The organism is Herbiconiux moechotypicola, assembly GCF_024979255.1.
Lineage (GTDB): Bacteria > Actinomycetota > Actinomycetes > Actinomycetales > Microbacteriaceae > Herbiconiux > Herbiconiux moechotypicola.
The window spans coordinates 1-56,056 of record NZ_JANLCN010000013.1 but is presented as its reverse complement, the minus strand read 5'-3'; the positions used below and the strand labels follow the sequence as shown (position 1 = coordinate 56,056).

Sequence of the window (56,056 nt, the reverse complement as noted above, 5' to 3'; positions counted from 1 at the left end):
CCGAGCTGCGCGAGATCCCCTTCGTGGCCACCAACGGAAACCACGACGTGGGCTCGAAGGCCTACGAGCAGCACTTCGTCACCCCCAACACCGACCGCACCGCCGGCCCCGCCAGCGGCTCGGGCTCGGGTGGCGACTACTGGTTCATCCACAAGGGCGTGCTGTTCATGGACATCAACTCCAACAGCCGTGACTACACCTCGCACATCGCCTGGATGCAGCAGGTCGTGGCCGAGCAGGGCGCGAACGTGCAGTGGAAGGTGCTCGCCTTCCACCACTCGATCTACTCGCCCGGCCCGCACGCCACCGACAGCGACGTGATCGACCGGCGCAACGTGCTGCCGACCGTCATCTCCGACTTGGGCATCGACGTGGTGCTGCAGGGTCACGACCACAGCTACGCGCGCAGCTACCTCATCAAGAACGGCGAGAAGGCCGACCCGGCCGAAGAAGCCGGCGCCGACTCGGTGGTCGCGGGCCCCGGCGGCGTGCTCTACGTCACCTCGAACTCGGCCTCGGGCTCGAAGTACTACAGCCTGCAGAACAGCAGTGCGTTCTGGTGGCTCTCGGTGCAGAACCAGGAGCAGGTGCGCAACTACACCGCCGTCGAGGTGAGCGACAACTCGATCGCCATCAAGACGCTCCGCAGCCAGGCCAGCGGCTCGATGCCGGTGAACAGCGTGGTCGATGAGGTCACCCTCAGCCGCGAGGTCGTTCCGGATGAGGACACGCAGGAACTGCAGGTGATCGTGCCCGAGTCGGCCCCCGGCGAGTTCGTGTGGAGCGTCGACGGCACGAACGGCCTGGTCGACCTCGGCACCGCCGAGGAGAACGGCGACCACTACGCCGCGACCGGCTCGATCAACCCGATCCGCGTCACCGACACCCGCAGCGCCGGGCCGGTGTGGTCGATCTCGGCGCAGGTGGGCGACTTCACCACCGGCACCGAGACCTTCTCGGGCAAGTACCTCGGCTGGACCCCCTCGGTCACCGAGGCCGGCGGCGGAGCCCTCGCGGGCGACGCCGTGGTCTCGGGCTTCGAGTCCGGCGACGGCCTCTCGGCCCCGTCGACCCTCGGCCACGCGGAGTCGGGCCACGCGCGCGGCTCGGCCAAGCTGGGCGCCGACCTCGACCTGAAGATCCCGGTCGACGTCACCGACGGCACCTACCGTGCCACCCTCACGCTCACCGCACTGAGCTGAGTCCCGATGGGGCGGGCGCCCGCGCGGCGCCCGCCCCATCCCTCCTTCCTCCTCACCGCCCCGCACACGAAAGTCCCCGATGACTCCGCATCGCCCTCGCCGCACCCTCCTCGCCGCCGCCACGTTCGTCGCGGCGGCTCTCGTCGCTCTCCCGACCCTGCTCGGCACCGCGGCCGCCCCCGCCTCGGCCGAGACCGACGTGACCTGGGGCGTGCGCACGGGCGACGGCGACTGCGGCGTGCAGCGCGAGAACTACGCCTACGTCGTCGACCCCGGCGCCGAGCTCGACGATGCGATCGTCGTCACCAACCACGACTCCGCGCCCCTCGAACTCGACCTCTACGCCGCCGACGGCTTCACCACCACCAGCGGCCAGCTCGACGTGGGCGGCCGCGACGACGCGGCCTCGGGCGTCGGTGCCTGGATCGACCTCGCCTCCGACCACCTCGTCCTCGAGCCCGGCCAGAGCCAGGAGGTACCCTTCCACCTCGAGGTGCCCGACGGCCTCGCCCCCGGCGACTACGCCGGCGGCATCGTGAGCTCCCTGCCGCAGCCCGAGCTCGAACAGGGCATCAGCGTCGACCGCCGCCTCGGCATCCGTGTGCTCGTGCGCGTGGGGGGCGACCTCACGGCGGGTCTCTCGGTCACCGACGTCTCGCTCGAGTACAGCGGAGGGTTCGACCCGTTCGCCGCCGGCACCGCGACGGTCGCGTACACGGTCACCAACACCGGCAACGTGCAGCTGAGCGGCGGCCAGACTGTCACCGTCGCCGGTCCGTTCGGGCTCTTCCCCGTCGTCGCCGGCGAACTCGGCACGATCCCTGACCTCCTTCCGGGAGAGAGCTGGCAGGTCGAGGCCGAGGTCGACGGCGTGCTGCCGCTGGTCTGGGTCACCGCCACCGCAGCGGTCATCCCGGTGGTCGCGGCCGACGCGGGACTCGACTCCGCGGAGTTCGACCCCGTCGAGGGCGGGGCGGGCGGCTGGGCCGTGCCGTGGACGCTGTTCGTCGTCCTCCTCCTCGTGGCGGTGGCCGTCGTGCTGCTCGCCGTCGTGCGTCCGCGGGTGCGGCGCGCCCGTGCCCTGCGGGAGCAGGCGCGGGTCGACGAGGCGGTCGCCGCCGCCCTGCTCGAGCAGGAGAAGCTCGAGCAGGAGAAGAGAGACGTGCAGCCCGAGACCGTGTGACCGGATGCGCGACTGGCGCCCGCGACGAGCGGCCCGGTAGTGTCCGGGCATGGGTTCGTACCTCCGGCGCGATGCCGGGGTGTCGGCCGTCATCCTCGGCGTCGGCGCGCTGCTCACCGGCTCGGCGTTCGACGCCGATGCGTTCGCGCCCGATCGGCCGGACGACCTGGTCGGCTTCTACCAGCGCGAGACGCTGTACTCGTCGACCGATGCCGTGGCGGGCTACCTGGCACCTGAGGGGTGGGAGACGACCGACCTGGGGGACTCCGCCGCCGCGTACGCCGGCATCGAGGTGGGGCTCGACGATGTCGAGCTCGAGCTCAAGCTGCTCGAGGAGGTGGACGCCGCCGACCCCGCCGCCGCGCTCGGAGAGGCGTTGTCGCGTGACGTGGAGGGCCTCGAGACGGCGACCACCGCATCCGGTCTCGCCCTCACCACGGGATGGTTCGCACTGCCGGAGGGCCACACCGGCCGGGCCTCTCTCGTCTCCCCGGGAGACGGAGACACGGTCGAGCCCGACGAGGCGGCGCTCCTCGTCGTCGTCGACTACCCGGCCACGGCCGACGAGGAACGGGTGCTGGCCGCGGTGCGCTCCCTCCTCGACTCGGTGGAGATCGTGCGATGAGCGCCGCCGCCGAACCGCCGCTGGCGCGCAGACTGCTGTTCTGGGTCGTCGTGGGGATGCTCGTGGTCTCGCTCCTCATCGACGCGACGGTGTTCACCGACGCCGTCGAGATGCCCGAGGCGGCGCTCGCGGCGTGGCTGACGGTGGTGGTGCAAGGCGTGCTGGCGCTGGCGCTGCTCGGCCTGGCCGACCCGCTCCGGCGGCAGCGGGCGGTGCTCGCCGTGCTCGCGGTGCTCTGGGGCGGGATCGTCGCGGCGAACGTGGCGGCCCACGCCAACACCGCGCTCGGCTCGCTGCTCACCAAGGCGGGCCTGGCGAGCATCGAGGCGGCCATCACCGCGCCGCTCAACGAGGAGACCTTCAAGCTGCTCGGAGTGCTGGCCGTACTCGTGCTGAGCGTGCCCTCGCGACTCACCGCGATGGACGGCTTCGTCTACGGCTTCCTGGTGGGCACCGGGTTCGACCTGATCGAGAACGTCTCCTACGCCTACCAGGCCGCGCTCGAGGTGGAGGGAGGCGACGCCCAGTTCGCCGCGGCGCTCGCCAGCAGCGTCGACCGACTGGTGCAGGGTTTCGCCCTGCACGCGTTCTGGACCTCGATGACCGGAGCCGGACTCGCCGCCGCGCTCGCCGCGGGCCGAGGGTCACGATGGCGGGGCTGGCTGCTCGCCGCCGGCCTGTTCCTCGCCGCACTCGTGCTGCACTCGCTCTGGGACCTCCCCGCGCTGTCGGCGTCGACCGCGAGCCAGGACGCCTTCGTCGTCATCCTCACGCTCGTCGTGGTGCTCGCCACGGCGGCCGTCTGGCGCTGGAGCCTCGGCGGGGAGCGCAGGCTCGTCGTCGCCGACAGCCGGATGCTCGGGGTGGCGCCACCCGCATCCGTCTGGTCGCTGTGGCGGCCCGAAGTCGGCGGCCGCACCCGTGCCGTCGAGCGCGCGGTGCGAACGGGCACTGGCATCGAGGCCGGCATCGGGTGATACTGGGACCGCGATCGCCGCTGCGCTCGCGCCGCCGTCGAAGAGGATCGGGGGAGACATGAGCAGTCCCTGGCTCGCGCTCCCCGACGGCTCGGCCCGGCGACGAACCCGCCGCGTGGTGTCGGAATCGTGGGAACGCGCCCGCAGCAACGCGCTCGACCCCGAGCGATTGCTGCCCGACCTCGCCGTGGGCGAAGACGTTTTGGTCGACTTCAGGAGCGCGCATCCGCTGGCGCCGGTGCTGCCCGTCATCCGCAAACTGCTCGTGCGCGACGCCGAGGGGTCGGGCCTGCTCGTGGCCGTCGGCGACGAGATGGGCAGACTGCTGTGGGTGGAGGGCGATCGCGCGGCCAAGCGCCGGGCCGAGCAGATGCGGTTCGTCGAGGGGGCCGGTTGGTCGGAGCAGCAGGTGGGCACCTCGGCCCCCGGCACCGCGCTGGCGCTCGACCACGGCATCCAGATCCACGACGCCGAGCATTTCAACCGCCTGGTGCACGGCTGGAGCTGCACGGCGGTGCCCGTGCACGACCCGGAGACCCGGCGCATCCTGGGCGTCATCGACATCACGGGCGACGAGCGCGCGGTCGACCCGCACACCCTGCCGCTCATCGAGGCGACCGCGGCCGCGGCGGAGGCCGAGCTGATGGTGTTGCGGCTGCAGGCCCTCCGTGAGCGCGGCGATCGGGCGGCGCAGAGTACGAGCATCGCGGGTTTCGGCGCGCCCGCGCCCCGGGCCTCGACACCGCCGTCGCCGGCACGAGCGCGGCCGGCCGCCCTGCACGTGCTCGGCCGCGACACCGGCGAGCTCGTCACCGCGGCAGGTCCGTTCGAGCTGAGCACCCGGCACTCCGAGATCGTCACGCTGCTGGCCTGGCATCGCGAGGGCCTCTCCGCCTCCCGGCTCGCCGACCTCGTCTACGGCGACGACGCCGTGGTCACCCTCCGCGCCGAGATGGTGCGCCTGCGCCGGGTGCTCGAGTCGTCGGGGTCGGGCATCGTGGTGGAGTCGAGGCCCTACCGTCTCACCACGCCGGTGGAACTCGACGCCCACCACGTGGTGTCGCTGCTGGATCGAGGGGCTCACCGCGTGGCGCTCGCGGCCTACCGGGGGCCGCTGCTGCCCGGGTCGGAGGCGCCGGGCGTCGACGAGGTGCGCACCAGGCTGCGCGTTCGGCTGCGCGAGGCGATGCTCACCGACGCCGCGCTCGACGTGCTGCTCGACTACGCCGGCACCGAGGAGGGGCAGGGCGACGCCGAGGTGTGGACGGCCGCGCTGCGGTTGCTGCCGCCCAAGTCACCCCGCCGCGCCGGCATCGTGGCGCACCTGGAGTCGCTCGAGCGCTGACCCGCGCGGACGATCTGCACGGTTCGCCCGACGATCTGCCGCATCGCGGAGGCGCCGGGCCGGTTGTGCTCTCCATGACCAGCACCACCGCATCCGTTCCGGGCACCGGTTCGGTTCCCGTCCGTTCCGCCGCTCCCGAACCCGCCGGCCCTGCATCGTGGGCCGGCGTCGCCTCGCTCGGGCTCGGCGTCTTCGCCCTCGTCATGGCCGAGTTCCTCCCGGCCAGCCTCCTCTCCCGCATCGCCGCCGACCTCGGGGTCTCCGACGGCGTCGCCGGGCAGTCGGTGAGCATCACCGCGATCATCGCGGCCGTCACCGCGCTCACCCTGCCCGTGGTGCTGCCGCGCATCGACCGGCGCACGGTCATGCTCGGGCTCACAGCGCTCGCCATCCTCTCCGACCTGCTCGTGGCGCTCGCCCCCAGCTACCCCGTGCTGCTCGCCGCCCGGGTTCTCATCGGCATCGCCCTCGGCGGCTTCTGGGCGCTCGCCGTGGCCATGACCGCGAGCCTGGTGTCTCCAGCGCGGCTCGGACGCGCGATGACGGTGGTGAACACCGGCGTCTCGCTCGCCACGGTCGCCGCCATCCCGCTCGGCACCTGGCTCGGTGAGGTCTGGGGATGGCGGTGGGTGTTCGTGCTCGCCGCCGGGGTGGCGGCTCTCGCCCTCGTCGCCCAGGCCGCGCTGCTGCCGCCGGTCGCACCCGCGGGGGTGCCGGGGTTCAGGCCTCTGCTGGCCACCCTGCGCTCGCGACTCATCCTGCTCGGGCTCGTCGCGACCGCGTTCATCGCGGGTGGGCACTTCACCGGATTCACCTACATCCGCCCGGCCGCGGCCGAGATCGGCGGCCTCGACGCCTCGGTTCTCGCCGCGCTGCTGTTCGTCTACGGCGTCGCCGCGTTCGCCGGCAACCTGGTGGCCGGCCCGCTCGCCGACCGGCGGATGCGCGTAGCGGCCGTGCTCGTGCCGCTCGTGCTGGGTGCGGCGATGATCGTGTTCGCGCTCTCCGGAGGTTCACCCGTAGGCGTGGTGGCCGGGGTGGCGCTCTGGGGCCTCGGGTTCGGCGCCGTGCCCACCACCCTCATGACCTGGATGGCCCGCGTGGAACCGACCCGTCTGGAGAGCGTCGGCGGCCTGCAGGTGGCCGCCTTCCAGGTTGCCATCGCGGTGGGAGCCGTCGTCGGCGGGCTGCTCGTCGACTCGGCGGGGGTCGCGCCGGCGGTGCTCGTGGGAGGCTTGTCCGCGCTCGCCGGGGCCGGCCTGCTCAGCGTGCTGCGACTGCCGGCGCGCTCGTGACGGTGGCGGTGACGGTGGGGATGCGCGGTGCCGGCCGTGCATCCCGCCGCCACTGGGTCGGCGACACGCCCACCGCCCGGCGGAAGGCGCGGCTGAACGCCTCGTCGGAGCGGTAGCCCAGCTCCTCGGCCACCCGGCCGACGGTGGGGCCGCCCGGAACGAGCAGCTCCTTGGCGCGGTCCATCCGCACCCGGCCCAAATACTCCAGGGGCGTCGCCCCGACCGCGACGCGGAACTGCGCGGCGAACACGGAGCGTGAGGAGCGGGCCAGCCGGGCGAGGCCGGCCACGGTCCAGGCCTCGCCCGGGCGGGCGTGGATCGCCTCCACCGCGCGGGCGACGTGGGGGTCGCGGAGCGCCACCGACCGGCCGGCGACCGACTCCGTCTCCCCGGCGCCGCCCGCCGCGCCCGCCTCCGCCCAGGTGCGCACCGCCGAGGCGAGCACGAGCTCGGCCAGCCGGTCGATGAGCGTCGTGGCTCCGGCGCGGGCCCCGCGATGCTCGCGCACGAGCTGTTCCAGCACCGCGCCCACGAACGGCTCACCGCCCGACAGGCAGCAGACCGTGAGCAAGGCGGGCAGACCGCCCATCGCCGCGAGGGTCGCCAGATCGGGCCGGAGGGTGAGGGTGAGCAGCTCCGACCCGTCGAGGGCCGTCACGCTGTGTGCGCCGCCGCCGGGCAGCACCACCACATCGCCGGTGCGCGCGATCCCGCACACCTCGTCGCCGCACAGGCTCACCGAGCCCGAGATCACATGGTGGAGCACCACCGGGCGCTCACCGGCGGGCGGTTCGAAGCGCTGTCGGTCGCCGAGCGCCAGGGCGGTCGTGGCGGCCGCACCGCCCGCGAACCGCAGGCGCCCGATGAACGCGCCCAGCGCATCCGTCTCACCCGCCGCCACCGTCCCGACCGTCGCCCTCATGTGTCGGTACAAGGCTCCCGCGACCCGAGCCATTCCCGCCGCCGTGAGTGAGCCCGCGCAACGGGGTGCAACCTTCGCGGGCGTAGCGTGCTGCGCATCCGACACCGTCGTCGATTAGGAGCACTCTCATGACCATCATCGATCGTCCCGACGCCGAGACCGCGGCCCCGGCGCCCTCCGCACCCAACGTCTACGCGAATCCGGGCACGCCCGGTTCCGTCGTCAGCTTCAAGCCGCGCTACGACAACTACATCGGCGGCAGGTACGTTCCGCCGGCGAGCGGCCAGTACTTCCAGAACCCCAGCCCGGTCAACGGCCAGGTGTTCACCGAGGTCGCCCGCGGCACCGCGGCCGACGTGGATGCGGCGGTCGAGGCGGGCTGGAAGGCCTTCGAGGCCTGGGGCAAGACCAGCGTCGCCGAGCGCGCCGTCATCCTCAACCGCATCGCCGACCGCATGGAGCAGAACCTCGAGCTGCTCGCCGTGGCCGAGACCTGGGAGAACGGCAAGCCGGTGCGCGAGACGCTCGCCGCCGACATCCCGCTCGCCATCGACCACTTCCGCTACTTCGCCGGCTGCATCCGGGCGCAGGAGGGCGGCATCTCCGAGCTCGACCATGACACCATCGCCTACCACTTCCACGAGCCGCTGGGGGTCGTGGGGCAGATCATCCCCTGGAACTTCCCCATCCTCATGGCGGTGTGGAAGCTCGCTCCGGCGCTCGCCGCGGGCAACTGCGTGGTGCTGAAGCCGGCCGAGCAGACGCCGGCGTCGATCCACGTGCTGCTCGGGCTCATCGAAGACCTGCTGCCGGCCGGTGTGCTCAACATCGTGAACGGCTTCGGCATCGAGGCCGGTGCGCCGCTCGCGAGCCACAACAACATCCGCAAGATCGCGTTCACCGGCGAGACCACCACCGGCCGGCTCATCATGCAGTACGCGAGCGAGAACCTCATCCCGGTCACCCTCGAGCTCGGCGGCAAGAGCCCCAACGTGTTCTTCGCCGACGTCGCGGAGGAGAAGGACTCCTTCTACGACAAGGCGCTCGAGGGCTTCACCTTCTTCGCCCTCAACCAGGGCGAGGTGTGCACGTGCCCGTCCCGCGCCCTGGTGCAGCGGTCGATCTACGACGGCTTCGTCGCCGACGGGCTCGACCGGGTGGCGAAGGTCAAGCAGGGCAACCCGCTCGACGTGTCGACCATGATCGGCGCGCAGGCCTCGAACGACCAGCTCGAGAAGATCCTGTCGTACATGGACATCGGCAAGCAGGAGGGCGCGCGGCTGCTCACCGGCGGTGAGCGCGCCGACCTCGGCGGCGACCTCTCCGGCGGCTTCTACGTGCAGCCCACGGTGTTCGAGGGCAAGAACTCCATGCGCATCTTCCAGGAGGAGATCTTCGGGCCGGTGCTGGCTCTGACCAGCTTCGACGACTTCGACGACGCCATCTCCATCGCCAACGACACCCTCTACGGCCTCGGCGCCGGCGTCTGGTCGCGGGGCGCATCCCAGCTCTACCGGGCGGGGAGGGCCATCCAGGCCGGCCGGGTGTGGTCGAACACCTACCACCAGTACCCGGCGCACGCGGCCTTCGGCGGCTACAAGCAGTCGGGCATCGGGCGCGAGAACCACCGCATGATGCTCGACCACTACCAGCAGACCAAGAACCTGCTGGTGTCGTACGCCGACGGGCCGATGGGCTTCTTCTGATGCCCGACACCGCGGCCGGCACGGCGACCGGCACCGCGGCGCCCGCCGTCTCGCGGGTCGACGTGACGGGTGCCGCAGCCGACATGCTGCGGCACCTCGCCGCCACCCACGGCCAGCTCATGTTCCACCAGTCGGGCGGCTGCTGCGACGGCTCGTCGCCGATGTGCTACCCCGTCGGCATGTTCCGGGTGGGGGCGTCGGATGTGCACCTCGGCACCCTGCACGTGGAGGGCATCTACCCCGTCGACGTGTACATGTCGAGGTCGCAGTTCGAGTACTGGAAGTACACCCACCTCACCATCGACCTCGTCGACGGGCGGGGGAGCGGCTTCTCGATCGAGGCGCCGGAGGGCAAGCGGTTCATGATCCGCTCCAGGATGCTCGACGACCGCGAACTGGAGGCCTTCGGACTGGCGACTCACGGCTCCGTCTCACCGTGATGCGGGCCCCCGCTGGGTAGCCTGAGGTCATGTCGACGCTCAGGCACCCGGTGGGCCCCCAGCCCAAGCGCGTCTACTGGCGCCGGCGGCTGGTGGTGCTGTTCGTGCTGGTCGCGATCGTCGCCATCGTGGTGCTCATCGTCGTGCGGCCCGGTTCCGGCGATGCCGCCACCGCGCCGGCGGCCACGCCGAGCGGCAGCGCGGCGGCCTCCGATACCTCCGGCACGTCTGGCACCGACGCCACCCCCGCGCCCGGCTCCGTCGAAGGCGCCGCCGACGGCTCGACCACGGTCGAGGGCGGCCCGTGCGACCCCGCCGACGTGAGCGTGGTGCCCGTCACCGACGCCACCAACTACACGGCCGGGGCCATCCCGCAGATCTCGTTCACCATCACCAACACCGGCACCGTCGCCTGCACCGTGAACGCCGGCACCTCGCAGCAGGTCTACACCATCACCAGCGGAGACGAGGTGTACTGGACCTCGACCGACTGCCAGACCGACCCCACCGACACCGAGGCGCTGCTCGCGCCCGGCGTGCCGGTGGCCTCCACGCCATTCGCCTGGGACCGCACCCGCTCCTCGCCCGACACCTGCTCGGCCACCGACCCACCCCAGGTGCCCGCCGCCGGCGCCTCCTACCACCTCGCGGTCTCGGTCGCCGGCATCCCCTCCGCCACCACCCAGCAGTTCATCCTCAACTGAACGTGTACGTGAACGAGCCTTGAACCGCTGCACCCTGGATCCTGACGGTTGCCGTGAAGATGTAAGGGACGCCGGTCGGGAAGTCGGCCAAGGTGATCGACGCATTCCCTGACTCGTCGACCACGAAGTTCGACGAACCGATGGTGGCTCCTCCGGTGGGCGTCCAGGTGACCCCGCCGGTGAGGTTCTGGGCTCCACTCGGGATGTTGTCGACCGTGATGAACAGGCGGTACCAGTCGAACGATCCGGTGTAGGCGATTCCGGTGATGGTGACAGAAGGTGCTGCACCGCTTGCCGCGGCCGCGGGGGCAGTGACCCCCAGGGCGATCACCGGAACCGACCATGCAGCTCCGGTGAGGACGGTGCGTCGAGATACGTCTTTCATCTGCTCCCCCAAGCCGTACGCGTGCTTCGCAGCCCCAGGCTACCGTGACCGCCTCCGAGGTCCGACCAGGCTCCCCCGTCTGGCCATGCTCACGCATTCGCCACTACCCTGAGTTCTCGTGGATGGAGGTTCGGTGAGAGCGGGGGCCGCGGCCGCGATGGTCGGCGGACTCGCTCTGCGGGTGGTCGACCTCGTCGCGCAGGCGCTGCTGGTGTGGGCGGGGGCGCTGCTGGTGTTCTCGGCCGAGACCGACGACGAGATCTTCGGGGTGCTGATCACCTGGTGCCTGTTCGGGTCGCTGTACTGGCTGGCCGCGGTGATCGTGGTCTCGGTGAGCGCGCGGCGGGTGCCGTCGGGCCCCGCGCATCCGCTCATCGCGTTGATCGACCTCAACCCGTTCACGCGGTTCATCAGCTCGTTCGCCACCTTCGCCGCGAGCCTCATCGGGGTGACCGCGGCGGTGCAGCTGCTGTTGCTGCGGGGCGAGCCCGACTGGCGTGGAAGCATCGACCCCGTCGCGGTGTGGGCGATGCTGCTGTCGTGGGCTCTCTTCCACTGGGGATTCGCGCGCATCTACGAGCGCCGTTACCGGCGAGCGGTCACGCCCCCGCTGGAGTTCCCGAAGACCCCGCGGCCGCGCCTGGCCGACTTCGTCTACTTCGCGTTCACGAACGCGACCGCGTTCTCGGTCTCCGACGTGAACGTCACCGACACCCGGATGCGGTGGACGGTCGTGTGGCACACCACGCTGAGCTTCTTTCTCAACGCCCTGCTCATCGTGCTCGTCATCAACACCATCACCGCGAGCTCCTGACCGACAGAGCCGGGATGCGCGATCAGCGGGCGGCGGCCTTGCGGCGGAATCTCGGCAGGGTGAAGAGGAACCCGAGGCCGATGCGCGTGGCCAGGGCCTCGAGGCCGACGCACACGGCCAGGGTGGCGGCCAGCAGCAGCCAGGGGTAGACGGCCACGACGAGCGGGCGGTCGCGGATGGCCTCGGCCGCCTCGGGGAACTCGAGGAAGAAGTCGTTGACGAGCACGAACACGAACGGATGCACGAGGAAGATGGCGAGGGTGTGCCGGCCCAGATAGCGGAACGGCGCGGCGATGCGCTTCGCCCCGAGCCTCACCGCGAGCTGGATGCCGAGGGCGACCCCTACCGCGCCCGCCACCAGCAGCACCCCGAAGTCGATCGAGGTGACGAAATACAGTGTGGTCAGCGCGGCGTAGCTCGCCGCCGTCGCCAGCAGTGGAGCGAACCCGGTGCGGGAGGCCACCCAGTCGATGATCTGTGGAGCGCGGGCGGCGAGGGCGTAGAACACGAACGAGCGCAGCAGATGCTGGGGCAGTCCGTCGAAGAAGGTCGTGCCGACCACCGAGGCCGCGATGCCGAGCGCGAGCACGGCACCGAGTGACCACGAGCGGGTGAGCCTCGTCACCAGGAAGAACACGACCAGCGCGTACAGGTACCACAGTGCGGTCTGCGGCTCGATGAGGTTCTCGGCCACGAATCGCACGGGATCGACCGACCCGCCGTGGCCGAGCCGCTCGCGCGCCAGGTCGAACAGCGCGTTCAGTACGATCCACACCCCGTAGAGGTACACCAGCAGCCACACGCGTCTTCGGCCCACGGCGGCCCAGGGTCTCCAGAGCGCCCTCGCGGCGAGGTATCCGGAGACGAGGAAGAACAGCGGCATGCGCAGCGGCAACGAGGCGTCGACCACGACGCTCACCAGCTCGCTGCCGGGCGATCCGTAGAAGAAGTAGATGTAGTGCAGCACGAACAGATGCAGCAGCACGACCAGCACGATGCTCAGGCCACGGGCGAAATCGGGCCACGCCAGCCGGTCGTTCTCGACTGGATCGATGACGAGCCCCTCTTCTCGGCGGAGCCTCCAGCCTACGTGAGCGTCACGTCGGCTCGGCGACGATGTAGGGGTTGCCGTACCAGGTGCGGGTCGATCCGTCGGAGGCGACGATCACGACCTCCACGGTGTAGGTGCCCGGAGGCACCGGTGGGTCGACGATGTCGTCCCCGTCGGCGGTCGCGCCGAAATCCACCGAGCCCGTCTTCGCCACCGTGTCGGAGCCGGTGCCGATGGCGGTCTCCACCGGAACGCCGTTGCCGTCGTCGTAGAGCAGTGTGGCGGTCCAGGTGTAGCCGATCGTCTCGGGTCCGTCCGCGCTCCACAGGTAGGTGAGTGTCGCGCCGCTCCAGTCGAGCCCGGTGTCGGCGCTCTCCGTGATCACCCCGACCGTGAGCGTGAGGAGGTCGACCAGCCCCGGCGAATCGGAGGCGGCGGCCGCCGGAGCCGCCACGGCGGCGACCACGACGGGCACCGACCAGACGCCCGCCGCGAGAACGCTCCGGCGGCCGAGCGTGTCGTTGTCAACCGGTGATCGCATCTCCGCCCCTCAGCCGACACGAACGATGCCGTCAGTGTAGACCGCCGTGCACCGAGTGGGGGAGGGATTCGGGGAGAAGGCCTCCCGCCAGCAGCGTTTGGGGTCGCGCTGACGGGAGGCCGCAGACCGTCGCACCCGGGGAGTTGGGTGACTCCCGTGCCGGGGTACGGCCGTCGCGACCATACAGACGTCATCGGGTCGGACCATTCGAACCTACGATGATCCGATCCCGACGGCGAGCCCGGGGCCGAGAATTCTCAGAAATCGTTAGCCAGGGCGACTCGTCAGGTGGTGAACGGGTAGTCGTGGCTGTCGGAGCCCGAGACCCCGGTGCCCACGATGTTGCCGGTTGTGGCGATGGTCGCCGGCAGGTATCCACTCGCCGCGGTGAAGGACACGATCGTGGGTGCGGTGAAGGCTGCCGAGGCGCTCGCTCCGGGTGCCAGGGTGCCGGTGAAGGTGAAGGTGATCGTCGAGATTCCGGAGGCGATCGTCCAGGTGCCACCGCTGGTCGTGGTGAAGCTGGGAGGCGCCGCCGTGATCCAGAAGTCGGTGGGGTTGGGCGCGAGGGTCATCACCACGTCGAACGAACCCGTGAACGTGTTCACGAGATCGTCGTTGGTGACGGTGGCACTGAGACCGTATCGGTAGCCGCTGCGGTAGTCGGTGCTCGGGCTGATGAGACCGTAACTCAGGGCGAGCGGGATGGTCGTAGAGGCGGCGGCCAGCGGAGTGGCGACGGCGAGGGCGACGACCGGCACCGACCAGGCGGCGGCGGTGAGGACGGTACGGCGTTCGAGTTCTTCCGGCATGAATCCCCCAGATTCGTGTCGTGCGACAGGTGATTGTCGATGACCGTAGCGCACCCTCGGAGGGCGTGAGGGCCGATGACCCCTGGAATGGGGGAGCGGAGACGCCAATTCGTCATCCGGTGAAACAGGACGGAAACACCGGGGAAACATCACGCGGCCAGCATGCCGAGTGCGACCACGTCGTCGCGCAGTCACAGCACAGCACCGTCCCGCACCGCCTTGCACCCCCGCACCGCCCTGCCCACGTTCTGCCGCGCCACCTGCGCACGATCCGAGGAGCACACCCATGCTCGATACTCCGCCCCTGCCTGCCCGCGAACCGCGGCAGCATCCGTCCCGCCGCACCGTGGTGACCGCGGCCGCCTGGTCGGTGCCGGTCGTCGCCCTCGCCGTCGCCACCCCGCTGGCGGCCGCGTCGACCGACCCCACCTCCCTGGCCGACCTGGCGGTCGGCTTCTCGTTCGTGCCCGACAGCGGCGTGAGCGCCAAGGCGGGCGGTCTGGAGGTGCGCGTCTACGACCAGAACGCGATCGGCGCCTGGACGGGATCGTTCGTGCTCACTCTCACGCTCGTGCCCGACGACACCGTGCTCGTCATCAACCAGGGTGTCACCAACCCGGCGCCCGAACCCACCGTCGTCGGCACCTGGACGTTCGTGGGGTACACGGCGCCCCTCACGAACGGCAGCATCGGGATGCAGTTCAGCTGGTCGGGCACCATCCCGGCCGGCGACTTCGCGGTGCTCACCCTCGACCCGGCGGGCACCGCATCCGGATTCGTCAGCTTCATCGACCAGCCGGGCGCACCCAACCCGTTCTCCACCTCCCGGACCGCGGAGATCGGCGCGGTCGTCGGCACCGACACCGTCTCGGGCAACTCCGTCACCCAGCCCCTGACCTACTTCTGGTGAACCCGAGGAGATGACAGACATGACCCCTGACCTTCGCACCGACGCTCACGTCTCCCGCCGCTCCGTCATCGCCGCCGGCGCCTGGAGCGTTCCCGTCGTGGCGCTCGCCGTGGCGACACCGCTGGCTGCCGCCTCGACCACCGCCACCGAACCGGAGTTCGAGCTCTTCCTCGCCCCGCTCGACCAGTACAGCCTCAAGGGCGAGATCCCCTTCGGCCTCGTCGCCTACGACTCGGCGGGGTTCCCGGGAGACTGGACGGGCACGATCACGGTCGCCCTCCAGTTCCTCCTCGACGACGCCGACTTGTTCATCATCCCCTCGGGCAGCGACACCACGCCCATCAGCCCGAGCAGCTCGACCTGGACCTTCGACGGCTGGTCGACGCCCGGAACGCTCGGCACCGACCTCGTGGGCACCTGGACGTTCACGGGCACGATCCTGCAGGGCGACTCGGCGGTGCTCGCGGTCGACGGCATCCTGTTCGACCGCTGGCCCTCGAGCTCGGCGAGCCTGCCCTACAGCACCGTGCGCGAGGCCACCATCACGGTCATCGCGGGAGATCCGGCCAGCGGTGTCGGCAACTTCGCCCAGGACTCCGTCGCCTACGGCTGATCCGTTCACCGGGCCGCGTTAGCATGCGCGGGTGAGCAACGAGCCGGCTGCGGCGACCGAGACGGCGGAGGGTCCGTCGCTGGTGGTGCACACCTCGGCCGGCCTGGTGCGCGGTGCGCGGGCCCGCGGCCTGCGGTGGTGGCGGGGGATTCCGTTCGCCGCGCCGCCTGTCGGCCCTCTGCGGTTCAGGGCGCCGGCGCCCGTGCAGCGGTGGACCGGTGTTCGGGATGCGCGGGACTTCGGCCCGGTCGCCCTGCAGTCGCGGGACGGCAACTTCATCGGCTCCTCGACTCGCACGGTGATGGCCGAAGACTGTCTGAGTCTCAACGTGCTGCGCCCTGACGACGACTCCACCGGCCTGCCCGTGATGGTGTTCATCCACGGGGGTGCGTACAGCGTGGGATCGTCGGCCGAGTACCCGCGCAACGGCGAAGCGCTCGTGCGCGAGGGCGGGGTGATCTACGTGAGCGTGAACTACCGGCTCGGCGCGCTCGGGTACCTCGACCTCACCCGGTACTCCACACCCGAGCGGCCGATCGAGTCGAACCTGGGCCTCCGCGACCAGATCGCCGCGCTGCGCTGGGTGCGCGACAACATCGCCGCGTTCGGTGGCGACCCCGGCAACGTCACCCTCTTCGGCGAGTCGGCGGGCGCCAACGCCGTCACCACCCTGATGGCCACGCCGAGCGCGCACGGCTTGTTCGCGCGCGCGATCGCCCAGAGCTCGCCCGCGAACGCCATCTACCCGCCCGAGGTCACCGCCGTCTGGGCCGAGGAGTTCCTGGAGCTTCTCGTCGAGGCCGTCGACACCGACGGGGTGGAGTCCACCACCGACGATCTCGCCGGACGCATCCTCGCCGAGGCCGACGCCCAGGAACTGGTCGCCGCCGCGGTCACGCTCACCCTGAAGACCCCGGATGCGCACCCCGGCACGATCGTGCTCTCACCCGTCATCGACGGCGAGCTGCTGCCCGAGCGGCCGCTCGACGCGTTCAAGGAGGGGCGGGCGGCGCGGGTGCCGCTCATCATCGGCACGAACGACCGGGAGGGCTCGCTGTTCACCGGGAGGCTCGACATCCTCGCCACGACGCCCAAGCGCATCCGGGCCATCTTCGCCCGCACGAAGAAGGGGGCGCGCAAGGCCATCAAGGCGGAGTATCCGGGCCTGCCCGCCCGTCGAGCGGCGGCCGATTTCGCGGGCGACTTCGCGTTCTGGTACCCGTCGGTGAAGGTGGCCGAGCGGCACGCGCGTTTTGCGCCCGTGCACTTCTACCGCTTCGACATCGCGCCCCGGCTCGTGCGGCTCGCGGGGTTCGACGCCACCCACGGGCTCGAGCTCTACGCCATCTTCGACCGCATGGACGGCTGGTTCGGGCGCACCATGACCGCGCTCGGCGGCCGGAAGGCGTTCAAGGCCGCCAGCCGGCGCATGCGCGCGCGGTGGATCGCGTTCGCGCGCGACGGCTCGCCCGAGAGCGATGACGGCGAATGGCCCGTCTACGACGAGGTCGAGCGGCTCACGCTGATCATCGACGCCGAGGACCGCGTGGAGTCCGACCCGCGGGGCACGCGTCGCCGCGCCTGGCAGGACTTTCGCCCGCACGTCTGATGGTGCGGCGCGCCGCAAGGCGGGCGCAGGCTCAGCTGAAGGCGCGGGTGAGTGCCCTCGTCAGCTGCTGCGACTCGTCGTCGACGAGCCGGCCGAAGCCCAGCCGTTTGGCCTCGGCCGCGCGCACCCGGCTCGATGACACCGGCCGCACCTCTCCGGCGAGCGAGATCTCGCCGAAGGCCGCGAGATCGTGCGGCAGGGGGCGGTCGTTCGCGGCCGAGGCGAGCGCGAGCGCGATGGCGAGGTCGGCTGCCGGTTCGGTGAGCTTCACCCCGCCCACCGTCGACACGTAGACGTCGAGCTCGCTCAGCTTCACCCGCGCGCGCCGCTCCAGCACCGCGAGGATCATCGCGACCCGGGAGGCGTCGACCCCGTTGGTGACCCGGCGCGGATTGGGGGTGGGCGTCGACACCACGAGCGCCTGCACCTCCACAGGGAGGGCCCGTCGGCCCTCGAGCGCGACGGTCACGCACGTGCCCGACACCGCATCCGAGCCGCGGGAGAGAAAGAGGCCGCTCGGGTCGGGCACCTCGCGGATGCCGTCGGCGCTCATCTCGAAGCAGCCCACCTCATCCGTCGGCCCGAAGCGGTTCTTGAGCGCACGGACGAATCGCAGCGACGTCTGCCGGTCGCCCTCGAACTGGCACACCACGTCGACCAGGTGCTCGAGCACGCGCGGGCCCGCGATCGAGCCGTCTTTCGTGACGTGCCCCACGAGCAGCACCGGCAGCGAGCGCTCCTTGGCCACGCGGATGAGCGACGAGGCCACCTCGCGCACCTGCGTCGGCGAGCCGGCGGCCGAGTCGAGCGACGCCGACGACACCGTCTGCACCGAGTCGACGATGACGAGGTGGGGCTGCACGGCGTCGATCTGCCCGAGCACCGTGGAGAGGTCGGTCTCTGCCGCGAGCATGAGGGTGGGGGAGAGCGAGTGGGTGCGCTCGGCGCGCAGCTTCACCTGCGACACCGACTCCTCGGCCGAGACGTAGAGCACCCGCAGGTGTTCTTCGGCCGCCTTCGCCGCCACCTCGAGCAGCAGTGTGGACTTGCCGACCCCGGGCTCGCCCGAGAGCAGGATGGCGGCTCCCGGCACGAGCCCGCCGCCGAGCACCCGGTCGAACTCGCCGATGCCGGTGGCCCAGTGCGAGGCGACGTCGGAGGAGATCTCGGTGATGGGCCGGGCGATGCGGGCGGCGTCGAGCACGGTGGCCCTGACAGCTTTCGAGATGCCCTCGTTCTCGGCCGACGACACCACCGTGCCCCACGACTGGCACTCGCCGCAGCGGCCGACCCACTTCGCGGTCTGCCAGCCGCACTCGGTGCAGCGGTACGCGCTCGTCGACTTCGTGGCCATGCCCACCACCCTAGGGCGCGCCCCCGACACCGCCCGGCGCGGCCGGCTAGAACTGCAGCACGATCCGTCCGTCGATGGCGCCCTTGAGCATCCGGTCGAACACGCCGTTGATGTCGCTCACCGAGGTGGTGGCCACCGTGGGGTGGATGAGCCCGCGCGCGTAGAAGTCGAGGGCCTCCTCGAGGTCTTGCCTGGTGCCCACGATCGAGCCGCGGATGGTGAGCCCGCGCAGCACGATGTCGAAGATGTCGGCGGGGAAGTCGCCGGGCGGCAGGCCGTTGAACACGATCGTCGCGCCGCGGCGGGCGACGCCGAGCGCCTGCCCGAAGGCCTTCGGGTGCACGGCCGTCACGAGCACACCGTGGGTGCCGCCGACCTCGCGCTGCACCACCTCGGCCGGGTCCTCCTTCGCCGCGTTGACGGTGAGGGCCGCGCCGTGTCGTCGGGCGAGGTCGAGCTTGGAGTCGTCGACGTCGACCGCGACGACGTTGAGCCCCATCGCCACCGCGTACTGCACGGCGATGTGCCCGAGCCCGCCGATGCCGCTCATGGTGACCCACTGCCCGGGCCGCGCCTCGGTCATCTTGAGGCCCTTGTAGACGGTCACCCCGGCGCAGAGCACGGGCGCCACCTCGATCGGGTCGGCGCCCTCGGGGATGCGCGCGGCGAAGCGCTCGTCGACGAGCATGTACTCACCGAAGCTGCCGTCGACCGAGTAGCCGCCGTTCTGCTGCTCCTCGCACAGCGTCTCCCACCCGGTGCGGCAGTACTGGCAGGTGCCGCACGCCGACCACAGCCAGGCGTTGCCCACCTTCTGGCCGACGGAGAGGCTGGTGACCCCCTCGCCGAGTGCCACGACCGTGCCGTAGCCCTCGTGACCCGGGATGAGCGGGAGGCTCGGCTTCACCGGCCAGTCGCCGTGGGCGGCGTGCAGGTCGGTGTGGCACACGCCCGAGGCCTCGAGCTTCACGAGCGCCTGCCCGGGGCCCGGGGTGGGAACGGCGACCTCCCGGATCTCGAGGGGCTGGCCGAAGGCCGTCACGACGGCGGCGTGCATGGTCGCCGGGATCGAGGGGATCGACGCCGTGGGGGCGACGATGGGTTCTGCGATGGTCATGGACATCCTCACTTCACTGTGATCGTGTGCGTTCGGTGCGAACGCGGATCACCCTAGGAAGAGCGACGTTGCATGACGTTGCGAGGGGACGGCCGGCGTTCAGGCGCCTTCGCGCTCCGCACGCCCCTTCGCCGAGATGGTCGCCGCGCGCTCGGCGAGCTGGCGCCGCACCTCGGTCTGCGCCTCCTGCACGAACACCGGGTCGAGCGCCGCCGTCGCGTAGTGCGGCTCTCCGTGCTTGGCCGCGATGTACGCGTCGAGCTCGGGACCGGACTCCCACGAGGTGATGAGGCAGTAACGGGGCTCGGAACCCTGGTGCCACACGGCGTGCCAGAAGCGCTGGGTGTCGACGACCAGCTGCGTGCCGGCGGCGAGCGGGATGCGCACCTCGGTCTCGGGGTCGAAGCGGTCCTCGCGCAGCAGCAGGTAGGAGTCGGCGTCGTCGGAGAGGTTCATGAAGCTGCGCACGATCCAGCCGGTGCCGTCGGGGTTCAGCCGGTTGTTGTCGTCCTGGTGCAGGTTGTAGAGCGCGTTGGAGTAGGTGTTGGGCTGCAGCTCGATCACACGGCAGCGCCCGATGTTCACACCGGGCTCTTCGGCCCTGGCCTTCAGCACCGGAGCCTTGGCCGTGTTCGCCGGCACCCACACGCCGTCCTTGTCGGTGCGCGGGGGCGTGTGGTTCCAGAACCCGTTGCACTCCATCTCGCCGAAGGCGCTGGCGAGGGGTGCGAACCGGGTCTGGCCGGAGGAGAGCCAGTCGACGTATTCGAGGTCGAGCCACTCCCGGGGGTCGGCGGCCTGGTCGTGCCGGTCGAGGACGACGTATCCGGTCTCCTCGAGCGCGTGTGATCGGATGTAGCCCATCGTGAAATGAAGCCTTTCGACTCGACAGGGCGAGCACGTTTTAACACGCCCTACTTAGGCAAGGCTAACACGCACGACCGCGCGTGTTCAGGGGCGTAAAATGGATGTACGACAACGATTGAGGAGGCGACTTTGAGCGATGATGTGCCAGGAGTCCCCCACCTCGAATCGGTTCTGAGAGTCGCCGGCACGCATCCCGTCGCCCATGACCGCGACGACATCGTGCTGCGTAAGGGGCAGCTGACCCTCCTCAACGGTCACGCCACCCCGCGGGAGTCGATGATCGAAGACCTCCTCTTCATCGCCGACACACTCGACGCGGCGGGTGTGAGGCACCTGCTCGTGCGCGGCAACGACGAGCGGCCCGTGCTCGCGCTGCACTGGAGCGACCGCAAGCGTGCCAAGGCCGCCCTCGTCGAGGCCATGCGCACCGAGCCGTTCTACTCGAAGGTACCCGGTGCGCCGGCGGTGCTCGTGGCCGACGGAAAGCTCTCCCGCGACCCGAAGGCGCGCGTGATGCGGCTCTACCGTCCCCGCATCGAGCCCATCGGCCGGCTGCGCTACGGCGCGGGCACCGCGGTGCAGCTGGAGTTCTGGCAGTGGACAGACGACGTGGTCGAGGCCCCGGTGGAGAACTCGCTCACGCGCCGCCGCATCCCGGTGGGCGAGGTGGTGGAGACCACCGTGTCGCTCTACGGCCGGGAGTGGGCCACCATCGTGGGCATGTTCGACCGGCTCGCCAGCGACATCGGCTTCGACATCGACATGGTGTTCTCGTGGGTCGACGGCACCGCCATCGAGTTCCAGCGCGCCCGCGCCAAGCGCATGGCGAGCTACGTGGTGGGCGAGGGCGACGACTCCGAGGCCCGCTACCGCCAGATCGACGAACTGAAGTACGCCCTGCGCAGCGTGTACCTGTTCGCACCCTGGGTGCGGCGCATCTTCATCGCCACCGACTCGCCCAAGCCCGAGTGGCTGGCCGACGACCCGCGGGTCACCATCATGCCGAGCGAGAAGTTCTTCGCCGACCTCTCCGATCTGCCCACCCACAACTCGCACGCCGTCGAGGCGCAGCTGCATCGCATCCCGGGCCTGGCCGAGCACTTCCTCTACTCCAACGACGACATGTTCTTCGGTCGCCCGGTGAGCCCTGAGCTGTTCTTCTCTCCCGGCGGCATCACGAAGTTCGTCGAGGCCAACACCCGCATCGGGCTCGGCTCGAACGATGTCAGCCGCAGCGGCTTCGAGAACGCGGCGCGGGTGAACCGTGAGCTGCTGCAGCAGCGCTTCGGCCGGGTCACCACGCGGCACCTCGAGCACTGTGCGGCACCGCTGCGCAAGAGCGTGCTGTTCGAGATGGAGAGCGAGTTCGCCGACGCCTTTGCGCGCACGGCGGCGAGCCCCTTCCGCTCGGCCACCGACATCTCGGTGACGAACTCGTTCTACCACTACTACGCGCTCATGACCGGCCGGGCCGTGGTGCAGACGGATGCGCGGGTGAAGTACATCGAGACCACCCTGAAGGTCGCGCTCAAAGACATGGACACGCTGCTGAAGAAGCGGTCGATGGACATGTTCTGCCTCAACGACGGCTCGAAACCCGAGATCGGGGTGGAGGAGCGCACCCAGGCGGTCACGAGCTTCCTCGAGCGCTACTTCCCGTTCCCCGCGCCGTGGGAGAAGGGTGCCGGCCCGGTGGCTGCGCGACCCGGGCCCGTCACACTCCCGTCGGCAGCAGGATAGGCATCGTCATCGGCGGCTCGGGCGCCACGCGCGGGCTCACCGCGTCGGCGATCGAGATGCCGTCGGCCGTGAGCCGGCGGTGCGACTCCTCGGCCGTGATGTAGTCGAGGGCGGGGAAGTCGCCGACCGGCACCACCGAGTGCAGCACGGTGTGGTCGTAGACGTGCACGAGGTTGAACGCCTGCGCACCCGCGCGGCCCCGCGTGCCGCCCACGGGCACGTTGAGGTCTTGGGTGTAGCAGGTGGCCGAGGCCACCGACACCGGGATGCCCGCGAACGTCGCGGTGGTGGAGTAGTGCAGGTGCCCGGCGATGATGGAGCGCACGTCGGTGCCCTCGAGCACCTCGGCGAGACCTTTCTGGTCGCGCAGCTCCACCGACACCGCGAGGTCGAGCACGCTCGGCACGGGCGGGTGGTGCATCGCCAGGATGGTGCCGTGGGCGGCGGGGAGCGCGAGCTCCTCGGCCAGCCAGTCGAGCTGGTCGCCGGTGACCTCGCCATGGTGGTGACCGGGGACGGTGGAGTCGAGCGTGATGACCCGCAGCCCGTTCACGTCGTAGACGCGGTCGACGGCGCGGTCGGTGGGCACCTCGCCGAAGAGGCCGGCGCGGAAGGCGGCGCGGTCGTCGTGGTTGCCCATCACCCAGATCACCTGAGCGCCCAGCCGTGCCGCGGCGGGCTCGACGATCGCGCGGAGCCGCGCGTACGCATCCGGTTCGCCCTTGTCGGCGAGGTCACCGGTGAAGACGATCGCCTCGGGCCGGCCCCCTGAGGCCTCGAGCTCGTCGAACACCTGGCGCAGCAGCTCTTCGCTCGCCACGGAGCCGTAGAGCTTGCCGCCTCCCGCCAGCAGGTGCGTGTCGCTGATGTGCAGGAGGAAGTGGTTCGGCCTCGGGTACTCGGCCGTTCTGGTGGTCACAGGGACATCCGTTCGGTGAGGTGCGGGCCTCGGGTTCGCTGCCCGTCCGTGGTGCTCTCTCGACTCAAGCACGCGAATCTGAACGCCAGGCGAACTTCTCGGGGCGAGTCGAGCCGAAGATCAAGTGTTCCGGGGCGCCGCGGGCCGAAAAACCCCCAAAACGGGGGTCACGGGTCGGTGCGGCGGCGATGCTGCCGGGTGATGGATTCGTTGAGGTACGACACGATCGTCGCCGTCGCCACCCCGACGATCGCGATCCCGCCGGCCATCAGCACGACCGACAGCAGGCGGCCTGCGTCGGTGACCGGGTAGAGGTCGCCGTAGCCCACTGTCGCGATGGTGACGCAGGCCCACCAGATGGAGTCGCCGAAGGTGAGGATGTTGGCGCCGGGCGCCGGGCGTTCCACGGCGAGCACCGCGAGCGAGATGGAGTAGACGAACAGCAGCACGAACAGGGCGGCGTGGATGACGAGGCGCAGGCGGATCGAGCCGCCGCTGCCGCGCTTGAAGAACGGGATGTCGCCCAGCCGCGCGAGCAGCAGGAACGGGCGGAAGACCGGGATGAGCACCGACACGAGGTCGACCCAGGAGGTCTTCACGTACTCGCGCTTGTCGGTGGCGAGCCCGAGGCGCACGAGGTAGTCGGTGGCGAAGGTGACCCAGATGAGCGCGAGCACGGCGGTGATGGCGACCTGGGCGTGCACGGGCAGGGTCGTGTCGAGCACCTGCGCCGAATAGAGGGCGATGAACACGAGCGAGAGGGCCACCAGAGGGATGGAGGTGGCGGTCTCCCAGTGCGCGCGGCGGTCGGGGTGGGCGCCGCTGCTCTGGCCGTCGTTCATCTCTCGCCCCTCCGGGCATCAGCATCCCACGGTGCGTGCGGGCGGCCCGGTAGATTGGGCGCGTGTCAGACTCGGCTCCGGAGTCGAGGCGGCTGGCCGTCGAACGCGACGAACAGCTGCCCGACATCGACTGGACGACACCGCCGGAGGGGGCGGTGCTCTCCACCTTCGCCGCGCCCAGCGGCGGGCTCGCCACGGTCTCGCTCGGCGACCCCGCGCATCCGAGGGTCGTGCTGGTGGCGGGGGCCACCGGGTCGAAGGAGGACTTCCACTTCGTGATGCCCGAGCTGGTGGCCGCGGGATACTACGTGCAGAGTTACGACCTCGCGGGGCAGTACGAGTCGCATGCGGCGGGGCCGTGGAACCTCGTGCCGCCCGCGCGGCACTACACGCTCGAGTTGTTCGTCGACGACATGATCGCGTTCATCGAGGCCGGTGGTGGACCCGTGCATCTGCTCGGATACTCGTTCGCAGGGGTGGTGGCGCAACTGGTGGCGGTGCGGCGGCCCGAGCTGGTGGCCAGCCTCACGTTCCTCGGCACGCCGCCCGATCCTGGCCAGAGCTTCGCGGGGGTGAGCCGGCTGGGCCGGTTCTCGGGGCTCGCCACGCCGGCGGCGGCCGCCAACCTCATGCGCTGGGGAGTGCAGGCCAACGTGCTGCGGGTGAAACCGGGGCGCATCGCGTTCGTGCGCTCGCGTTTCCACTCCACGCGGCGCGACTCGCACCGCGACATCATGGGCATCATGATGGAGGCGCCCGACGTCGAGGCCTCGCTGGCCGCGCTCGAGGTGCCGAAGGCCGTCGCGGTGGGGGAGCACGATCTGTGGCCGCTGGCGCGGCACGCGCGGTTCGCCGAGGCGATCGGGGCGTCGATGCACGTGTACCGCACCGGCCACAGTCCCTGTGAGGATGCGCCGTACGAGCTCAGCTCCGATCTGCTGGCGCTCTACGCGAAGGCGTCCTCGCCCGGTCTCCCCGAGCATCCTGGAGTCTCCGGGCATCCCGGTCTGCCCGGCTGACCCGCCGCCGCGCCCACCGCTGCCACGGCCACTGCCCGGGCAGGTTCACCCCGATGGTGCGGAAGGCCCAGTGCAGCCGCCGCCCGAAGCCGCGCCAGCTGTAGAACGGCCGGCCCGAGATGGGCATCACGAGGGTCGGGTCGTACTCCACCGTCATGTCGGGCAGCAGGTGGTAGGTGATGTCGAGGTCGTCGTGCACGCGGCGGTCGGTGCGGTGCACGTCGCTCCGGATGCGCATCCAGGCCGCTTTGGTGAGCGCCATGTTCGAGCCGAAGAGGGGCGGATGCCCGAGGAAGAGGGTCATCCAGGTCACGTAGCCGCCGAGGTAGAAGGTGCGGCCGGCCCAGTCGCCGGCACGGGCGATGTCGTAGAAGCGGCCGGGGCCGGTGTAGGCGGTGGGCGCGTCCGGTCTCGTGAACGCGGCCTCGACGCGGGCCAGCCAGTCAGGTTCGGGCACCGAGTCGGCGTCGATGCGGGCGAGGATCGCGCCGGTCGCGGCGTCGAAGCCGGCGGCGGTGGCGCGCAGGATGCCCTGCACGGGTTCGTCGACCACGGTGGCGCCGTGGCGGCGGGCGACCTCGGCGGTGTCGTCGGTGGAGCCGTTGTCGACGACGACGACCTCGTCGGGGCGGCGGGTCTGCCGCTCGAGGGCCGTGAGCGCGCGCTCGAGGAAGCTCGCGTCGTCGCGGGCGGGGATGACCACCGAGATCGTCACGCCGTGTGCGCCGCTGCCGGCGCTGCTGCTCTCGCCTCCGTTCTCGCCTCCGCCGCTCATGTCGCCAGCGTAGCGCCGACCCGCTCGCGCGTGCGGGAGCCGCCGATTGGCGAGACGGCGGCGCCTCGCGTACACTCGTCCCCGGTACCGTGTCCGAGCGGCCGAAGGTGCAACTCTCGAAAAGTTGTGTGGGGGAGACTCCACCGTGGGTTCAAATCCCACCGGTACCGCCACCAGCCCCCGCCTCGCGTCGCGAGCGGGGGCTTCGTCAATCCCCATCGCGCCCCGGTCAGAGTGGCGCGATGTGCTCTCGAACGAGCTCTATGAAGCGTTGAGGTGGGATCCCGGAGTCGGCGATGCGGGAGTCGAGGGCGGTGATCTGGCGGAGTATGCGCGCGGCGTCGAGGCGGCGACCTGTAGCGGGCTCAACGTCGAGCTTCCAGCCGCCGACCGCATCGCGCCCGTACTGCTGGCGGATCTCGAGAAGGTGGTGGAGGTCGGCGATGTCTTTCGCGGCATGTCTCGAACCCGCCGCGTAGGCCTTGAGGACGGTGGCCCACTCGACCGTCGGCACGCGCACCACGAACTGCTCGTCGTGGCCGTCGGTGTAGACGACCGTGGTGTCGATCTCGATCGGATCCGCCGCGAGTGCGAGGTCGAGTCCGGGGCTTCCGTCGAGTTGCCCACCGTTGAACATGCGCGGCTTGAACCGGCTGCCGTCGATCTCGACCAGCAGGTCGATGGTGCGCCCGGCCCGGATGAATCGACTTCCGTTGACGCGCGTGTAGCCGAGCTCGAGCAGTCTGACGGTGACGTCTTCGCTCGTGGCGATCGACGTGCTGAGTCCAGTGTCAGCGTCGGTGGTGCGCCTCACCTCGAGCCCGGGCACCGGAAATGCGGTGAGGAGGAGTCCCACCATGTGTCCGCCGACGATCCTGGAATCGGTCATGTCGTCGGTCGCCCGAACTGCGTCGGACAGTGCCGCGAATGCGAGATCGTCGGCGTTCGAGGTGCACGGCGCGACAGCGCTGACACGAGTCATCGGGCGGGCCGTTCTTGCCGCTCGGCAAGGACGGTGCTCTTCAGCTGGGCGACCGCGTCATCGCGGTCGGCGCCGCGCGAGTGGGTGACCTCCCAGGCGGTGATCACAGGGTCGGTGAGTACTGTGGCGGGGCCCACCCAAGCGCGCGCCGTCGCGAAGACGGTGGGATCGGCGGGGACGATCATCGTGAGAGTCTCGTCGCCATCCTCGACGAGGGTCGATCGGGACGAGAGGTCGACATCTGACGTCGCGAACAACGTCGCGGTGACCGGGCGGCGCATTGGCGCCTGCCGGTCGGCCGCGAGGTCGCCGGAGAGGAGCGTCATCGTGCCTTTGGCGCGGGCGAGGGCTTCAGCGCGCTCGACCTGAACATCAAGCGGTGCGGCTCCGGACCAGCGCCGGCTATGCCCGCCGGGGCCCGGGTACTCGGCCATGAACTTGTCCCACAGTGCACCCGGATCGCTCGCCGCCCAGCCGGCGTCTCGGCGTTCGACGCCGAGCGACGCGAGGGCCGGCAGCGCGAGCGCGACGGCTTGCTGGGCGACTCCGATCTCTGCGGCGAGAGTCGCCTGAGAGCGGGGCTCGCTCGTCCGGATGAGCGCTCGCAGGAGTGCGAGGCGACCCCAAGGCTTGCGGCCGCGGGGCGCAGCAGCCGGTGGAGCGGGTCGCTCGCGGTGCCATTCAGTGCCGTCAAGTACGACTGCGCCGTCGTCGATCGCTGCGACGGCTATTCGATGGTCTCGGAGTGCTGTCGCGCGGAGCGACGCGGTGAGGTGCGGCACCACATAGAGCAGGCGAATGTCGTTGTCGGAGGTGGCGCTCATGCGACCGAGATCATGGGTGACTCGAGCCGGGCCAGGTGGTGTCGAACGAACGGCGATCACATACGCGCGGCTCTGAGCGACGTCACCGATCATGGCGAGGGTCGCGGAGCGGAGATCGATGCCGAACCCGGCGTCGTCTCCGAGCTGCTCGATGAGCGTGATCCCACGGCTGAGTTCCATGAATCCAGATTACAAGTAAATCTGGCTGAAGGCGGATTAACTTGTAAAAACCCGAGCGGGTGCGCCATTAGCCGTCGGCGCGGCCGGCGCGCCAGGCGGTCCAGAGGCGGGCGTAGGCGCCGTCGGCCGCGAGGAGCTCGGTGTGGGTGCCGCGCTCGATGATGCGGCCCTGCTCCATCACGATCACGAAGTCGCTCCCGGCGGCCTGGGAGAGCCGATGGGCGTGGCCGCCGGCCGAGGTGAACTCCCGCAGCTGCTCGCCCGCGAGCGTGACCCGCCGCATCCCGGGTGTCAGGTCGTGCACCCGCACGACCTGCACCTCACGCAGTGCAGGCTGGTGCACGGTGAGTCGTCGGGACGTCTTGGGCATGAGCACCAGGTTAGGTAAACCTTACCTCAGTATGTGTGCGCAGACTGCCGTATTGTTTAGGATCGTGGCCCGACTCGACCTGCACGATGCCGATGCCGGCGGCCCGCCACCCATCCCGGCGACCCGGTCGGACTCCGCGGGGCACCCGCGCCGCCCGCTGCTGGTGTGGGTGCGCACCGGCTCCGCGCAGGTCAACATCGATGGCGAGGCGGCGTTCCGACTCTCGGCAGGGCAGGGCGCCTGGATCGCCGCGAACGGCTGGAGGCACCGCGCCATCGTCACCGACCCGGGCACCGTCGCCTTCACCATCGGCCTCCACCCCGCATCCGCCTCGGTGGCAGGCACGGTGTGCTTCGACGTTCCCGAGCACTGGCAGGACTGGCTGATCCACCACTTCACGCTGAACGTGACGCCGCTGCAGGGGCTCGGCTACTCGCCCCACGCCCTCCTCGACATCCTGCATCGTGGCGGTTCCCATCCGGAGTCGCCATCAGCGGCGGACGCCGCACCCGACGTCTCGATGCCCGAGATGCCGAGCGGAACGGCCGCCCGGGTGGTGGCCGAGGAGCTCGTCAGAGATCCCGCCCTCACCCTCACCGTGGCGCAGTGGGCGAGCCGGACCCACTCCAGCGAGCGCACCCTGCGCCGAGACTTCGTGGCCGGCACCGGGCTCACCTTCGAACGCTGGCGGCTGCGCACGCGGCTGATCGCCTCGGTCGAGCTGCTGGGTGCGGGCTACGACGTCGACCAGGTGGCGTCGCGGGTGGGGTTCACCACGCGCAACGGGTTCACGCGCGCGTTCAAGCAGGAGTTCGGGCCGACCCCGTACGACTTCGGCCGCAAGGTCGCCGCAGCGCCCTCCGGTGCGTTCGCGACCCCCCGCGCCGCTCTGGCCCGTCAGGCGGACGACCTCGTGCGGATCGTGCGCGCGGGGTCCGGCTTCGGTGCGGCTCCCGAGCTGCTGCCGGCCGCGCGCACGCCGTCTCACGCGAACGAGACGCATGTGCTCAGCTGGATGTACCGGGGCAGCGGGTACCTCGACGTCGGCGACCGGCGGTATGAACGGCGGCAAGGGGTCGCCACGTGGATCCCGGCCGGCGTGAAGCACGTGACGGGTCTGCGGGAGAACGCCATCTCGCTGCCGCTCGGAGACGCCGACACCAGCGACCTGCGCCTGACCGAACCGTTGCAGGTGCGGTTCTCGCCGGCGTGGGACGACTACCTGATGTTCTGCGCCATGAGTGCGCGCTCCTACCTGCAGCCCGACGACCACGATCCGCGGCACATCCTCGACCTCTTCGCCGAGCAGGTCGCCGCCCAGCGCGCGCGGTCGGTGGTGCTGCCCACCGAGCCGCGGGCGCGGGCTATGGCCCTGGAGTACCTGCGTCGCATCGGCGAGGGCGAGGGCGAGGAGCCTTCTTCAGCCGTCGCGCCCTCCTCGGTCTTGAGAGCCTTCCGAGAGGAGACCGGCATGTCGTTCGCCCGCTGGAGGTACTCCGCCCGCATGCGCATCGCGGGCGATCTGCTCGTCGGCGGCGCCCGGCCCACCGCGGTCGCCCGCAGCGTCGGCTACACGCACCTGCCCACGTTCAGTGCCGCGTTCACCCGCTTCCACGGCGTGCCCGCGCGCGAGTACCGCGAGAGATCAGGTCGAGGGTGACTCGACCTCGGCCTTGAGTTGCGTGAGCCCCTTGTCGAAGTCGGCGCCGATCAGCTTGTCCATGTTGATGAACACCCGCATGATCTTCGCCATCACGTTCTCGGGGCTCTGCATCGACCACACCACGCGGGTGGCCGCATCCTCGTCGACGAACCGGAACGTGACCGTGCTCGTCGACTTGAACGGAGCCGTGAAGGCGAGGTCGATCCCGATCTCGGCGGGGTCGACGCGGGTGACGACCATCGTTCCGGCGCCGGCCTTGCGGTTCCCGTTCCACGCATAGGTGGAGCCGACCTCGCCGGGTGTGCCGGTGTAGGCGCGCTTCAGGTTCGGATCCTGCCCCTCCCACGGCGACCTCCCCGACCCACCGGGTGAGGTCGCGGAGGTGCGGGGCGATCTCGGCCGCGGGGGCCTCGATGACGATCGAGCGCTCGATGGTCCTGGGTCGGTCATGGCACGATCGTCGTGGGCACCGGCCATTCCACGAGGTCCACTTCGACGGCAGGCGACTCCGGGTCGCGCGGAATCCTCCAGGTGCGGATCTGGTGGGCGGCGAACTCCGCCGTGAGGGTGCGGCCCACGAGCGGAAGGTCGAGCTCGACCGTCGTCGCCGAGCCCGAGGTCTCGACCGCTCGCACGATCAAGTCCGTTCCGTCCACTCCGTCGTCCTCGCTCCCCTTGATCGCCGTGATCATGACGGAGCCTCCGCGGTCTGAAGCGAAGGAGGCTGATGGCCTGAGCGGTCCCTCGTGGAACGACTCCATCATCGCTCTCGGCGCCGAGCCGAGGAGCGCAGCACGACGGGTCAGATCGGCCTCACGCCAGTCGGCGCCGTGCGGGACGAGGAGGTAGGTGAAGGTCTGCACCCCTTGGTCCTGGTAGGAGTACGACTCCTCGGGATCGAGGAGTCGGGGGTCGTGCCACGAGTAGACAGGGCTGCGCACGGCGGTGATGCCGATGCTCGCCGACTCCACCCGCCCGTCGTCGAGAACACGCGCCGGGGATGCGTCGTAGCCGTGCTTGGCGTTGTTGACCACCGCGAGTCCGACGCGTCCGTGCGCTTCGGTGTCACCCGTCAGATCGACCCACGACTGTCCTGGCTCCTCCGACCCGTTCACCGGGCGCTCGAGCGTGCCGAACGGGATCTCGAACGTGGCCGTCGGGTCAGAGACGGCGACAGGGAATCGGAGCTTGAGCATGTGTGCCCGCTCGCGCCAGTCGATCGTCACCCGCACCTCGACCTGGTCGCTGTCGTGGCCGAGGATGAAGTCCTCGATCATCGTGGACCTCCCCCAGCTGCGCTCCACGCGGATGCGAGAGCGAAGTGGGCCGGACTCGCGCAGCGAGATGCGATCCGTGCGCAAGGGCACGCCGGGCCAGTTGTAGCTGACCACTCTGTGACCCCACGTGTCCGTCGGGTCTTGGCAGATCTGGGTGTGGTGGTCGCCCAGGGCGTTCGCCGCGAGATCCGCTCCACTGCGCTTGTCGACGAGGGAGCTGAGCCACCCGGTGTCGGGATCCAATGTGAGCCGGAGATGGCGATTCTCCAGTGTGTGCTCGGATGAGTGAAGCGGCTGCGGCGAAGCATCACCCCAGGCGGCACCCGCCGGGGCCGCCCCTCCGCGCAGGTAGTAGAGCCGGTATCCGAAAGCCGGCAGATCCGACTGGAAGGCGATTGCTCCGCGGCCCTCGTCGCCGACGGAGAGCGCACGGACGTTCTGCGAGGGAACCGGCCTGCCGGCCGCATCCACCATGTGCATACCGTCCGGGCGCGCACCGGTCTGGTACTGCAGATCCAGCACGGAGGTCGTGGGCCACGGGTGAGGGTTGAAGACCACCACCGGTTGGTGGCTGGGCTCCAGCGGGATGTCGATCTGGCGCGCGATGATGTTCTGCGAGCGGGTGATGATCCTCTTCGCGATGGAGATCGCTTCGCCGAGCTGGTCGCGCGCGTCGTCATAGGCCGTCTCGAGGGCTGAACCGGGCAAGACGTCGTGGAACTGGTTGAACAGCACCTGCTTCCACGCGTTCTCGAGATCAGCCTTCGGGTAGTCGACGCCGGTGGTGATAGTCACCACCGCAGCCCACCGTTCGGCCGACAACACGGTCGCCTGCGCCTTCCGCTGCCAGAGTTTGATCCCGGAGTGGGAGGAGTAGCAGCCCGGGGCGTGGTGCTGCAGATCGCCGCGCCAGACGGGCAGCGAGTCCAGGCCCTCGCGCCCGGCGCGCGCCGAGAACTCGTCGAAGAACTGAGGAGGTGATGACATCTTCATGCTTCCGAACGACCCCATCCGGTCGAAACGATAGATCGATTCGATATTGGCTTTGGTCGGCCCTCCGCCGTGGTTGCCGACGCCGAAGAACACCATGACGTCGTGCAACTCGGGCTCCAGCTGCCCGATCGACCGCTGGGCCTGCTCGTCGATCTCGCCGCCGCTGCTCTGGTACTCGTACGGGATGCGGCACGCGAGAACGCGGCTGCCGTCGGGCGACTCCCACCAGAAGACCGACCCGGGGAGGGTCTTCTCGTGCGGGCCGGGTCGAAGAAACGCATACCCCGTCATCCCCTGCGACCGCAGGATCTGGGGCAGCATCGCGTTGTGACCGAACGGGTCGACATTCATCGCGAAGGTCGCAGGACGGCCGAAGCGCGACTGCAGATACCGCTGCCCGTAAAGGCCCTGTCGGGCGAACGACTCTCCCATGGGCATGTTGCAGTCCGGTTCCACCCACCAGCCGCCGACGTTCACCCAGCGTCCCTCCTCTACACGCTGCCGGATGCGCGCGAACAACACCGGGTCGGACTCCTCCACCCAACTGAGCAGCACCATCTGGTCGCAGGTGAAGATGAAGTCGTCGTACTCGTCCATTCGATCGATCGCCGACTGGAAGGTCGCTCGCGCCTCCTGATACCCCTCCTGCCAGGGCCACAGCCACACCGGGTCGATGTGGGCGTTGCCGATCATATGGATCTGGCGTGGGTGGGTGGCGACGGGTCGATCGACGCCTGACCCCCCATCCGGTCTGAACCCGGTGGGAGCATTCGCCATCGGCGCAACGCCGGCGCTGGTACCTGTACGGTCTCCGCGGTTCACGCGAGCGACTCCTCTCCCGCGGCCCATGCATCCAGGTACTCGCTGATGGCGTGGAGGAAGAGGGTGTGGGCCTCCTGAATGCGCGGTGTGGACTGCGACGGAGACAGCAGGGCGTAGTCGGCGTGGGTGAGTGCGTCACCGCCGTCACCGCCCCCGAAGAGCACCGTGATAGCACCGTTCTTTTGGGCGCAGGCGAGTGCCGCCACCACGTTGGGTGACATCCCGCTGGTCGTGAATGCGGCCACCACGTCATTCTCATGGGCGAGCGCGGCCACCTGACGCGAGAACACGTCGGCATAGGCGTAGTCGTTGGCGATGCACGTCATCGTCGTGGAGTCGGATCCCAGCGTGACAGCAGCGAGCGGCCGCCGATCTCGTTTGTAGTGGCCGATCAGCTCGCCCGTGAAATGTTGGGCGTCGGATGCGCTCCCGCCATTACCGAAGGAATAGACCGTGCCTCCGGCACGAAGGGCGTCGCGCATGACCCGGGCGACCCCGTCGACCGCAGATGCGAGTTCGATGACCTTCTCGCCGACCGACACGTGCTCGGCCAGCTGATGCTCGGTCGATTCATGCATGAACGGTCACTCCCTTCGACGCGGCGAGATGCCTGTCGAGCGCGACGGTGCCGGCACCGACCAGGCACGCGGCGTCACCGAGCTCTGACAGCACCACTCGCACGGCGGCACCGGCGGGAGGCATGGCAGATGTTCGCACCGCCTCGCGAACCGGATGAAGCAGCAGTGCGCCCGACCGCGTGAGACCGCCACCGATGATCACCGCGTCAGGTTCGATCACATTCACGAGATCGGTGATCGCCACACCGAGGGCTGCCATGCCCTCCCCCCACACGCGCCCGGCCACGGGGTCGGTCGTCGACCGGGCGGACACATCCGCTGCCGTGATGGCGTCGAGCTCGTTCAGCGACGAGGGTGCGCCGGTCGCGACGAGCTCCGAGGCGTACGCGGCGATCGCCGTTCCTGAAGCGTAGGCCTCCACGCAGCCCAAGCGGCCACAGGTGCAGAGCCTGCCGCCGGGTCTGACCATCACGTGGCCGAACTCGCCACCGTTGCCGGCCGCACCGTAGTGGAGCTCGCCGTTGAAGACCGCACCACCACCCATCCCCGTCGACACGGTCAGATAGATCAGGGAGCGTGTTCCGCGTCCGGCACCGAACCGGAACTCGCCCCAAGCCCCGGCACTGGCGTCGTTGACCAGCGTGGCGGGAACGCCGAACTCCGCCGCTGCGAGCGCGCCGATCGGAAGCTGAGACCAGTCCGGGAGGTGCAGGGGAGACAGCAGCACTCCCGCCGCGGAGTCGAGTGGACCGCCGCATGCGATTCCGACGGCGCTCACCTCGTCGACGGTCAGTCCCGCCTCCGTGATCGAGCGCCGACCCATGTCGAACAACCGAGGCACGATGACGTCGGGGCCCTCGGTCCGCCGAGTCGGCTCCACCAGCATGCTTCTGACGGTGCCGTCGGCATCGACGACACCGACGGCGAGCTTCGTGCCGCCGATATCGAGGGCGAGAGCGCAGGGCTCAGATGACATCGTTGTCCCTTCTTCGCGGGCAGTGTACTTCCAGGGATCAATGTGATATCGATCCCATGTCAGACACTAGAGCCAGATCGACGCGCGCGTCAACCGCGGCTCCGCGCTAGGAGTGATCTCTCGGAGGCGCGGTCGACCCTCTGGCGAGCAGCTGCGCGTTCACGACGATCGTCTCGCGCGGTCCAGATGGGTCGGACATCCGGGCGAGCAGCCGCGTCATCGAGGCCTCCCCGAGCCCGACTATGTCTTGTGACACGGCCGTGACGCCAGGGCTGACCATGCTCATCCAGGGGGCGTCGTCGAACGCGACGATGCTGAGGTCTTCGGGCACCCTCAGTCCCAGGTCGGCCGTCGCTCGCCAGAGACCTTCGGTGAGCAGGCTGTTCGCCGCGAAGACGGCGGTGGGTCGATCGGGCTGGGTGAGAAGCTCGACCGAGCTCGCCCGCGCCGCTTCCACGTCGAGGGCGACGGAGACGACGAGGTCCTCCTGCACCTCGAGCCCCGCCGCCGCGAGGGCGTCGGAATATCCGCGGAACCGCCCAGCACCCGTGGTCCAGTAGAGCTCGTCGGTGAGGAGTGCGATCCGTCGATGCCCGAGCCCGATGAGCAGGTCGAGGAGCCTGCGAGACGCGCCGACGTTGTCGATCAAGACCGCATCCGTGGCATCCACTCCGAAGGTCCGGTCGACCTCGACCACCGGGATGTGCTGGGAGCGGAAGTACTCGCCGACGTCTTTCGACAGAGGCGTGACGATCACGCCGCCCACGCGCATGCCTACGAACACTCTCGCCGCCTTCATCTCCTCGGCGGTCGACTCGCGGTCGTCGATCACGATCATCGTGTACCCGGCCGCTTGGGCCCGCTGGCCGATTCCTGCGGCGAGCGCCGCGTAGAACGGGTCGCGCATGTTGGAGACCAGAACTCCCACCGACGTGCTCTTCCGGCTCCGGAGACTGCCGGCGAGCGAGTCGGCGACGTAGCCGAGCTGTTCGGCGGCTGAGAGCACGCGATCGCGTACGTCGGCAGCTGCGTAGCCCGATCCGCTCAGGGCCCGAGCTGTCGTCGACCGTGAGACGCCGGCGAGCTTGGCGACGTCGTCGATCGTGGGGCGTCGGGGTATGGCGTTGCGGTCGTTCACGCTGCTCCCTTCGTGTCCATGGTCGAATTCCTCACGACCTTACATTTGCGTTCGAGGTCTTGACGAGAGTCGGCTCGATCCATATCGTACTCAATGTGGCATCGATCCCATACGGGGTGAGGTGTCGCCACACGGCACGTCGAGCTTATCGAGCGACTGGAAAACAAAGGAGTATTCCGTGAGATCACATTCACAGCGGCTGACCGCCGTGCTGGCCGGAGTGGCGGTGCTGGCTCTCGCCGGCTGCAGCTCCGCCCAGAGCGGGGAGTCTGACCAGACCACACTCAAGGTCGTCTACCTCATCGAGGGAGATGCCAGCCCACTGGACGCGGTCATGCAGCAGGCCAAGGCCGAGTACGAAGAGGCCAACCCGGAGGTCACGGTCGATCTCCAACCCCTCAAGTCGAGCGCAGACGACTACTTCACCAAGCTCGCCCTCATGAACCGATCCGAGGCGACGGCGCCGGATGTGATCTACGAGGACAGCTTCCAGGTGAAGTCCGATGCGGCGGCCGGATACCTCGCTCCGCTGGACGATCGTCTCGCCGCCTGGGAGGACTGGGGCCAGTTCGTCGACGCTGCCAAGGCGGCTGGAGAAGGCGTCGACGGCAACATCTACGCCGTCTCGCTCGGCACCGACACCCAGGGGCTCTGGTACAACAAGGACGTCTTCGAGGCTGCAGGCATCCCGCTCCCCTTCGAACCCGAGTCCTGGGACGACCTGCTCGACGCGGCCGAGAAGATCAAGGCCAACGTTCCGGACGTCTACCCCTGGGAGATCTACGCGGGCATCCAACTCGCCGAAGCGGGCACCATGCGTGGCTTCCAGACCTTCCTCTCCGGCACCGACGACAGCCTGTTCAACGAGGAGACCGGAAAGTGGGTGGTCAACTCGCAAGGGTTCGAGGACACCCTCGAGCTCATCAGCACGGTCTACGGGGAGGGTTATTCGCCCGAGGCGTCGATCGCTCTCGACCCGGCACTGACCCAGACCGTCTGGGGCACGTGGCTGCCCGAGGGCAAGGTCGGCATGGTCGTCGACGGATCGTGGCTGCCCTCGGGATGGGCCGACACGGGTGCCACCCCGTTCCCGGAGTGGACCGAGAAGATCGGATGGGCGGCGATTCCGACACAGGATGGCGGCGGAGCAGGCACCACCTCGATGTCAGGTGGCTGGACGGTGGCCATGGGCTCGAAGACGAAGCACCCCGACGAGGCGTTCGACTTCATCACGACACTGCTCTCCGAGCAGAACGCGCTGAAGTTCGCCGTCGAGGGTACGCAGATCGCGGTGCGTGACGATGTCGCCGCCGAGCCCGACTACACGGGCGCGAACCCCACGGTGCCGTTCTTCACCGATCAGGTCGATGTGACCCACTTCCGCCCGGCGACCCCCGACTACCCGCAGATCTCTCAGCAGATCGCCATCGCGACGGAAGCCGTGGTGAACGGCACCAGCCCGGCCGACGCTGCCAAGGCGTACGACCAAGCGGTGATCGGAATCGTCGGAGAGGACAACACGGAGTCGGGTCGGTGACGACGACTCTCCCGTCCGCGTCCGGGGCTGCTGCGGTTCGGCAGCCCCGGACGCGGGTCCGATCCCTCATCCGGGCGATCCCGCTGGCTCCGGCGATCATCCTCATGCTCGTGTTCCTTCTCGGACCCATCGTCTGGGCGCTGTACGGGTCGCTCACCAACACGGCTCTCTCCGGCCCGAATGCGGCGAACCCCCAGTTCGTGGGTCTCGACAACTACCGCCAGCTCTTCACGAGCCCCACTTTTCCGCTCTCGGTCGTCCTGACGCTCATCTTCGTCGTGGCGTCCGCCGTCGTCGGCCAGAACGGGCTCGGGCTCGGGGCGGCCCTGCTGCTCCGGCGGGCGTCGAAGCCGGTGCGGCTGATCGTCGGGCTCGTCTTCGTAGGGGCATGGGTTCTCCCCGAGGTGGTCGCTGCCTTCGCTGCCTACGCGTTCTTCCACAACACGGGCACCCTCAACGCCCTGCTGGCCGGCATCGGTATCACTGGGCCGAACTGGCTCTACACCTACCCGATGGTCGCCGTCATCCTGGCGAATATCTGGCGAGGGTCGACCTTCTCGATGCTCGTCTACTCGGCGGCCCTCAACGAGATCCCCGATGAGATCAAGGAGTCTGCGAGCATCGACGGTGCCGGCGGGTTCGCCATGTTCCGTCTCATCACCCTGCCCATGATCCGCCGCGCGATGGCGGCGAACCTCCTCCTCACCACGCTCCTGACGATGTCGGTATTCGCCCTGATCTACATCATGACCGCGGGCGGGCCCGGGTTCGACTCGACCACCCTGCCTCTCCTGGCGTACCAGGAGGCGTTCAAGTTCTCCCGCGTGGGATACGGCACGACCGTCGCGGTGGTTCTGCTCGCGATCGGTGCGGTCTTCTCCGTCATCTACGTGCGCCTGCTCAAACCCGAAGTGGACATCTGATGGTCATCGAAGAACGAACCCGGCCAGTGGAGCGCGTGATCCCGCCCGAATCGCCGGCCCCGCAGGTCAGGGATCGCGTCGCGTCACCCAGTCGACGAGTGGATGCGGTGATCGTCAACACGGTGCTCGTGCTGGTGGCGGCGGTGTTCCTGTTGCCCATGGTCTGGCTCGTGCTGTCGGCGTTCGATCCCGCCGCCACCCTCGTTCTGCACCTGCCCGAGGGCTTGTCGATCGGCAACTTCCGCGACGTTCTGAACGTCGATCAGACGTTCCGTCCGCTCTGGAACTCGGCGCTGCTGTCGTTCGGAACGGGGATCCTCACGCTGGCCGTCGGGGTGCTCGCGGCCTACCCGTTGTCGAGGTATCAGTCCCGGTTCAACAAACCATTTCTCTACACCGTCATCTTCGGAACCTGTCTGCCGATTACGGCGATCATGGTGCCCGTCTACGCGCTGTTCGTGTCGCTGAACCTGGTGGATTCGACCATCGGAACGATCCTCTTCCTCTCGGCGAGCTCGTTGCCCATCGCGATCTGGATGGCCAAGAACTTCATGGACTCCATCCCGGTGAGCCTCGAGGAGGCCGCCTGGGTCGATGGAGCGAGTGCATTCAGGACTCTGCGCGTGATCGTGCTTCCGCTCATGAAGCCTGGGCTGGCGGTCGTCTTCCTTTACACCTTCATCGGAGCGTGGGGGAACTTCTTCGTGCCGTTCGTGCTGCTCCTGGATCCGGCAAAGCAGCCCGCCGCTGTCGCGATCTACAGCTTCTTCGGTCAGCACGGTTCGGTCGACTACGGTCCGCTGGCCGCCTTCTCGCTCGTCTACTCGCTGCCGGTGATCGTGCTGTACATCGCGGTTCAACGTCTCATGGGCGGATCCGGAGCGCTCGCCGGCGCAATCAAAGGGTAGTCCGACCCCGACAGTCCACTCAGAACGATTCCCACACTCAATGAAGAGGAGACAGGTGTGTTCACAAAACGGTTGAAAGCAGCACTGGTGGCGCTGACGGCGCTGCTGGTGTCGATCCCGCTCGTGGGGTTCGCGCCGAGCGCGCCCGCGAGCAGCCCGAGCACCCCGAGAACCACGGAGGAGATCGGCAAGGTCTCACCCCTGCTTCCCCACGCGGTCGATCTCTCGGGCAAGCTCGTCTACAAGATCACCCTCGATCCGGGGGAGTACGGCACCTACCAGCGCACCGTCGAAGAGGTTCTCGACTACATGGAGGAGATCGACAACTACACCCGTGGGGTGCCGAAGATCGCCATCCTGGTCGGGTTCCAAGAAGGCGGACACGATCACCAGTTCCCTCAGTGGGGCCCGATCAATTCCGAGCTCACCAGCACCGCTCATCCCGAGTGGGACGGACCCACGGCACTGCAGTACCTGATGGAACAGTCGAAGGCGTTCAACACCAGCTCCACCGTGCACGTGAACCTCGTCGATGCCTACGAGAGCAGCCCGGTGTGGGACTACTACTCCGAGAACGGGCTGCTCAGTCGCGACTCGGAGGGTGACTTCATCCCGGGCTGGCTGGCACCCGCCCCGCTCGGCCAGTCGTACCGGGTCAACCTTCAGGCGGCGTGGGAGGACGAGCAGGGCATCCGCAAGCAGGTCGACTATCTCTTCGACCAGCTGCCGGTGATCCAGGAGACGGGCATCCTCTACACCGACGCGAACGGTGCCATCAGTGCGAGCGACTTCGACGGCGTCACCCTGGACGAGCAGATCGAGGCCTACCAGGAGGTCGTCTCGTACATCAAGCAGCGCTACCACGTCGATGTGGTCGCGGAGTACGGGTTCGACGCGTTCTACGGGTACATGTCCCACGGGTTGACGTGGGCGCAAGGCGAGGGCAGTGGCCCATTCAAGGGTGTCTACGACAGCCCGATGAAGGTGCCGTCGTATGTCATGGCCGCGGGCAAGATGACGGCGAACGCCAATAACGCGATGCGCATCTTCGGGGCGAGCGTGCAGCTGGAGCAATCGGCCTATCACGACGACCCCCTGCTGGCCGGGCAAGAGGTCGCTCGCACGACCGTGCCCTATCTCTTCCTCAACTCCAAGCTCCGCGAGGCCTACAACGGTGATGCGCAGTACGCCACGTTCTCCGACGGGGTGAAGAGCATGTTCTACAGCGGATCGGCTGAGGACGTCGGAAGCTATGTGCCCGATGACGACGACTCCAACTATGTGACGATCGAGCGGGCTTTTGGGACGTATGGGGTGGGGGAGTTTCCGGAGTTGGTGGGTCAGCCTGGTTCGCCTGAGCATCTGTTCTTGATGGAGGATTCGTCGGGGGAGGTGGTGTTCGGTTCGTATCCGGATGCGTCGGATGAGCGGTATCACTGGCGGCAGGTGGATGGTGCTGAGAGTGGGCATTACCGGTTGCAGAATCGGGCGACGGGGAACTATCTCGCGGTGGGTTATGACCCGGGTGAGTATGACGATTACTACAACACGGCGAATGGGTATGCGGTGACGGGTGCTCGTGAGGTGGTGGCGCTTCCGTCGTTGCCGGCGGAGGGTTCTGCGGGTGATTGGTACAGCGATCCGGCTGCGTTGGTGGCGGATGGGAGTACCCGGTTGGTGAGTGACTACACGCGTGAGGGTGTTCCGGGTGGTGGTGCGACGGAGGCGAGCAGCGCGTATCTGGGCTATCAGATCGGGACGTCGGGTGCGGCGAACACGGTGCGGAATCTCAATGGTGAGCCTGCGGTCGCGACGAACTCGGCGGGTGACAAGGTCTATTACATGTTCCATGCGAACGTGGATGACTGGACCAGTTCCACCGCCATCGCCTGGAAACTCGACCCCGTCGCTCCACCGCCGGACTATGTGACGATCGAGCGGGCTTTTGGGACGTATGGGGTGGGGGAGTTTCCGGAGTTGGTGGGTCAGCCTGGTTCGCCTGAGCATCTGTTCTTGATGGAGGATTCGTCGGGGGAGGTGGTGTTCGGTTCGTATCCGGATGCGTCGGATGAGCGGTATCACTGGCGGCAGGTGGATGGTGCTGAGAGTGGGCATTACCGGTTGCAGAATCGGGCGACGGGGAACTATCTCGCGGTGGGTTATGACCCGGGTGAGTATGACGATTACTACAACACGGCGAATGGGTATGCGGTGACGGGTGCTCGTGAGGTGGTGGCGCTTCCGTCGTTGCCGGCGGAGGGTTCTGCGGGTGATTGGTACAGCGATCCGGCTGCGTTGGTGGCGGATGGGAGTACCCGGTTGGTGAGTGACTACACGCGTGAGGGTGTTCCGGGTGGTGGTGCGACGGAGGCGAGCAGCGCGTATCTGGGCTATCAGATCGGGACGTCGGGTGCGGCGAACACGGTGCGGAATCTCAATGGTGAGCCTGCGGTCGCGACGAACTCGGCGGGTGACAAGGTCTATTACATGTTCCATGCGAACGTGGATGACTGGACCAGTTCCACCGCCATCGCCTGGAAACTCGACCCCGTCGCGACCGACCGCATCGAGAACAAGTACGTGATCTCGCAGGGCGACCGCATCTACAAGATCTCGACGGGCAACGGCAACGCCGTGGAGGACGGTGTCATGAACACCGCCAACCACTTCGACGTCTTCATGCCTGTCTCCTGGCGGGAGCACGAGGTGATGGCCTACTCGGACGATGGAAGTGAGAGGGCATGGCTGTTGCCGCCGGACTGGCCGACCGTCAGCGAGGTCGACATCTACGACATCACCGGAAGCGGCCTACAGAACAAGCGAACGCTGCCGGTGGTGGACGACCGGGTGACTCTCGAGATCGATGCCGGACAGCTGCTGACCGTCGTTCCTAAAGGCACCGATCCCGGCACCAACACGCTCGCCGCATCCGGCGGTGACGCCTCGTATCTCGGGACGGATACGGTCACTCAGGGCGACTGGGTCGGCAACTACGGAGACGAGGGGTATTACATCGACGGAGGGGCCTCCGATCTCGGTGAGACCGTGACCTTCGTCGGGTCGGCATCGACCGAGTTCGCCGAGTCGACGACAGACGACCGGGCGCTCCTGGCCGCTGACGACACCGCAGAGCGAGCGGTCTCGGTGCAGTCGTCCGAACTCCACCAGATCGTCGACCTCGACCTCGGGAACTCCAGCCGCACCGTGAGTCTGTATCTGCTGGATTGGGAGGCCTCGGGAGCTCGGGCACTGGTCGAGGCCATCGACCCAGTCGCCCGCGAGGTGCTCGCAGCCAAGTTCATCGACAACTATGAGGACGGGGTCTATGTGAGCTTCGCGGTCACGGATCACGTGCAGTTCCGGCTCACTAGGATCTACGGCGACGGGCTCACCGAAGCCGGGCCCATCGGCCTGGCCGGAGTCTTCGTCGACGGGGTGGGCGCTGTGACCGAGGGCATGCCGCTCGCGAACATCTACCAGCAGCCGACACTCGTGACGGACGAGGGACTCGACTACTCCGCACCGACTGCGAGCACCCCACCGGCGCTGCCGCCGATCACCTCGCTTCTGGGAGAGCGGGTCGGTATCGAGGCCAAGGCGGTGTCGCTCGACAACGGGACGATCTCCTACCAGTGGCAGGAGTCGCCGGACGGTGTGGTCTGGACGGACCTGGTGGGCGAGGACGGCTATCGGTTCGTGTTCGACTCGCTGGTCTCCGCCGATCTCGACTCCGTCTACCGAGTCGTCGTGACCGATGAACGGGCGGGCTGGCAATCCAGCACGGCGGTGTCGGACTGCTTCGACCTGTCGGCGTCGAGCTGCTGAATGGGAGTGCAGGTCTCGCTTGCGGAAGGCACACCGCCGCTGGCGAGACCTGCACAGGGCCCGGGTCACCGCCAGCTCGCGCCCTCCGTCACATCGAAGTTCTGGTGGAACACCCCTTCGGGATCCCACCGCGTCTTGATGCCGCGAAGTCGCTGGAGAGTCTCCGGCGGGAAGGCCTCCAGGATGCGCCCAGGGTCGCGACCCGATTCGAAGCTGAGGTACATGCCGCTCATGAGCTCGTGCACGGGCTCCCATGCGGCGTCGAACCGTGCAGACCAGGTGTCTGCGATCGCGGTCACCGAGAAGTTCTGGTGTCGATGGGCGTACGCCGTCGCGTTCTGCGGAACGTCGTTGATGGCACCGCCCGCCGAGCGGATCTGCACCATCTGCGTGCTTCCCTCGCCTGCCAGCACCGCGAGTGCGCGGGAGACCGGCTCGTCGAGATGGTCGGCCAACCCGGTATGGGTGAACGCCGTCTGCTGCCCGTTGTGGGGTGCATCCGTCGTCACCGGCACCCTCGAGTACGGCACGATCTGTGCGCGCTGGCCGAGCAGGCCCGGTAGCTCGGTGAAGGGGACGAGGGCATCCCGGGCCGCGTCGACGTCGTCGGTCGAGAAGACCACGGTCGCTTGGGCGAAGGGCACCGAGCCCGCGCCCACGTAGAGGAAGGCGGAGATCTCGCGCGGCGAGCGCTCGACAGCCTCCCCCCAGCGGCGGAAGAAATCGGCGGCGTCGTCGAGCTGGTAGGCAAGGGTGGCCTGGGCGACGCGAGACGTGGGAGCCGCTTCGAACTCGAACGAGGTGACGATGCCGATGTTGGCACCGGCCCCCCGCACCGCCCAGAACAGATCCGGCTCCTCCATAGCCGATACCCGGTGCAACCCGCCGTCGGCCGTCACGAGCCGTGCCGCGCGCATCCGGTCGATGGTGAGACCGTGCGCCCGGCCCAGGAGGCCGATGCCGCCGGTCGTAGCGAGCCCCCCCACCCCGACGTCGCCCGAGTCGCCCGAGCTGATGGCGAGCCCCCATGGGGAGAGCGCCTCGGCCACGTGACCCCAGCGTGCGCCGGGACCGACCCGCACGAGCCGATCGTCGAGGCGCTCGACGTCGTCGAGTCGGCCGAGGTCGATCACGGTGCCGCCGACGTTCGTGGAGATGCTGCTGATTCCGTGGCCGCCGCTGCGGATGGCCAGGGCGCCACCGGTCTCCCGTGCGAAGGAGAGAGCCTCCACCACCTCTTCCGAGGTGCGCGGGCGGAGGATGGCGTCCGGCGCACCGGTGGCGCCGTAGACGTGCCGAAGGGATGCGTAGTCGGGGTCGGCCGCGCGAACGATGTCGAGCATGCGGGTGTCCTCAGAATCGTGGGGGAGTGGCGACGGGCCCGGTGGCCTTGTCGATGAAGTAGTGGAGCACCTCGCCGGTCAGCGGTGAGTCACCCGAGACGAGCTCCGCGATGTGCACACCGATCTCGGTGCCGTCGATCCAGAGCGGATTGTCGACGCCGGCGAGCTGGCGCGCCCGGGTGCGAACCACGCCGAGGATGACCTCGTAGACGCGGAGGCCCGTTCCATCGAGCTCGGCGGCGAGGGTGCGCGTGAGGGATTTGCCGGCCGCCGCGCCGAGAGCGACGACGCCGTTACCGGGGAAGGGCAGGTCTGCGCTCAGACCGTTGAGCTGCAGGAGCACGCCGCCGGGAGCCAGGGTCGGGGTGAAGGCGCGATAAACGCGGAACACGGCCGTGAGGTTGTCCTCGACGAGGTCGCTCCACTCGCCGTCGCTGAGCGCGAGAAGCGGTTTGCTGCCATGCGAGCCCCAGGAGGCGATGCTGACGACGACTCCGTCGAACGGTCCGAACTCCGCGGCGAGCAGGTCGGCACGCTCGGTCAGATCGGCGGCGAGGCCGTCGAGGGGCGCGACGTGGAGTGAACTGTGGCCGACTCGATCGGCGAAGTCGCGGAGCCGCAGCTCGTCGCGTCCTGTGGCGACGACGGCCGCGCCCCGCTTGAGCAGGGTGCGTACCACGCCCTCTCCGACGCCACCGCCGCCACCGATCACGAGAATCGTCCTGCCGCTCAGATCGGTGGCGCTCTGTGCCCAGGCCGGGTGGGTGATGGTCTTCATGATGTCTCCTCGGAGGTCGTTCCCGACAGGTTCTCGATGTGGGCCTGGAGCGCTGTGAGGCCCTCGGCGAGACCCTCCAGCTGGGCGGGCGTGAGCGCCGCGGCGAACCACTTCTGCGCCGATCGGAGGTGCGGGCCGATCGCCCTGCGGTACAACTCCTGCCCGGAGTCGGTGAGCACCAGCACCGCGGCACGACCGTCGTCGGGGTCGGTGCGCCGGTCCACCAGCCCACGCTTTTCGAGGCGGCGCAGCTGGTGCGACAATCTGCTCGACTCCCAGCCGATCGCCCGCGCGCAGTCACCCGGTCGCACCCCGCCGGGACTGAGCCGCAGATGGGCGAGAACGGTGAACTCTGTGTCGGACAGCTCTGCGTCGGCCCAGAGGTCGCGGCCGACCTCGCGCTTGAGCTGCTGGGTCACCGTGTGGAGCGACTCCCAGGTGGAGAGTTCGAACGAACTCAATCTATCTGACATGTCAGTAATATAGCAGGTATTTGACGCATCAAGTAAAGGCGACGAATTCGGGGTCGTCCGCCTCGTCTCTTCGGTCGATCAGCGGTCTCGGAGCGCGGACGGCAGCTTCGCGTCGACGAGACGGAAGAGCACCGCGAGTACCGCCGCCGCCACCAGGATGAGCAGCGCGTTCATGAGAGCGGCGGGCAGCCCCCGCTCCCTGACGTCGAGGAACGGGTACGGATACCAGTCGACGATCGCACCCCGGATGAACGTGACGGCGAGCCACGCCACCGGCAGCACGAACGCGGCGGCCACGGTGGCCCAGTCGAAGCGGGGCCGCGGCCCGAACACCAGCCAGGCCGCCACGAACCCGATCGGCGAGACCACGTGCAGGCCCACCATCGACACCAGCGCCCAGCCGTCGATGTGGATGGCCGGGGCGAGCAGCACCATGTAGACCACCCCGGTGACGGTGATGGCCACCAGCGCGTTGAGCCGCAGCGCGTTCCACCAGAAACCGGGGCGGAACGGGTTCACCGCCGTGACGATGCTGACGACCGCCACCACGAGGTTGCTGTCGATCGTGAAAAACAGGAACAGCCGCACCAGTCGCGTGCCGAGGTCGGCGACCTCCCCGGTCTCGCCGGAGTTCGCATCCGCACCCCCGGTGACCAGCAGCACCAGTTGGATGCCGATGGACGCCGCCACGACCCCCGCCACGGCGAGGTGCACGACGCGCGAGACGGCGAGTGCGCGAGGCGCTCGCCGTGGAGACTGTGGATTCATGCCCTCATTCTGTCGGGTGCCTCACCCGAGGAGCACCCTCGGCGAATGGGTCGCCGGGGCGCCGGTCGTGGAGCGCCTCCTCGTGGTGGGCTCCTACCGCCTGTTCTGACGGGGTGGCGCAGACACGCGGATGCCCCCGGCCGGGTGGGCCGAGGGCATCCGCGAGGGGCCACGGAACGAGCGGATCCGGGATCAGCTCGCGGGCATCAGCACCGAGTCGATGAGGTACACGGTGGCGTTGGCGGTGTGCACGCCGCCGCAGATGACGTTGGTGGAGCCGTCGACGGTGAGCGCGTCACCCGAGCCCGCGACGGTGACGTCAGCACCCTCGACGGTGGTGTGGGTGCCCACGATCTCGTCGGGCGAGAGCTGGCCGGGGATGACGTGGTAGGTCAGCACCTTGGTCAGGGTGGCGGCGCCCTCGGGGGTCTTCAGCGTCTCGACGGTGGCGGGGTCGAGCTTCGCGAAGGCGTCGTCGACGGGGGCGAACACGGTGAACTCACCGCCGTTGAGGGTGTCGACGAGGTTGACGTCGGGGTTCAGCTGGCCCGAGACCGCGGCCACCAGCGTGGTGAGCAGCGGGTTGTTCGAGGCGGCCGTGGCCACCGGGTCCTCCGCCATGCCGGCGACCGAGCCCGCGCCATCGGGGACGGCCTCGGCGTAGGCCGCGCATCCGGGGCCCACCAGGTCGGAGGCCGGATCCATCGCCTCGGGGGTCGACTCCATCGTGGGCTCGGGGGCGGTGGTCGCCTCCGACGTCGACATCGAGTCGTCGGATGACGTGGTGCCGCTGCCCGAACAGCCGGCCAGCCCGAACGATGCGGCTGCGGCGATGGCCAGAACGGCGAGGGTGTGACGCTTCGTGATTCGCATGATGCATTCCTCCAAAGGAAATCTGAACTGCTCTCGGGGAGGCGTTCGGTGCCCTCGCAGAAGCGGTTTGGACGTGATCCGCGCAATCCGCCGGCACCCGCACTCCGAATCACGATCGTGCTCACACCGCAGAAGTCCGCTCGGGATCGAGGCCTGGCATGCTGGAACTCGTGACATCCGACCGGGACTCAGACCCCTCGGGGGTGCCGAGTCTCGAACGCCTGCTCGAGCTGGTCGCCGCCGGCGACCAGGGTGCCTTCGCGGAGCTCTACGACCGAACCGCACCCCGCGTGCTCGGCCTGGTGAAGCGCATCCTGGTCGATCACGCGCAGTCGGAGGAGGTGGCGCAGGAGGTGTTCCTCGAGATCTGGCGCACGGCGCCGAAGTTCGAGAGCGTCCGGGGCAGTGCGCTGTCGTGGATCCTCACGAAGACGCACGGGCGGGCCATCGACCGCGTGCGTGCCTCGCAGTCGGGGCACGACCGCGACGAGCGCATCGGCCGCCGCGACCTCGAGACCGACTACGACCACGTGAGCGAGACGGTCGAGATCAGGATCGAGCACGAGAGGGTGAAGCGCGCCATGGGGCACCTCACCGAACTTCAGCGTGAGGCCATCTCGCTGGCCTACTACGGCGGCTACACGCACACCGAGATCGCGGGTATCCTCGCGGTGCCGCTCGGCACCGTCAAGACGAGGTTGCGCGACGGGATGATCAGACTTCGAGACGAATTGGGGGTGGCTTCATGACAGACAGGCGAGACGACGAACTCGACCCGCGCTCCCTGACGGGCGCCTACGCCCTCGACGCGGTCACTGCCGAGGAGGCGGTGGCGGTCGAGCGTGCCCTGGACGCCGACCCCGAGCTCGCGGCCGAGACCGACGGGATGCGCGAGGCGGCGGGTCTCCTGGGCGCGGCCGCGGCTCCGGTGCAGCCCTCGGCGCGGTTGCGCTCCGACTTGCTGGCGCAGATCGCCCGCACGCCTCAGGATGCGCGGCCGGTTGAGGATGCGCGGCCGGTGGCTCAGGATGCGCAGCCGGCCTCGGGCGAGGTGCCGATCCCTGCGGCCGAACCCGCGAGGGGTGCGGAAGCCGGGCCGGCCGAGCGCCGGGCGCAGCGCCGCTGGGCCCGCGGGCCGTGGTTGGTGCTCGGCGCCGCGGCCGCGGCGGCGGCGCTGTTCGTGGGCGGTGGATTCCTCGGCGCGGCGGTGACCGGATCCGCGGCCCCGGTCGTGGAGGCCTCGGCCGACTCGCTGGCCGCGATCATGTCGGCCCCCGACTCGGCCGTCGAGCGAGCAACCGTCGACGCCGGGGGAGCGGTGACGGTGGTCTGGTCGCAGCAGCTCGGCATGTCGGCGGTGCTCGCCGACGGGCTCGCGCCGCTGCCCGACGGCAAGGTCTACGAGGCCTGGTACATCGATGCCGACGGTGCAGCCCCGGCGGGCACCTTCTCCGCCTCGGCCGCCGGCACCTCGTGGCACGTGCTCGACGGGGCGATGGCCTCGGGCGACGCGATCGGCGTCACCGTCGAGCCGGCCGGTGGATCGGAGTCGCCGACCACCGACCCGCTCTTCGTGGTGAGCCCGGCCTAGGCGGGTCTCAGTTCTGCGCGGGCAGCTTCTTCACCGTGTCGAACAGGAACCGGTAGGTGAAGCCCGCGATCAGCGCACCCACGATCGGGAACACGATGAACACCCACAGCTGCGCGAGCCAGTCGCCGCCGCCGAACACGGCGGTCGCGAGCGAGCGCGCCGGGTTGAGCGAGGCGTTGTCGATCGGGATGGTGACGAGCAGCATGATCGTGAGCGTGAAGCCGATGGCGATGGGGGCGAAGCCGTGCACCGCGCGCACGTGGGTGACGCTCAGGATGACGAGCAGGAACAGGAAGGTGATGATGATCTCGGCCGCGATGGCGGAGCCGATTCCGAAGCCGCCGGGCGAGAGCTCGCCGTAGCCGTTGGAGACGAAGCCGCCGGCGATCGCGTTGTCGAGGAAGCCGTCGGGGCCGCCCGAGGCGAGGCCGAACACGGCGGTCGCGCCGAGCAGACCGCCCACGACCTGCGCGACGATGTAGCCGATCGTGTCCTTCCACGCGAACCGGCCGCCGGCCGCGAGACCCAGCGTGACCGCGGGGTTGAAGTGGCCGCCCGAGATGGGGCCGAAGGCGAAGGCGCCGATCATCACGGTGAGACCGAGGGTGAGTGCCACGCCGAGAAAGCCGACGCCGAGCGGGTTGCCGTCGGCGAAGCCGAAGGCGGCCGAGAAGGTAGCCGCGCCGACGAGCGCGAACACGAGCAGGAAGGTGCCCGCGACCTCGGCGATGAGCTTGGCGGCCAGCGACGGTTCGGACGGTTCAGGGGCGGCAGGGAAGGACATCGAGGACCAATCGTCGAGGGAGACGGCGGACCCGCGGCCCGCCCGAGTGGCGCGGCGTCGCGCGCCTCCACCCTATCGACTGGGTATCCGCCCTGAAAACCCTGGGTGAACACCCGGCGTCATCACTCGACACGAACGAATGGCGCGGGGCCGGCCTCAGCGCGAAAGCCGACTGAATACGCGGTGCACGACCCCCGAGGGCGACGCGGTCGACTCGATCGCGAAGCGCTCCTCCAGCCCTTCGAGCCCGTCCCAGAGTCGCTCACCCCGGCCGAGCACGATCGGCACCTCCACCACGTGCAGGTGGTCGACGAGGTCGGCCTTCAGGAACTGGCGCACCACATCCGCCCCACCGCCGAGGCGCACGTCGAGTCCGTTCGCCAGCGAGACGGCCTCCTCCAACGCCTGCTGCGGCGAGGCGTCGCGGAAGAGGAAGGTGGTCTCGCCGACCTGGAGGTCGGGGCGCGGGTGGTGGGTGAGCACCACCACCGGGGTGTGGAACGGCGGTTCCGGCCCCCACCATCCCGTCCAGTCCTCGTTCTCCCACGGTCCGGTCTGCGGCCCGAACTTTCGGCGCCCCATGATCTCCACGCCGATGCCCACGGAGGTGGCGGCGGCGAAGGCGTCGTCGACGCCGCTGGTGCCGCTGCCCACGGACTCCGACTCGTGCCCGGTCATCTCCACGAAGGAGCGCGTGGGGAAGAACCAACCCATCAGCCGATGACCGGCGTGCCCGAAGGGCGTCTCGAACGACTGCCCCTCGCCGCTCGCGAAGCCGTCGAGCGAGACGGCGAAGTTGTGCACCCTCACCCTGGTCACGGCGTCACGACTCCTCTCGCTGGATCCACCAGTCGGTGTACGAGGTGGCCCGCCCGTCAGGCGCGAAGCGGATGACCCAGAGGTTGTCGTAGACCGCGCCCGAGCGATAGGTCGACACGCACTGCGCCACACCCACCTCGGCGGTGGCGACCACGGGCTCCCAGCTGAACTCGGTGTCGCCCGGCTCGTCGCGCGCATCCAGCCAGCCGGCCACGATCTCGTCGTGCCCCTGCCAGCTCTCGCCCGACGGGCCCGGATGATAGACGCCTTCTTCGGTGAACAGGGCCCTGATCTGGTCGGGGTCGTTCGACAGCCAGGCGGCCCGATAGCCGTCGATCCAGGATGCGAGCCTCGTCGCGTCGTCGCTCATGGCACCAGTGTGCGGCAGGCCGCCGACATCCGCGACCCCGTCCGCTCCGAATCCCTCCGGAACACGATGGGAGTGACGGATGCGCGCACGATTCTGGTTCCTCGCGGCACTGGCGGGAGTGGTGAGCGCGGGCGTGCTCCTGGCCGTGGCTGAACTCTTCGCGCTGCTGGTGGCTCGTGACGGGAGTCCGGTGCTCGCGGTCGGCTCGTTCGTCATCGACATCGTGCCGCGCTGGGCGAAGGAGTTCGCCATCGAGGTGTTCGGGGCGAACGACAAGCTGTTCCTGCTCGCCTCGATCGGCCTCGCTGTCGTAGTGGCGGCGGCGCTCGCCGGGGTGCTGCAGCTGTGGCGGCGCCCGCTGGGCGATGTTCTCCTCGTGCTCGCGGGCGCACTCGCGGTCGCGGCGATCGTCACCCGCGCGGCCGCCACTCCGCTCGCCTGGCTGCCGACGGTGCTCGGCACGGCTGCCGGGGTCGTGGTGCTCGAGCTGCTCGTGCGGCGGCTCGCCCGCTGGCGGGCGGATGCGCGGGGCGCGGCCGCTGCGACGCCCGGCGACCCGTCCGCATCCGATGCGCCCCGCGCATCCGGCCCAGCCTCCGCACCCGACTCTTCCTGCGCATCCGTCGACCGTCGCGGCTTCTTCGTGCTCACCGCCGCAGCGGCCCTCGGAGCGGCGGTGGTGGGCGTGGGGTCGAGGGTGGTCGCGGTGGCGACCTCGTCGATCGACGGCATCCGCGAGGCGCTGAAGCTGCCGAGCCCGCGCTCGACGGTGACCGTGCCCGAGGGTGCTGAGTTCGACATCGAGGGCCTGTCGTCGCTCTACACCTCGAACGCCGACTTCTACCGCGTCGACACCGCGCTCACCGTGCCCGAGATCGACCCGGCCACCTGGTCTCTCCGCGTCACGGGAATGGTCGACGAAGAGATCACCCTCACCTTCCAGCAACTGATCGACCTCGGCCTCGACGAGTACTCCGTCACCCTCACCTGCGTGTCGAACGAGGTCGGTGGCGGCCTCGTCGGCTCGGCGAAGTGGCTGGGGGTGCCCGTGCGCACCGTGCTCGAGAAGGCGGGCGTGCAGCAGGGTGCCGACATGGTGCTCTCGACGAGCATCGACGGTTTCACCGCCTCCACGCCGCTCACCTCGCTGACCGACGAGGGCATCGACGCCATCTTCGCGGTGGCGATGAACGGGGAGCCGCTGCCGTTCGAGCACGGGTTCCCGGTGCGGATGGTCGTGCCCGGGCTCTACGGCTACGTCTCGGCGACGAAGTGGGTGGTGGAGCTCAAGGTCACGACGTTCGCCGACGACGAGGCGTACTGGACCCCGCGCGGCTACTCGGCCGAGGCGCCGATCAAGTTCTCGTCGAGGATCGACACCCCGCGGGTCGACAAGCAGGTGCCGGCCGGCCCCACGAAGATCGCCGGGATGGCCTGGGCGCAGACGGTGGGGATCGAGCGGGTGGAGGTGTCGATCGACAACGGCGAGTGGCAGCCGGCCACCCTGTCGGCGCCGGTGAACGAGGACACCTGGGTGCAGTGGTTCGTCGACTGGGAGGCGACGACGGGCACGCACTACCTGGCGGTGCGGGCGGTGAACAAGGCGGGGGAGCTGCAGGTGCAGGAGCGGGCGCCGATCGCGCCCGACGGCTCGACGGGGTGGCAGAGCACGCTGGTCACCGTGGTGTGAGAGGTGGTGACGTTCTCGCGTGCCGCCCGGGAACATCCGGTGCAGAACGATTGTTCTACCCTCTGACCGCCGCAGCCAGCGGTGCGAATCCCCGAGGAGGGCCCCGTGACCACGGAGTACACCAAGACCCCCGAGGCGCTCGCGCGTCTCACGCGCCGGCAGTTCAGCGTCACGCAGGACGACGCCACCGAGCCGGCCTTCCGCAACGAGTACTGGGACAACCACGACGACGGCATCTACGTCGACGTCGTCACCGGGGAGCCCCTGTTCTCGTCCACCGACAAGTACGACAGCGGCTCGGGCTGGCCGAGCTTCACCGTGCCGATCGACCGTTCCCGCGTGGTCGAGAAGACCGACCGTACCTGGGGCATGACCCGCACCGAGGTGCGCTCCGCCTCCGGTGACAGCCACCTGGGTCACCTCTTCCCCGACGGGCCGCGCGAGGCGGGCGGGATGCGCTACTGCATCAACTCGGCCGCGTTGCGCTTCGTGCCGGTCGCCTCGCTCGAGGCCGAGGGGTACGGAGACTTCCTGAGCCTGTTCGGCACCACCACCACATCCACCACCGCTACCGAGGGGAGCGCACGATGACCACCGAGACCGCCATCCTGGCTGGAGGCTGCTTCTGGGGCATGGAGGACCTCATCCGCCGTCGCCCCGGCGTGCTCGACACCCGCGTCGGCTACACCGGCGGCTACGTCGACAACGCCACCTACTACAACCACGGCGGCCATGCCGAGGCGATCGAGATCACCTACGATCCGGCCGTCACCGACTACCGCACCATGCTGGAGTTCTTCTTCCAGATCCACGACCCGTCGACCAAGAACCGTCAGGGCAACGACCGGGGCACCAGCTACCGCTCGGCGATCTTCTACGAGAACGACGAGCAGCGTGCCATCGCCGAGGACACCATCGCCGACGTGGACGCCTCCGGGCTCTGGCCGGGCAAGGTCGTCACCGAGGTGAGCCCGGCCGGTGCGTTCTGGGAGGCCGAGCCCGAGCACCAGGATTACCTGGAGCGCTACCCGAACGGCTATACCTGCCACTACGTGCGACAGGGGTGGAAGCTGCCCCGGCGGGCATCGGCCGCGACGGCCTGACGACGCCGGTCTGAGGGGTGCTTGGCGTGTCGCCCCGCTCTGCCGCATACTCGAGATTCGAACATCTGTTCGAGTGACGAGTCGAGACGGAGGGCGGGGCACACGTGAGCACCATCGATCTGAACGCTGTCGATCTGGCCGAGGCGGCCACGCTGTGGTTCGAGGGCGCGCTCCCCGCGCGCATGCTCTGGCACGGCGAACGGTGGAGGGTGAGCGATCGCCCCACCGAGCCCGAGGGGCTGTACTGGGCCACGCACGCGCCCGACTTCGTGGCGTGGCGGTTCCAGGCCACGAGCGTGGGCGGTGAGAGCCGCGTGTTCGACGTGCTGCGTCGTCCCGGCGAGGCGTTCTGGAGCGTGGCGCACGTCTACGACTGAGGCGCCCGCCCCCGCTCCTCTCGTTCGAAGCGCCGGAAGGCGTAGCGGAGGCCGGTGCGCGATTCGAGCCACCCGGATGCGCGGGCCGGGTCGGCGTGCCACTCCGGGCCCAGCACGGGCGCGGTGGTGTCGCCCGCGATGTCGAGGTCGACCTCGGTGAGCTCGACGAGCTGCGCTAGGGGGAGTGCCTCGCGGTAGAGCTGCCCGCCGCCGATGACCCAGACGGTGGGGGTGTTTGCGTGTGCGGTCGTGTCTTCGGGTGAATCGGCGGCGTGGGCGAGTGCTTCGCCGAGGGAGTGCGCGGTCTCCGCACCCGGTGCCGCCCACCCCTCCTGCCGGGTGACGACGATGTTGCGGCGGCCGGGGAGGGGCCTGAAGCGCTCGGGCAGCGAGTCCCAGGTGCGGCGGCCCATCACGACGGGCGATCCCGCCGTCACCTCGCGGAAGTGCGCGAGGTCTTCGGGCACGTGCCACGGAATGCCACCGTCGTCGCCGATCACCCCGCCGTGGGCCTGGGCCCACACGAGGCCCACGCGCATCCGGCTCACACCGCCACGGCCGCGCGGATGGCGGGGTGGTGCCGGTAGTCGACGAGCTCGAGGTCGTCGTACTCGTAGTCGAACACGCTGTGCCTGCCCGGGGCGATGCGGAGCGTGGGGGCCGGGAACGGCTCGCGCTCGAGTTGCAGCCGTACCTGCTCGACGTGGTTGTCGTAGATGTGGCAGTCGCCGCCGGTCCACACGAAGTCGCCGAGGCCGAGGCCGGTCTGGGCGGCGATGAGCTGCGTGAGCAGCGCATAGCTGGCGATGTTGAAGGGCACACCGAGAAAGAGATCGGCGCTGCGCTGGTAGAGCTGGCAGGAGAGCTTGCCGTCGGCCACATAGAACTGGAAGAGGGCGTGGCAGGGGGCCAGTGCCATGCCCGGCAGTTCGGCGACATTCCAGGCCGAGACGATCATGCGGCGCGAGTCGGGGTCGGTGCGGATGGTGTCGATCACCTGGCTGATCTGGTCGATCTGCGTGCCGTCGGGGGCGGGCCACGAGCGCCACTGCACGCCGTACACCGGGCCGAGCTCGCCCGCTTCGTCGGCCCACTCGTCCCAGATGGTCACGCCGTTCTGCTGCAGCCAGCCCACGTTCGACTCGCCGCGCAGGAACCACAGCAACTCGTAGGCCACCGACTTGAAGTGCACCCGTTTGGTGGTGATGAGCGGGAAACCCTGCGCGAGGTCGAAGCGCAGCTGGCGGCCGAACACGCTGCGGGTTCCGGTGCCCGTGCGGTCGGACTTGGGGGTGCCGTTCGCGAGGGTGTCGCGAAGAAGGTCTTCGTAGGGCGTCGCGATCGTCGAAGTCATCGCCATGAGCGTAGCCTTGTCGGCGAGATGACACGACCCGCCGCGCCCGAGCCGCTCTCGCGGACGGCGCCGCCCCTGCCCGGCGGCGGGGAGCACGAGCAGGACTGGCAGTCGCTGACGTTCCTGCACTGGCGGGTCGACCCGGCTGAGGTGGCGCCGTTGCTGCCGGCCGGCACCCGGCCCGACGTGTTCGACGGATCGGCGTGGGTGGGCCTCATCCCGTTCCGCCTGGCGCACGCGACGGCGCCGGGATTCCGCGCGTTCGGCCCGGTGCCGTACGCGGGCACCTTCCCCGAGATCAACGTGCGGCTGTACTCGGTCGATGAGACGGGGCGGCGCGGGGTCGTGTTCCGCTCGCTCGAGTCGTCGCGGCTCGCGGCGGTGTCGGCGGCCCACGTGCTGTTCGGGTTGCCGTACCGCTGGGCCCGCATGTCCATCGCGACCGACGCCTCCGGCGCGATCACCTACCGCTCCGAGCGCAGGGGCGATGCCGGCTTCGGCGGACGGCCCGGCCCGCACTGCCGGGTCGACGCCCGCCCCGGCCTGGCGGACCGTTCGCACGACGAGCTCGCCGTCTTCCTCACCGCCCGCTGGGGCCTGCACCACGAGCGAGGCGGCCGCACCGTCTACATCCCCAACGAGCACGCGCCGTGGACCGTCACCGACGCCGAACTCCTCTTCCTCGACGACGAACTCCTCGCCGCCGCCGGTTTCCCGTCGCTCGCCGCCCGCACCCCCGACTCCGTCCTCTTCTCTCCGGGCGTCCACACCGCCTTCGGCCGCCCCTTCCCCGTCCCGCACTGACGCTGGGGCGCTTCCCCGTCCCGCGCTGAGCCTCATCCCGTCCGCAGCCCGCCCTCACCACCCGGGCCACCGATCGACCCGTCAGTAAGTGCCCTCCCTGGCCCGCAGGTTCTAGCGGTGTGTGCAACGCCTGACGATTGAGGGGTGTTGATGATGGCGTATTTCT

Annotated in this window: 56 protein-coding genes and 1 tRNA gene (1 of these 57 cut by a window edge); 28 read left to right on the top strand and 29 right to left on the bottom strand. The window is 69.4% G+C overall.

Annotated elements, in window-relative coordinates; translation table 11 throughout:
- The 6 genes from N1031_RS17570 to N1031_RS17545 form a co-directional block, all read left to right on the top strand.
- A protein-coding gene (locus N1031_RS17570; protein ID WP_259481087.1) for a purple acid phosphatase family protein crosses the window boundary here: on the top strand, positions 1-1,202 show its 3' end. The gene continues 1,204 nt to the left of window position 1, outside the view; 1,202 of the gene's 2,406 nt are visible here — the last part of the coding sequence; its start codon lies off the left edge, out of view; the stop codon is at positions 1,200-1,202.
- 79 nt (positions 1,203-1,281) lie between these two features.
- Positions 1,282-2,385, top strand: coding sequence for a DUF916 domain-containing protein (locus tag N1031_RS17565; protein WP_259481086.1), 1,104 nt, complete (start codon positions 1,282-1,284; stop codon positions 2,383-2,385).
- A gap of 49 nt (positions 2,386-2,434) precedes the next feature.
- Positions 2,435-3,010: a hypothetical protein gene (locus tag N1031_RS17560; protein WP_259481085.1), complete on the top strand. Its 576-nt coding sequence runs from the start codon at positions 2,435-2,437 to the stop codon at positions 3,008-3,010.
- Positions 3,007-3,987 (top strand): PrsW family glutamic-type intramembrane protease, encoded by a 981-nt coding sequence (locus tag N1031_RS17555; protein WP_259481083.1) that lies wholly within the window; start codon positions 3,007-3,009, stop codon positions 3,985-3,987. Before N1031_RS17560 ends, N1031_RS17555 begins: the two co-directional genes overlap by 4 nt.
- Positions 3,988-4,045: 58 nt before the next feature.
- Positions 4,046-5,332: a GAF domain-containing protein gene (locus N1031_RS17550; RefSeq protein ID WP_259481081.1), complete on the top strand. Its 1,287-nt coding sequence runs from the start codon at positions 4,046-4,048 to the stop codon at positions 5,330-5,332.
- 74 nt (positions 5,333-5,406) lie between these two features.
- Entirely contained in the window at positions 5,407-6,627 is a 1,221-nt protein-coding gene (locus N1031_RS17545) for an MFS transporter (RefSeq protein ID WP_259481080.1), read from the top strand.
- On the opposite strand, the gene N1031_RS17540 is transcribed toward N1031_RS17545, so the two are convergent.
- Positions 6,596-7,549: an AraC family transcriptional regulator gene (locus N1031_RS17540; RefSeq protein ID WP_259481079.1), complete on the bottom strand. Its 954-nt coding sequence runs from the start codon at positions 7,547-7,549 to the stop codon at positions 6,596-6,598. The genes N1031_RS17545 and N1031_RS17540 overlap by 32 nt on opposite strands.
- 128 nt (positions 7,550-7,677) lie before the next feature.
- Here N1031_RS17540 and exaC point away from each other — a divergent pair, with 128 nt between their 5' ends.
- Genes exaC through N1031_RS17525 form a run of 3 tightly spaced genes read left to right on the top strand, consistent with a single transcriptional unit; the run spans position 7,678 to position 10,399 of the window.
- Positions 7,678-9,255 carry an acetaldehyde dehydrogenase ExaC gene (gene exaC / locus N1031_RS17535; RefSeq protein ID WP_259481078.1) on the top strand — a complete coding sequence of 526 codons (1,578 nt, stop codon included), beginning with the start codon at positions 7,678-7,680 and terminating at the stop codon, positions 9,253-9,255.
- Positions 9,255-9,695 carry a DUF779 domain-containing protein gene (locus tag N1031_RS17530; protein ID WP_259481077.1) on the top strand — a complete coding sequence of 147 codons (441 nt, stop codon included), beginning with the start codon at positions 9,255-9,257 and terminating at the stop codon, positions 9,693-9,695. The genes exaC and N1031_RS17530 overlap by 1 nt, the downstream gene beginning before the upstream one ends.
- Positions 9,696-9,724: 29 nt before the next feature.
- The gene (locus N1031_RS17525; RefSeq protein WP_259481076.1) at positions 9,725-10,399 is read left to right on the top strand and encodes a hypothetical protein; all 675 of its coding nucleotides are present in this window, start codon (positions 9,725-9,727) and stop codon (positions 10,397-10,399) included.
- On the opposite strand, the gene N1031_RS17520 is transcribed toward N1031_RS17525, so the two are convergent.
- The gene (locus N1031_RS17520) at positions 10,392-10,784 is read right to left on the bottom strand and encodes a hypothetical protein (RefSeq protein WP_259481075.1); all 393 of its coding nucleotides are present in this window, start codon (positions 10,782-10,784) and stop codon (positions 10,392-10,394) included. The two genes, N1031_RS17525 and N1031_RS17520, sit on opposite strands and share 8 nt — an antisense overlap.
- 133 nt (positions 10,785-10,917) lie before the next feature.
- On the opposite strand from N1031_RS17520, the gene N1031_RS17515 reads away from it, so the two are divergent.
- The gene (locus tag N1031_RS17515; protein WP_259481074.1) at positions 10,918-11,598 is read left to right on the top strand and encodes a DUF1345 domain-containing protein; all 681 of its coding nucleotides are present in this window, start codon (positions 10,918-10,920) and stop codon (positions 11,596-11,598) included.
- Positions 11,599-11,620: 22 nt separating this feature from the next.
- On the opposite strand, the gene N1031_RS17510 is transcribed toward N1031_RS17515, so the two are convergent.
- From N1031_RS17510 to N1031_RS17500, 3 genes are all read right to left on the bottom strand, one after another.
- The gene (locus N1031_RS17510) at positions 11,621-12,628 is read right to left on the bottom strand and encodes an acyltransferase family protein (RefSeq protein ID WP_259481219.1); all 1,008 of its coding nucleotides are present in this window, start codon (positions 12,626-12,628) and stop codon (positions 11,621-11,623) included.
- 67 nt (positions 12,629-12,695) lie between these two features.
- A complete protein-coding gene (locus N1031_RS17505; RefSeq protein WP_259481073.1) occupies positions 12,696-13,190 on the bottom strand; it encodes a hypothetical protein in 495 nt (164 codons plus the stop codon).
- 284 nt (positions 13,191-13,474) lie between these two features.
- Positions 13,475-14,002: a hypothetical protein gene (locus N1031_RS17500; RefSeq protein ID WP_259481072.1), complete on the bottom strand. Its 528-nt coding sequence runs from the start codon at positions 14,000-14,002 to the stop codon at positions 13,475-13,477.
- A gap of 286 nt (positions 14,003-14,288) precedes the next feature.
- Between N1031_RS17500 and N1031_RS17495 the strand changes: the two genes are divergently transcribed.
- From N1031_RS17495 to N1031_RS17485, 3 genes are read left to right on the top strand one after another with little or no spacing between them, the layout of a single operon-like run.
- The gene (locus N1031_RS17495; RefSeq protein WP_259481071.1) at positions 14,289-14,912 is read left to right on the top strand and encodes a hypothetical protein; all 624 of its coding nucleotides are present in this window, start codon (positions 14,289-14,291) and stop codon (positions 14,910-14,912) included.
- A gap of 19 nt (positions 14,913-14,931) precedes the next feature.
- Positions 14,932-15,525 carry a hypothetical protein gene (locus N1031_RS17490; RefSeq protein WP_259481069.1) on the top strand — a complete coding sequence of 198 codons (594 nt, stop codon included), beginning with the start codon at positions 14,932-14,934 and terminating at the stop codon, positions 15,523-15,525.
- A 31-nt stretch (positions 15,526-15,556) separates the two neighbouring features.
- Complete coding sequence (locus N1031_RS17485) at positions 15,557-17,134, top strand: carboxylesterase/lipase family protein (protein WP_259481068.1); 1,578 nt, start codon at positions 15,557-15,559, stop codon at positions 17,132-17,134.
- A gap of 31 nt (positions 17,135-17,165) precedes the next feature.
- Here the strand turns inward: N1031_RS17485 and radA are convergent, their stop codons facing one another.
- The 3 genes from radA to N1031_RS17470 all read right to left on the bottom strand — a co-directional run bounded on the left by radA (position 17,166) and on the right by N1031_RS17470 (position 20,469).
- Complete coding sequence (radA, locus tag N1031_RS17480; RefSeq protein WP_259481067.1) at positions 17,166-18,488, bottom strand: DNA repair protein RadA; 1,323 nt, start codon at positions 18,486-18,488, stop codon at positions 17,166-17,168.
- A 46-nt stretch (positions 18,489-18,534) separates the two neighbouring features.
- Complete coding sequence (gene adhP, locus N1031_RS17475) at positions 18,535-19,545, bottom strand: alcohol dehydrogenase AdhP (RefSeq protein WP_259481217.1); 1,011 nt, start codon at positions 19,543-19,545, stop codon at positions 18,535-18,537.
- Between the two features lie 159 nt (positions 19,546-19,704).
- Positions 19,705-20,469, bottom strand: a complete 765-nt coding sequence (locus N1031_RS17470; protein WP_259481066.1) for a cupin domain-containing protein — start codon at positions 20,467-20,469, stop codon at positions 19,705-19,707.
- A gap of 132 nt (positions 20,470-20,601) precedes the next feature.
- Between N1031_RS17470 and N1031_RS17465 the strand changes: the two genes are divergently transcribed.
- Positions 20,602-22,212, top strand: a complete 1,611-nt coding sequence (locus N1031_RS17465) for a stealth family protein (protein ID WP_375163653.1) — start codon at positions 20,602-20,604, stop codon at positions 22,210-22,212.
- On the opposite strand, the gene N1031_RS17460 is transcribed toward N1031_RS17465, so the two are convergent.
- Together N1031_RS17460 and N1031_RS17455 are read right to left on the bottom strand one after the other, a co-directional pair.
- Positions 22,187-23,131, bottom strand: a complete 945-nt coding sequence (locus N1031_RS17460; RefSeq protein ID WP_259481065.1) for a phosphodiesterase — start codon at positions 23,129-23,131, stop codon at positions 22,187-22,189. The genes N1031_RS17465 and N1031_RS17460 overlap by 26 nt on opposite strands.
- Positions 23,132-23,298: 167 nt before the next feature.
- A complete protein-coding gene (locus N1031_RS17455; protein ID WP_259481064.1) occupies positions 23,299-23,973 on the bottom strand; it encodes a potassium channel family protein in 675 nt (224 codons plus the stop codon).
- 62 nt (positions 23,974-24,035) lie between these two features.
- Here N1031_RS17455 and N1031_RS17450 point away from each other — a divergent pair, with 62 nt between their 5' ends.
- Positions 24,036-24,992, top strand: a complete 957-nt coding sequence (locus N1031_RS17450; RefSeq protein ID WP_259481063.1) for an alpha/beta fold hydrolase — start codon at positions 24,036-24,038, stop codon at positions 24,990-24,992.
- On the opposite strand, the gene N1031_RS17445 is transcribed toward N1031_RS17450, so the two are convergent.
- Positions 24,898-25,767, bottom strand: a complete 870-nt coding sequence (locus N1031_RS17445) for a glycosyltransferase family A protein (RefSeq protein ID WP_259481062.1) — start codon at positions 25,765-25,767, stop codon at positions 24,898-24,900. The genes N1031_RS17450 and N1031_RS17445 overlap by 95 nt on opposite strands.
- Before the next feature lie 83 nt (positions 25,768-25,850).
- On the opposite strand from N1031_RS17445, the gene N1031_RS17440 reads away from it, so the two are divergent.
- Positions 25,851-25,940, top strand: a tRNA-Ser gene (locus N1031_RS17440).
- A 56-nt stretch (positions 25,941-25,996) separates the two neighbouring features.
- Here the strand turns inward: N1031_RS17440 and N1031_RS17435 are convergent.
- From N1031_RS17435 to N1031_RS20540, 3 genes are all read right to left on the bottom strand, one after another.
- Positions 25,997-26,656 (bottom strand): hypothetical protein, encoded by a 660-nt coding sequence (locus tag N1031_RS17435; protein WP_259481061.1) that lies wholly within the window; start codon positions 26,654-26,656, stop codon positions 25,997-25,999.
- An 89-nt stretch (positions 26,657-26,745) separates the two neighbouring features.
- The gene (locus tag N1031_RS17430; RefSeq protein ID WP_259481060.1) at positions 26,746-27,753 is read right to left on the bottom strand and encodes a hypothetical protein; all 1,008 of its coding nucleotides are present in this window, start codon (positions 27,751-27,753) and stop codon (positions 26,746-26,748) included.
- Between the two features lie 67 nt (positions 27,754-27,820).
- Positions 27,821-28,123 carry a siderophore-interacting protein gene (locus tag N1031_RS20540; protein WP_375163652.1) on the bottom strand — a complete coding sequence of 101 codons (303 nt, stop codon included), beginning with the start codon at positions 28,121-28,123 and terminating at the stop codon, positions 27,821-27,823.
- 64 nt (positions 28,124-28,187) lie between these two features.
- Here N1031_RS20540 and N1031_RS17420 point away from each other — a divergent pair, with 64 nt between their 5' ends.
- Positions 28,188-29,783, top strand: a complete 1,596-nt coding sequence (locus N1031_RS17420; RefSeq protein WP_259481059.1) for an AraC family transcriptional regulator — start codon at positions 28,188-28,190, stop codon at positions 29,781-29,783.
- On the opposite strand, the gene N1031_RS17415 is transcribed toward N1031_RS17420, so the two are convergent.
- From N1031_RS17415 to N1031_RS17395, 5 genes are all read right to left on the bottom strand, one after another.
- Entirely contained in the window at positions 29,769-30,236 is a 468-nt protein-coding gene (locus tag N1031_RS17415) for an SRPBCC family protein (RefSeq protein ID WP_259481058.1), read from the bottom strand. The genes N1031_RS17420 and N1031_RS17415 overlap by 15 nt on opposite strands.
- Entirely contained in the window at positions 30,233-32,749 is a 2,517-nt protein-coding gene (locus N1031_RS17410) for an alpha-mannosidase (protein ID WP_259481057.1), read from the bottom strand. Before N1031_RS17410 ends, N1031_RS17415 begins: the two co-directional genes overlap by 4 nt.
- 125 nt (positions 32,750-32,874) lie before the next feature.
- Positions 32,875-33,456: a D-sedoheptulose-7-phosphate isomerase gene (locus tag N1031_RS17405; protein WP_259481055.1), complete on the bottom strand. Its 582-nt coding sequence runs from the start codon at positions 33,454-33,456 to the stop codon at positions 32,875-32,877.
- Positions 33,449-34,432, bottom strand: a complete 984-nt coding sequence (locus N1031_RS17400) for an ROK family protein (protein WP_259481053.1) — start codon at positions 34,430-34,432, stop codon at positions 33,449-33,451. Before N1031_RS17400 ends, N1031_RS17405 begins: the two co-directional genes overlap by 8 nt.
- A gap of 106 nt (positions 34,433-34,538) precedes the next feature.
- On the bottom strand, positions 34,539-35,570 hold the full coding sequence (locus tag N1031_RS17395; protein WP_259481052.1) for a LacI family DNA-binding transcriptional regulator: 1,032 nt from the start codon (positions 35,568-35,570) through the stop codon (positions 34,539-34,541).
- A gap of 178 nt (positions 35,571-35,748) precedes the next feature.
- On the opposite strand from N1031_RS17395, the gene N1031_RS17390 reads away from it, so the two are divergent.
- From N1031_RS17390 to N1031_RS17375, 4 genes are read left to right on the top strand one after another with little or no spacing between them, the layout of a single operon-like run.
- Entirely contained in the window at positions 35,749-37,107 is a 1,359-nt protein-coding gene (locus tag N1031_RS17390; protein ID WP_259481051.1) for an extracellular solute-binding protein, read from the top strand.
- The gene (locus N1031_RS17385; protein WP_375163651.1) at positions 37,104-38,030 is read left to right on the top strand and encodes a carbohydrate ABC transporter permease; all 927 of its coding nucleotides are present in this window, start codon (positions 37,104-37,106) and stop codon (positions 38,028-38,030) included. Before N1031_RS17390 ends, N1031_RS17385 begins: the two co-directional genes overlap by 4 nt.
- The gene (locus tag N1031_RS17380) at positions 38,030-38,938 is read left to right on the top strand and encodes a carbohydrate ABC transporter permease (RefSeq protein WP_375163650.1); all 909 of its coding nucleotides are present in this window, start codon (positions 38,030-38,032) and stop codon (positions 38,936-38,938) included. The genes N1031_RS17385 and N1031_RS17380 overlap by 1 nt, the downstream gene beginning before the upstream one ends.
- Positions 38,939-38,995: 57 nt before the next feature.
- Entirely contained in the window at positions 38,996-42,763 is a 3,768-nt protein-coding gene (locus N1031_RS17375; protein ID WP_259481048.1) for an endo-alpha-N-acetylgalactosaminidase family protein, read from the top strand.
- A 65-nt stretch (positions 42,764-42,828) separates the two neighbouring features.
- Here the strand turns inward: N1031_RS17375 and N1031_RS17370 are convergent, their stop codons facing one another.
- The 5 genes from N1031_RS17370 to N1031_RS17350 all read right to left on the bottom strand — a co-directional run bounded on the left by N1031_RS17370 (position 42,829) and on the right by N1031_RS17350 (position 46,998).
- Complete coding sequence (locus N1031_RS17370) at positions 42,829-44,106, bottom strand: FAD-binding oxidoreductase (RefSeq protein WP_259481047.1); 1,278 nt, start codon at positions 44,104-44,106, stop codon at positions 42,829-42,831.
- A 10-nt stretch (positions 44,107-44,116) separates the two neighbouring features.
- Positions 44,117-44,884: an SDR family oxidoreductase gene (locus tag N1031_RS17365; RefSeq protein ID WP_259481046.1), complete on the bottom strand. Its 768-nt coding sequence runs from the start codon at positions 44,882-44,884 to the stop codon at positions 44,117-44,119.
- On the bottom strand, positions 44,881-45,357 hold the full coding sequence (locus N1031_RS17360; RefSeq protein WP_259481044.1) for a MarR family winged helix-turn-helix transcriptional regulator: 477 nt from the start codon (positions 45,355-45,357) through the stop codon (positions 44,881-44,883). Before N1031_RS17360 ends, N1031_RS17365 begins: the two co-directional genes overlap by 4 nt.
- A 78-nt stretch (positions 45,358-45,435) precedes the next feature.
- Complete coding sequence (locus N1031_RS17355) at positions 45,436-46,125, bottom strand: Pr6Pr family membrane protein (RefSeq protein ID WP_259481043.1); 690 nt, start codon at positions 46,123-46,125, stop codon at positions 45,436-45,438.
- A gap of 192 nt (positions 46,126-46,317) precedes the next feature.
- On the bottom strand, positions 46,318-46,998 hold the full coding sequence (locus tag N1031_RS17350) for a fasciclin domain-containing protein (protein ID WP_259481042.1): 681 nt from the start codon (positions 46,996-46,998) through the stop codon (positions 46,318-46,320).
- Positions 46,999-47,156: 158 nt separating this feature from the next.
- On the opposite strand from N1031_RS17350, the gene sigK reads away from it, so the two are divergent.
- The gene (gene sigK, locus N1031_RS17345; protein WP_259481040.1) at positions 47,157-47,747 is read left to right on the top strand and encodes an ECF RNA polymerase sigma factor SigK; all 591 of its coding nucleotides are present in this window, start codon (positions 47,157-47,159) and stop codon (positions 47,745-47,747) included.
- A complete protein-coding gene (locus N1031_RS17340) occupies positions 47,744-48,589 on the top strand; it encodes an anti-sigma factor (protein ID WP_259481039.1) in 846 nt (281 codons plus the stop codon). The genes sigK and N1031_RS17340 overlap by 4 nt, the downstream gene beginning before the upstream one ends.
- 7 nt (positions 48,590-48,596) lie before the next feature.
- Here N1031_RS17340 and N1031_RS17335 read toward each other — a convergent pair whose 3' ends face one another.
- From N1031_RS17335 to N1031_RS17325, 3 genes are all read right to left on the bottom strand, one after another.
- Positions 48,597-49,373 carry an aquaporin gene (locus N1031_RS17335; protein ID WP_259481037.1) on the bottom strand — a complete coding sequence of 259 codons (777 nt, stop codon included), beginning with the start codon at positions 49,371-49,373 and terminating at the stop codon, positions 48,597-48,599.
- A gap of 156 nt (positions 49,374-49,529) precedes the next feature.
- The gene (locus N1031_RS17330) at positions 49,530-50,192 is read right to left on the bottom strand and encodes a dihydrofolate reductase family protein (protein WP_259481036.1); all 663 of its coding nucleotides are present in this window, start codon (positions 50,190-50,192) and stop codon (positions 49,530-49,532) included.
- A gap of 4 nt (positions 50,193-50,196) precedes the next feature.
- Positions 50,197-50,562: a nuclear transport factor 2 family protein gene (locus tag N1031_RS17325; RefSeq protein ID WP_259481034.1), complete on the bottom strand. Its 366-nt coding sequence runs from the start codon at positions 50,560-50,562 to the stop codon at positions 50,197-50,199.
- Positions 50,563-50,641: 79 nt separating this feature from the next.
- Here N1031_RS17325 and N1031_RS17320 point away from each other — a divergent pair, with 79 nt between their 5' ends.
- The 4 genes from N1031_RS17320 (at position 50,642) to N1031_RS17305 (ending at position 53,732) form a co-directional block, all read left to right on the top strand.
- On the top strand, positions 50,642-52,252 hold the full coding sequence (locus N1031_RS17320) for a molybdopterin-dependent oxidoreductase (protein ID WP_259481033.1): 1,611 nt from the start codon (positions 50,642-50,644) through the stop codon (positions 52,250-52,252).
- A 105-nt stretch (positions 52,253-52,357) separates the two neighbouring features.
- Positions 52,358-52,843 (top strand): peptide-methionine (R)-S-oxide reductase MsrB, encoded by a 486-nt coding sequence (msrB, locus tag N1031_RS17315; protein WP_259481032.1) that lies wholly within the window; start codon positions 52,358-52,360, stop codon positions 52,841-52,843.
- Positions 52,840-53,355: a peptide-methionine (S)-S-oxide reductase MsrA gene (msrA, locus tag N1031_RS17310; protein WP_259481031.1), complete on the top strand. Its 516-nt coding sequence runs from the start codon at positions 52,840-52,842 to the stop codon at positions 53,353-53,355. Before msrB ends, msrA begins: the two co-directional genes overlap by 4 nt.
- 104 nt (positions 53,356-53,459) lie before the next feature.
- Entirely contained in the window at positions 53,460-53,732 is a 273-nt protein-coding gene (locus N1031_RS17305) for a hypothetical protein (RefSeq protein ID WP_259481030.1), read from the top strand.
- Here N1031_RS17305 and N1031_RS17300 read toward each other — a convergent pair.
- Positions 53,723-54,271: a dihydrofolate reductase gene (locus N1031_RS17300; protein ID WP_259481028.1), complete on the bottom strand. Its 549-nt coding sequence runs from the start codon at positions 54,269-54,271 to the stop codon at positions 53,723-53,725. The genes N1031_RS17305 and N1031_RS17300 overlap by 10 nt on opposite strands.
- Before the next feature lie 5 nt (positions 54,272-54,276).
- Positions 54,277-55,086, bottom strand: coding sequence for a thymidylate synthase (locus N1031_RS17295; protein WP_259481026.1), 810 nt, complete (start codon positions 55,084-55,086; stop codon positions 54,277-54,279).
- A gap of 27 nt (positions 55,087-55,113) precedes the next feature.
- Here N1031_RS17295 and N1031_RS17290 point away from each other — a divergent pair, with 27 nt between their 5' ends.
- Entirely contained in the window at positions 55,114-55,890 is a 777-nt protein-coding gene (locus tag N1031_RS17290) for a YqjF family protein (RefSeq protein WP_259481025.1), read from the top strand.
- Positions 55,891-56,056 lie beyond the last annotated feature (166 nt).

Coding starts and splice junctions, on each gene's coding strand:
- N1031_RS17565 (WP_259481086.1), top strand. CDS start 1,282: ATGACTCCGCATCGCCCTCGCCGCACCCTCCTCGCCGCCGCCACGTTC.
- N1031_RS17560 (WP_259481085.1), top strand. CDS start 2,435: ATGGGTTCGTACCTCCGGCGCGATGCCGGGGTGTCGGCCGTCATCCTC.
- N1031_RS17555 (WP_259481083.1), top strand. CDS start 3,007: ATGAGCGCCGCCGCCGAACCGCCGCTGGCGCGCAGACTGCTGTTCTGG.
- N1031_RS17550 (WP_259481081.1), top strand. CDS start 4,046: ATGAGCAGTCCCTGGCTCGCGCTCCCCGACGGCTCGGCCCGGCGACGA.
- N1031_RS17545 (WP_259481080.1), top strand. CDS start 5,407: ATGACCAGCACCACCGCATCCGTTCCGGGCACCGGTTCGGTTCCCGTC.
- N1031_RS17540 (WP_259481079.1), bottom strand. CDS start 7,549: ATGAGGGCGACGGTCGGGACGGTGGCGGCGGGTGAGACGGATGCGCTG.
- exaC (WP_259481078.1), top strand. CDS start 7,678: ATGACCATCATCGATCGTCCCGACGCCGAGACCGCGGCCCCGGCGCCC.
- N1031_RS17530 (WP_259481077.1), top strand. CDS start 9,255: ATGCCCGACACCGCGGCCGGCACGGCGACCGGCACCGCGGCGCCCGCC.
- N1031_RS17525 (WP_259481076.1), top strand. CDS start 9,725: ATGTCGACGCTCAGGCACCCGGTGGGCCCCCAGCCCAAGCGCGTCTAC.
- N1031_RS17520 (WP_259481075.1), bottom strand. CDS start 10,784: ATGAAAGACGTATCTCGACGCACCGTCCTCACCGGAGCTGCATGGTCG.
- N1031_RS17505 (WP_259481073.1), bottom strand. CDS start 13,190: ATGCGATCACCGGTTGACAACGACACGCTCGGCCGCCGGAGCGTTCTC.
- N1031_RS17500 (WP_259481072.1), bottom strand. CDS start 14,002: ATGCCGGAAGAACTCGAACGCCGTACCGTCCTCACCGCCGCCGCCTGG.
- N1031_RS17495 (WP_259481071.1), top strand. CDS start 14,289: ATGCTCGATACTCCGCCCCTGCCTGCCCGCGAACCGCGGCAGCATCCG.
- N1031_RS17490 (WP_259481069.1), top strand. CDS start 14,932: ATGACCCCTGACCTTCGCACCGACGCTCACGTCTCCCGCCGCTCCGTC.
- radA (WP_259481067.1), bottom strand. CDS start 18,488: ATGGCCACGAAGTCGACGAGCGCGTACCGCTGCACCGAGTGCGGCTGG.
- adhP (WP_259481217.1), bottom strand. CDS start 19,545: ATGCACGCCGCCGTCGTGACGGCCTTCGGCCAGCCCCTCGAGATCCGG.
- N1031_RS17470 (WP_259481066.1), bottom strand. CDS start 20,469: ATGGGCTACATCCGATCACACGCGCTCGAGGAGACCGGATACGTCGTC.
- N1031_RS17455 (WP_259481064.1), bottom strand. CDS start 23,973: ATGAACGACGGCCAGAGCAGCGGCGCCCACCCCGACCGCCGCGCGCAC.
- N1031_RS17445 (WP_259481062.1), bottom strand. CDS start 25,767: ATGAGCGGCGGAGGCGAGAACGGAGGCGAGAGCAGCAGCGCCGGCAGC.
- N1031_RS17435 (WP_259481061.1), bottom strand. CDS start 26,656: ATGACCGATTCCAGGATCGTCGGCGGACACATGGTGGGACTCCTCCTC.
- N1031_RS17430 (WP_259481060.1), bottom strand. CDS start 27,753: ATGGAACTCAGCCGTGGGATCACGCTCATCGAGCAGCTCGGAGACGAC.
- N1031_RS20540 (WP_375163652.1), bottom strand. CDS start 28,123: ATGCCCAAGACGTCCCGACGACTCACCGTGCACCAGCCTGCACTGCGT.
- N1031_RS17415 (WP_259481058.1), bottom strand. CDS start 30,236: ATGACCGACCCAGGACCATCGAGCGCTCGATCGTCATCGAGGCCCCCG.
- N1031_RS17410 (WP_259481057.1), bottom strand. CDS start 32,749: ATGATCGGCAACGCCCACATCGACCCGGTGTGGCTGTGGCCCTGGCAG.
- N1031_RS17405 (WP_259481055.1), bottom strand. CDS start 33,456: ATGCATGAATCGACCGAGCATCAGCTGGCCGAGCACGTGTCGGTCGGC.
- N1031_RS17400 (WP_259481053.1), bottom strand. CDS start 34,432: ATGTCATCTGAGCCCTGCGCTCTCGCCCTCGATATCGGCGGCACGAAG.
- N1031_RS17380 (WP_375163650.1), top strand. CDS start 38,030: ATGGTCATCGAAGAACGAACCCGGCCAGTGGAGCGCGTGATCCCGCCC.
- N1031_RS17370 (WP_259481047.1), bottom strand. CDS start 44,106: ATGCTCGACATCGTTCGCGCGGCCGACCCCGACTACGCATCCCTTCGG.
- N1031_RS17365 (WP_259481046.1), bottom strand. CDS start 44,884: ATGAAGACCATCACCCACCCGGCCTGGGCACAGAGCGCCACCGATCTG.
- N1031_RS17360 (WP_259481044.1), bottom strand. CDS start 45,357: ATGTCAGATAGATTGAGTTCGTTCGAACTCTCCACCTGGGAGTCGCTC.
- N1031_RS17355 (WP_259481043.1), bottom strand. CDS start 46,125: ATGAATCCACAGTCTCCACGGCGAGCGCCTCGCGCACTCGCCGTCTCG.
- N1031_RS17350 (WP_259481042.1), bottom strand. CDS start 46,998: ATGCGAATCACGAAGCGTCACACCCTCGCCGTTCTGGCCATCGCCGCA.
- sigK (WP_259481040.1), top strand. CDS start 47,157: ATGCTGGAACTCGTGACATCCGACCGGGACTCAGACCCCTCGGGGGTG.
- N1031_RS17340 (WP_259481039.1), top strand. CDS start 47,744: ATGACAGACAGGCGAGACGACGAACTCGACCCGCGCTCCCTGACGGGC.
- N1031_RS17335 (WP_259481037.1), bottom strand. CDS start 49,373: ATGTCCTTCCCTGCCGCCCCTGAACCGTCCGAACCGTCGCTGGCCGCC.
- N1031_RS17325 (WP_259481034.1), bottom strand. CDS start 50,562: ATGAGCGACGACGCGACGAGGCTCGCATCCTGGATCGACGGCTATCGG.
- N1031_RS17320 (WP_259481033.1), top strand. CDS start 50,642: ATGCGCGCACGATTCTGGTTCCTCGCGGCACTGGCGGGAGTGGTGAGC.
- msrA (WP_259481031.1), top strand. CDS start 52,840: ATGACCACCGAGACCGCCATCCTGGCTGGAGGCTGCTTCTGGGGCATG.
- N1031_RS17300 (WP_259481028.1), bottom strand. CDS start 54,271: ATGCGCGTGGGCCTCGTGTGGGCCCAGGCCCACGGCGGGGTGATCGGC.
- N1031_RS17295 (WP_259481026.1), bottom strand. CDS start 55,086: ATGACTTCGACGATCGCGACGCCCTACGAAGACCTTCTTCGCGACACC.
- N1031_RS17290 (WP_259481025.1), top strand. CDS start 55,114: ATGACACGACCCGCCGCGCCCGAGCCGCTCTCGCGGACGGCGCCGCCC.